This window comes from Paraburkholderia sp. Ac-20342, assembly GCF_017104985.1.
Lineage (GTDB): Bacteria > Pseudomonadota > Gammaproteobacteria > Burkholderiales > Burkholderiaceae > Paraburkholderia.
This window is the reverse complement of the sequence record NZ_JAAGPQ010000002.1, coordinates 1-57,671: the sequence shown is the minus strand read 5'-3', so window position 1 is coordinate 57,671 and position 57,671 is coordinate 1. Positions and strand designations below refer to the sequence as shown.

Genomic DNA, 57,671 nt, shown 5'->3' with positions numbered 1-57,671 from the left:
AATCAGCAGGATGCCGTGCTTCGTGCAGATTTCGCGCAGCTTTTGCAAATAGCCTTGCGGCGGAATCAGCACGCCGGTCGAACCGGCCACCGGCTCGACGATGACCGCGGCGATCGTCGACGCATCGTGCAGCGCGACGAGGCGCTCCAGTTCCTCGGCCAGATGCGCGCCCCACGCGGGCTGGCCCTTCGAGAACGCATTGTGTTCGAGGTTGTGCGTGTGCGGCAGATGGTCGATCGCGGGCAGCAGCGCGCCCGAGAAGGCCTTGCGGTTCGGCGAGATGCCGCCGACCGAAATGCCGCCGAAGCCGACGCCGTGATAGCCGCGCTCGCGGCCGATCAGACGCGTGCGCTGGCCTTCGCCGCGCGCGCGGTGATAGGCCAGCGCGATTTTCAGCGCCGTATCGACCGATTCGGAGCCCGAGTTCGTAAAGAAGATGCGGTCGAGGCCGGCCGGCATCAATTCGGCGACCTTGGCGGCCGCTTCGAACGCGAGCGGGTGACCCATCTGGAAGGTCGGCGCGTAATCGAGCGTCGAGAGCTGCGCGGTGATCGCCGCGACGATCTCGTCGCGGCTATGACCCGCATTCACGCACCATAGACCCGCGCAGCAGTCGAGCACTTCGCGCCCGTCGGTGCTGCGGTAGTACATGCCCTTCGCCGATTCCAGCAGGCGCGGCGCGGCCTTGAACTGGCGGTTGGCGGTGAAGGGCATCCAGAACGACGACAGATCGTCGATGACGGGGCGCGAGTTCATGGCATTTCCTTGGAGTAGGTGGGGGTGCGGGTTTTCTGCGTAGCCAAACTGTAGCGCTCGCGGTTTAATGACGGCATAAACAGTTGACGAAGTGTGGTGCTAACTGTGCTGGCGGATTCGCGTGAACTGTTCCGGTGGGCGATCGATTCACGGCGCGAATGCTCAGGCACCGCATCCACAGCGTCCATTCACCCCGGCCGGCCCGGCCCGTTTTTTTTGCCTGGATTCATCGCCCGCATCATGATCGAACTGGAACTTCAGCGCGACCGGCGCGCCGCGCCGACGCTCGTCGAGCAGGTCGTGCAAGGCTTCGCGCAGGCGATCGAGGCGCAATCGCTGCGCGCGGGCGCGCTGCTGCCGTCGGTGCGGCAGCTCGCGCACAGCCATGCACTGAGCACCTTCACGGTGACCGAGGCCTACGGCCGGCTCGTCTCGATGGGGCTCGTGGTCGCGCGGCGCGGCTCCGGCTATCGCGTCGCGGCGCGCGGACCGGCCACGCGCGCGGCCGCCGACGACTGGCAGCCGCCGAGCCTGACCGCGACCTGGCTGCTGTCCGACGTGTTCGCCGACCATTCGGTGCCGATCAAGGCCGGCTGCGGCTGGCTGCCGGCCGAGTGGATCAACGAAAGCGGTTTGCAGCATGCGTTGCGGGCGATAAGCCGGGTGCCGGCCGTGCGCCTCGGCGACTACGGTCATCCGTACGGTTTCGCGCCGTTGCGCGAGCGCGTCGCCGAACAACTGGACCGGCGCGGCCTGCCCGTCGACGTGACGAACGTGCTGCTCACCCAGGGCGCGACGCAGGGGCTCGATCTGATCGTGCGCACGCTGCTGCGCGCGGGCGATACGGTGATCGTCGAAGATCCCGGCTATTGCAACCTGCTGCAGATCCTCAAGCTCGCCGGCCTCGTCGTGCATGGCGTGCCGCGCACGCCGGCCGGCATCGATACCGACGTGCTCGACACGCTGGTCGCGCGGCACAAGCCGAAGGCGATCTTCGTCAATACGACGCTGCAGAATCCGACCGGTGCGACCTTCGGCATGTCGGCCGCGTTCCGTTTGCTGCAGATCGCCGAGCGCGAGCGCATGTGGGTGATCGAGGACGACGTGAGCCGCGAACTCGCGCCGTCGGGCGCGCCGCTTTTTGCCGCGATGGAAGGGCTGCAGCGCGTGGTGTACGTGAGCGGCTTTTCGAAGACGGTGACGCCCGCGCTGCGCTGCGGCTATGTGGTGGCCGAGACGGCGGTGCTGCGCGAACTCGCGCGCACGAAGATGGCGGTGGGGCTGACGTCGTCGGAAACGATCGAGCGGATTGTCGACAAGGTGCTGGTCGAGGGGCGCTATGCGCGCCATGTCGAAACCGTCAACGAACGGCTCAAGCTCGCGCAGGCCGCGCTCGAAGAACGGCTCGATGCGCTCGGGCTCGAGATTTTTCACCGGCCGCGCGCGGGGCTTTTCATGATGGCGCGCCTGCCGATCGAGCCCGAGCCCGAGCGCGCGGGCGCGGTCGCGACGGCCGCGCTCGCGCATGGCATCTGGCTCGCGCCCGGTTCCTACTTCCGTCCCGACGACGCGCCGAGCACCTGGTTCCGCTTCAACGCGCCGTACTCGACCGACGATGCATTGTGGCGCTTCATCGAGCGGGTCGGGCAGGGCGCGTTCTGAGCGCGGCGGGCGGATGTGGCAGTGCGAGGCGTGCTACGAAAGCCGTAACGTGCGGCACCGCGGCGCTGTGTTGTGCGGTGTTAGGCCGCGAAGGCCGGCCGTGCTCAGCCGCCGTGGCCGAACAGCTTCAGCGCGATCGGATACAGCGAGGCCACCAGCAGCAGCGCCATCGCCACGTTGAAGATGCGCAGCCGCTTCGGATTCGACAGCACCTGTCGCATGGCCGTGCCGAAACCCGCCCATAGGCAGATGCACGGAAAGCCGATCACGTAGAACACCACCGCCATCGCGACGACATTCATGCCGAAGCTCTCGCTGAGGTGGATCGTCGTGGCCGCGGTCAGCACCATCATCCACGCCTTCGGATTGACCCACTGGAACGCGATCGCTTCGTGAAAGCGCATGGGCCGGCGCTCGCCCTTCTTGAGCTTCAGTTCGCCCGAGGTGCCGATTTTCCACGCCAGATACAGCAGATACACGACGCTGACGGCTTCGAGCACCGTGTACAGCACGGGGAAATGCACGAACGCCTCGCCGAGACCGATGCCGACCGACAGCATCAACAGCACCATGCCGGCGCTGATGCCGGACAGGTGCGGCAGCGTGCGGCGAAAGCCGAAATTGACGCCCGAGGCCAGCAGCATGGTGTTGTTCGGACCGGGCGTGATCGACGTGACGAGCGCGAACAGAATGCCGGCGGGCAGCGCGCTGAGACTGACGTAAGACATGAATGGCTCCGTGGCGGCGGAAAGGTGAATGACCGATGAAGCTCATTCTATCGGGGTGGGCCGGTACAGTACCTATACGGTTTTGGGGATGATGTCCGGTACGGATCGGGGCCTCATGGGAAGCGTGATCCATGCCTCTCACGGAGCAGGGGACGGCGGACAGCAGTGCGGGCGGTGGTGCCGTTTCTTGCCGCGCAACGCGTCAGGGACCTGCAAATGGAAAGGCCGAGGCCATCACTGGCCTCGGCCTTTCTGCTATCGCCAATCCCGGCTTTTTTCAGCCGGTTTTGCGAACCGGCGCGAAACGCCGCTTGGTGGGCGCCGGCCCGATGCGTCTGAAGCGTTCCCGCTTGTGTTCCTCTTCGAAGTGCGCGAGCGACGGCTTGACCAGATCGCTGCGCGAGACGATGCCGATCAGCCGCATGCTCTTGCGGTCGGCGACCACCGGAAGGCGTTCGAGACCGAGCACGGCGAGGCGCGTTGCGACGAGCCGGCATGTTTCGGATGGCAAGGCAAAGGCGGTGTTGTGCTGCGCGAATACCTCGGCGAGCGGCAGCGCGCGTTTGCGCTCCGCGTCGTCGGCGCAGAAGCGTTCGAGCAGCATGCGGTCGGCCACGCCGATCACCGCGCCGTCGCGCACCACCGGATAGGCGCGGCGCACCTGGTTCGCGCCGAACAGCGTTTGCAGCGTGGCGCCGACCGTCGCGCTCGCCTCGGCCGATTCGACCGAGGCCGTCATCACCTCGTCGACATAGTGGCGTTCGAGCGGATCGACGCCGTACTCGCGAAAGATGTGATAACCGCGGCGCGCGATTTTCTCGGTCATGATCGAGCGGCGCATCACCATGGTCGAAAAGCCGTGCGCGACCAGCGTGGCGGTCAGAAGCGGCAGCAGCGCGTTGCTGTCGTGCGTGAGGCCGAACGCGAACACGATGGCCGTGAGCGGCGCGCCGAGCGTGGCGCCGAGCGTCGCGGCCATGCAGACGAGCGGCCACAAGGCCGGCTCGCTGCCGGGCAGCCAGTGCGAGAGCACCGTGCCGAGTCCGGCGCCGAGCATCAGGAGCGGCGCGAGCACGCCGCCCGAGGTGCCCGAGCCGAGCGCGACGACCCACATCACCGCCTTCACGGCGAGCAGCAGAAGCGCGACCTGCACCGCGATATGCTGATGCAGCAGATCGCCGATCACGTCGTAGCCGACGCCGAGCGCGCGCGGTTCGAGCCACCCGCCGATCCCGACCACGATGCCGCCGAGCGCCGGCCACCACATCCAGTGGATCGGCAGCTTGCCGAACAGGTCTTCCACCTTGTAGAGCGCGGCGGACAGTCCCGAGGCCAGCGCGCCCGACAGCACGCCCGCGACGAGGCACGAAATCAGCGACCAGCCATCGGGCGTGGCTGTCTGAAGCGGAAACAGCGGACCCGTGCCGAAGAAGATCGCGCGCGCGAAACCGGCGACCGCGCAGGCCACCGCGACCGGCAGGAAACTGCGCGGCCGCCATTCGAACAGCAGCAGTTCGACCGCCAGCAGCACGGCCGCCACCGGCGTGCCGAATACCGCGGTCATGCCGGCGGCGGCGCCGGCGACCAGCAGCGTCTTGCGCTCCGCCGACGTGACCTTGATGCACTGCGCGATCAGCGAGCCGAGCGCACCGCCCGTCATGATGATCGGGCCTTCCGCGCCGAACGGTCCGCCGCTGCCGATCACGATGCCCGACGACAGCGGCTTGAGTATCGCGACTTTCGGCGACATCTTGCTCTTGCCGAACAGGATCGCTTCGATCGCCTCGGGAATGCCGTGGCCGCGGATTTTTTCGGAGCCGAAGCGCGCCATCATCCCGACGATCAGCCCGCCGATCACCGGCACGCCGATGACCCAGAGGCCGAGCGTATTGGTGGCCGGCGAACGGTCGGCGAACGACAGCGTGCCGAAGAAGAACAGATTGGTGAACAGATGAATCAGGTTCAGCAATACGAAAGCGGCGAGCGTGCTGACCATGCCGATCGCGGCCGCCAGCGCAAAAATGCCGGGCAACCGCGCGTTGGTCGAAAAGTCGCGCTTATGGGAATCCATGCTCATAGTTAGTCGAAGTCGATCTGTGGAATCTGGAAAGAGCCTTCGAGCGATTTCAATTCGGCGCGATGCAATTCCGCGAGTCGCTCGAGTACCCGCTCGCCGGCTTTTTCGATGTGTACTTCAACCTGGCGCCGATCGGTTTCGCTGACCTGACGGCGCACGAGATTCAGCGCCTCGCAGCGCGACACCAGCGCGACCACGCCGTGATGCTGCGCCTGCAGGCGCTCCGCGAGTTCGCCGACGGTGGCCCAGTCGCGCTCCGGATAGCCCTTGATATGCAGCAGCAGCAGGTATTGCAAGGGCGTGATGCCTTCGCTCTGCGCGGCCTGTTCGGAGAACCGCTCGAAGCGCCGCATCTGATAGCGAAACTCCGACAGTTGCTCGAAGTCGCTTTTGTTCAGCTTGCGAGTTCGTACTTTCATGGGCGATCAGCCGAGAGGAGGAAATCGCAAATATATCACATGATGATGTATTTGGTCGAATGGAGTCCTTGATTCGCGACCCTGGTGGCGCGTATGTCTAGGCTGCGTGGCGTGCTTTGGCGATGGTTTGCCGGTAAAGGCCGGAGATCAGGTCGACTTGCGTAATCATGCCGGCCACGCGCCCGCTCGCATCGAGCACCGGTACGTGGTGATGGCCGAAGTTCGCGAACATCGGCACGAGTTCGGTGATCGGCGCGCTTGCGTCGACGGTGCAGACCTCGGTGGTCATCACGCTGCCGACGTTGGGCGTGCGAGACGCGTCGCCGCGCAGCCAGCCGTCGAAGTAGTCGAGGATCGGCGCCAGTGCGCCGGAGCTTTGATGGTCGACGAAATCGGCGCGCGTGACGATGCCGACCAGTTTCTGTTCCGCATCGACGACCGGCAGCGCTTTCACCTTGTTGCGTTTGAACAGATCCCAGGCGGTGGCCGCGCGAGTTTCCGCGGAGACCGATACGACGTGGCGCGACATGACGTCTTCGCAGCGCAGTTCGTCGAAGCTGCGCGAGAACGCCTGAAGCTGCGTTTCGCGCAGCAGCGAATAGAGATCGTCGGGATCGATGTCGAGCATTTCGCCGCGGCGCGCGAGAACCGCTTCGACGTCCGCGCGCGCGAAGCCGACGCGCGAGGCTTCGTCGGCGGCCAGGCTGGCCGTCGCGCGATCCTGGCGGCCTGCATGCGGATAGCGGTGACCGGTGGCGGCGTGATAGACGAGTGCCGCGAGCAGCAGCGCGGCTGACTGGATCGCGATCGGTTCGAGCACGAAACGGTAGCCGAGTACATGAATGACGGGGCCGCCGAGCACGGCCGTCAACGCGACCGCGCCCGACGGCGGGTGTACGCAGCGCAGCGCGAACATGCCGCAGATCGACAGCGAGACGGCCAGCGCGGCCGCGAGCGTCGGGTCTCCGATCAGGTTCGCGCAGGTCACGCCGATCGTTGCGGAGACGAGATTGCCGCCGATGATCGACCACGGCTGTGCGAGCGGACTCGCGGGCACCGCGAACAGCAGGACCGCCGAGGCGCCCATCGGCGCGACGAGCAGCGGGATGCTCGCGGCAGGCCCGAGCAGCAGATACATGAGTCCGCCTGTGAAGGCGATGCCGAGCAATGCGCCGAGACACGATCGCGCACGCTCGTGCCATTTCACGGTGACCGGTGCGGGGAAGAAACTGGACAGCCAGCTAAGGACGGGGGAGCGGGACAAGATAAGGATCAGAAAGTAGTCGAGAATGCCGGGCCCGACATTACCGGGGAAACCCTGGCAACGCGAATACACTGTGGTCATGATTATATTTCAATATGATATAAAACGCGGCGTCGGCACGCCGTGGCGCGGGAAAACTGTGGCGTGGCGCTGACAGCGGCGCAGTGTCGCGACGACGATACGGACCGTGCATGCCCGCGCACGGCACCTCGCGCATTTTCATCATGTTGTGATATAAAATGATGGCGACAGGGCGGGTGCGGGCCGCTGGCCGGTACAGCGCGTCTATCGGGAAAGGAGCCATCATGATGATTACATTTCAATCGACGGCGTCACCGGATGTCGTGATGCTCAGGGACCTCGCGCAATATCTGCTCGGCCTGATCGGCAAGCGGCTCGGCGAGCGCGGCGTCATCATGCACGACGAACTGCCCCACGCGATCGACCGGCTCGAAGCCGCGATTTCCGACGATGCGACTGCGGAGGCGACGCTCGAAGCGTTGCACTGCTCGGCCGGCAATCAGCGCGACTCGCGCAACCGGCTCTCGCAACGCGCATGGCCGTTTCTCGACATGATGCGTGAGGCGCGCAAGAGCGAGGCAGACATTATCTGGGGACTGTGAACGCATTTTATTCGGCTTCCTGATGGGTCATTCCGTTTTACGCGGGGCTGGCGAAGGCCTGATGATGAAGCGGCGGTTGTTGCGGTTGTTGCGGTTGTTGCGGTTGTTGCGGTTGTTGCGGCTGTTGCGGCTGTTGTCGCGGCGGCGTTTCACGATCGTTCTCGCGATGGTCTGCGTCGTGCCGCTCGCCGTGCCGTATGTATCACAAACTGACATATAATGAATTAATCATATGCCGCGAAAGCAGTACAGGGGAAACGCTATGGCATGCTTTAACCGCATTCTTCTCTGTTACGACGGAACCCGCGAAGGGCAGCACGCGCTGAAAGACGGTGCCGCGCTGGCGCAGGAACTGAACGCCCAGGTTCATCTGCTTTCCGTGCTCAATAACTCGGCCTGGATGCAGGGCGCGGATATCACCTCCGCGGTGCCGGTCGACTTCATCAACGAATCGGCGCGGAGCCTGCTCGACGAGGGATTGAAGAAACTCGCCGCACGTGGCATTCACGCGACGGGACATCTCGCGATCGGCGAACCGCTCGAACAGATTCCCTTCTTTGCGAAAGATCTGAACGTCGATCTCGTGGTGGTGGGACACCGTCGTAGCCACGGACTCGCGCGCTGGTGGGGCGGCAGCCGCAACGACGGTCTGCTGCTCGACCGGGTTACGTGCAGCGTGCTCGTGACGATGGGCGCGCAAGCCGAAGCGTCCGAGGCGGTGGCCGGGGCGTCGGGCGCGTAGATATGGGTGGCACGAAGTTCGCGCTTTTCCGCCATATGTTTTGCCGCATTGCGGGGAATGATCCGATCGTTGCGTCGGGGGCTGCGTTGTGCTCTCGTTCGTGTGTGCGGCGCGTGCTCTTGGGCCTGGCAGACGGTGGCACGAAATTCGACTCGTGCCGACTTTTGCCGCTACAGCAGGCTCGAAATCAAACGACAGCCACAACTGGCCCGATGTCCATGCCGGGCAATCGGAACGCCGTTGTCGGTCATTGTTTCGTCGCCTTCCACTATCGTGTTCGGCTGCACGTCCGGGTGGCGCGGACACGAAACCTCGTCGCCCTTGCGCGCGACGTAACGACCGTCGAAACACAGGGTCGACGAACCCGTGATGACCTTGCCGCCGTGGTCGGCGTCGTCGCCGACACGAATGAGATCGATCATTTTTTGTCTGACTTTCGAGTGCGATAGAGGTTTATTTGTAGCGGAAGTACAGGTTGCCGAAGTTGGGCAGTTTGTTTTCACGGCGAGATTCGCGTGATGTTTTCCGCAAATCGATGTTTTCGACGTCGGGCCAGCCGAAGGTAGCGAAGATCGTTTCTGCGATTCTGACGAAGCCCATGAATTTGCGTGAAATGCGGAATGCCATCAGACCCGAGATCAGCATCCAGAACGCAAATACCATAAGCAGCATGAAGGGCATGTCTTCGTTGGAAAAAAACTTGTGGCCTTCCCGGAGCATCAGGAGTATTGGCAACGTGAGAAACATCAGCACGGAACACCATAGCCAGATCTTGAGGGATTTCTTGTGGTGCACTTTCCTGCCTGCCGTAGCGTGAGGATAGATGGCAAGCAGGTCGTCGCCGTCCCGTTTGACCGCGTACGCAATGTACCGTTGGCTTCCAATTTGCTCGGCAACGACCTCGACACGGTCGCCGTTGCGCATCGGCATCATCCAGAGCCAGCCCTTGATCTGCTTGCCGTCGAGTTCGAACTCGACCCAATCGGCTTCTTCATCGGAATTTCCCGCCATGCCGATCAGGCCGATGCCTGTAGCGCCCAAGCCCATGGCCGAGGCGGCAACGGCCGTCGCGCCGACCTGTTGGTGCAGAACTTCACCCAGCACGAAGTCGCGGTTTCGCTTCGAGCGCTCGAGATTGGAGATCACGCCTTTCAGCAGTACAGCGGGTTTTGTTGGATTCACGTAGGCTGCGACCGTTATTTATAGCGGAAATACAGGTTGCCGAAGTTAGGCAGCTTGTTTTCACGGCGAGATTCTCGAGACGTTTTCCGTAAGTCGATATTCTCGGCATCGGGCCAGCCGAAGGTCTTGAAGATCGTCTCCGCGATTCTCACAAAGCCCATGAATTTGCGCGAAATGCGGAATGCCATGAGGCCCGATATCAGCAGCCAGAAAACGATCCCGGGCAGAATAAAGAACTTGACCATATCCGCGCGCAGGAAAAAACTCGCGCCTTGCTGGATCAGCATGACGATCATCCCTGCCGCATAAAGCAACGCTGCGCTCCAGAGCCATATCTTGAGGGACTTTCGATAATGCACTTTTCTGCCTGCCGTAGCGTGTGGGTAGACGGCAAGCAGATTGTCGCCGTCCCGTTTGACCGCGTATGCAATGTACTGCCCGCTCCCGACCTGCTCGGCGGCGACCTCGACCTGATCGCCATTGCGCATCGGCATCATCCAGAGCCAGCCCTTGATACGCTTGCCGTCGAGTTCGAACTCGACCCAATCGGCTTCTTCGGCGGAATTTCCCGCCATGCCGATCAGGCCGATGCCCGCAGCGCTCAAGCCTAGGGCCGAGGCGGCAACCGCCGTCGCGCCGACCTGTTGGTGCTGAACTTCGCTCAGCACGAAGTCGTGGTTTCGCTTCGAGCGTTCGAGATTGGAAATCACGCCTTTCAACAGTACAGCGGGTTTTGTCGAGTTGTCTTTTTTCATGAGAGTTTGGTCATGGCGTCGACATAGTCCTTCTCTTGCTGAGAAGGGTCCGTGTAGCGCGTGACGCTATGGTCCGCGACGCGAAGTATCGTTTCCTGTCCAGTGCCGAATGCGCACCGGGAACACCAGGATTCGAGCGCATCGGGCGTCAGCCAGCTGGCGAGCGTCTGCAGCACGATCAGTCCCACCGTCGCTTCCCAGCCTATCAGCATACCTACCGATCTCAATGCAGCCCAAGCTACCATGCGCGCGGTGACGGTTTCCACCGCCTCTATCACCGCGTCAGTTCCATACTGGATTGCGAGCCTTTTGAGCAGGGGAGCTGCGGTGCTTATGGTGTCGATCACTGTTGCTACACCCATTGCGCTACCTAGCAGCGCCTGCCCAAAATTGAGGACCGCAATGTCGTACTGTTCCTTTTTGAGGCTATCGCCGGTTTGCTCAAAGCTCATCCACGCCGAAATAAACGTCCCAAAACTACTCAACCCCCCACCCACCAGCTTCCAGCTCTGCGACTTAATGGCGTTCTTCAGCGCCCCATAAAACGGCGTCATCGTAATCGTGATGACCGACGACAGCATCGACGCACCCGACTGCACGAGCTTGAGCGTCGTATCCTTGTCGTGCGTCCCCGACATGATCTTGTAGAAGTTGACCGCCTCCAGCAACGCCGCCACCACGGCAATCCGGCTCGACCTCAGCGCCTTGATGCCCTCGTCGGTGGACTTCATGCCGTTCCACACGTCATACAGCGCCTGGGTTGCTTTCGGCGTATTCGCGGGCGCCGCCGAGCGCAGCAGCGAGCGCGTCTTCAACAGGCGCTCGATCGTTTCGGCACGGCTGATCTTTTCCACCTCGGCCTGCTTGCGCACGAGCGCCATCGCGTCGGAATAGGAGATGCCGGCACGTTGCAGCAGCAATGACTGAATGATCTTTTCGCCGACGAAGTCGCCCATCTGGTTGATGCGGAATTTCGAAAAAACCGCATCGCCCACGGTCAACCCGAACACGTCCACTTCGAGACGTTTGAGCAGCCCGCCTAGCGGCGTGATCTTTTTCGGGTCCGTTTCGAGCGCCAGTTTGCCGAGATTCTTGTAGTAGCCGTTGAGCGTCTTGAGCGACCCGGCCGCCGAAATCACGGCGTTCACTCCCGCGCTCTGTCCCGCGGCGGGCTGCCCGGGCGGCGCTTCGAGCGGCGTATCCTTTTTGGCGAGCGCCGTTTTCAGCAACTGAGCCATTTCCTGGCGCGCGTCCTTCTGGTTCATCGCGAACACCCGCCAGATGAGACTCGCCGGCTGCACGGGGTCCCAGTGCGTGACCAGCGTATCGAGCACGGTCGTGCCCTTGGGCGTCGAGCCGATGCCCGCGAGCGCATCGGTGATCACGATCTCGAAGGCCACTGCGTCGCGCAGATCGGTTGAAGCGTAGTCTTCCAGCGTGTCGAGGAATAGCTTCGATTGCAGCCATTTGCCGACGTCGGCGGTACGCGCTTCCTGGATGTCGTGCACCTTCGCCTGCAGTGCGTTGTACTTCTTGCGGAAATTTTCGATATCCGTCCGCTTGAGCCGCGCCTCGTAATCGGACCAGTTGTATGTCGTCATGCTCTTGAGATTGCGGTCGTGAGCACCGGGCTGCGCCTGCGCGTACGCATGCGCCTCGTTCATGATCTGGTCGCGATACGTGCCCGTATAGGGCACGCTGGAGCCCGGGCTGCCCGCCGCCGTGGAGCGGCCCATCTGCACGAGCCGGGTCTGGTAGCTGCCGGGAATGTTGTTGGCGGCCATCCAGTCCATGTCGTCGTAATACGCGTTGATCTGCGACGCGCGCGTCGGGTCGGCGCCCGCCAGCGCCTTGGCGCGTTGCGCGGCGAGCGCGCCTTGCGCGCCCGGCTGGCCGAGCGGCGTCATCGAATGCGCCTGCTTTGCCAGCGCTTCCTGGTTGTTCAGCGCCTGCTCGGTACGCGACTGGACGATCGCGTGCGCGGTGTCGATATCCTTGAGCGCGCCGACCTGGAGCTGGCGCTCTCCGGTCGCATAGCGATCGAGCCATGACGCGGGATCGCAGCGGAAACCGTTCAGCTCGTGCACCGTGCCGATGCTGTCCCACAACGCAAGCAACATCGGCGGATGATGCGCATCGGCGCTGCCGCCATCCTCGTTTTTCGCGCCGATCTGCTGCATCAGCTTCACGAGTGCCTGGCTGGCGGAAGCCGGCGACGCCTGGCGGATGAACGGCGCATAGCGCGTCACTTCGTGCTGCAGCAGGTCGTCCTTGTAGGCGCCGGTTGCATCGCTGAAGGCCTGCTTGTCGTCGGGAAGCGCCATCGACTTCGGATCGAAGCCGGGCATGTATTCGATCACGGCGTCGATCGTCTGCGCGGTCGCGGCGACCGCATGCTGGTGCGCGTCCGCGCTACCGCCGATCCACTTCGACGGCTCGATGTACTGCATGCGCGCTTCGCGCAGCGTGTCGTCGGACGCGTACAGGTCGAAAATCTGCTGATGCCACGTATGCTGGGAGAACGCGATGAACACGCGGCCCGTGCATTTCTCGGGGTGCTCGATGGCGATGAGGTCCATCGGCACCGCGATCGCACATTGCGCGCAGGCGGGATCGGTCACGGGCACCAGCGATAAGGGCAGCGTCTGTTTCCAGAGGCGTCCGTCGGAAGTGACCTTGTACGCTTCCCAGTAGCGGCTGCCGCGCGGGCCAGCTTCATAGAAGAGATAGACCCAGCCTTCGCGCAGCGTACGCACGCCGTAGTGGTGCGCTTCGAGCGCGACGTCTGTCACGCGTGCGCCGCCGATGCCCGCGGGCAAGCCGGCCTTCACGTATTTCGGCAGTGCGGTATAGCGAACCGGCAAGATCGGCAGCCCGGACTTCTCACAGTTCGCGCATTTCTGGTTATTCGTCGTCATGCTGTGTCGTCGTTTCGATTGCGTGCGGAGGCGAATGGATTAGCGGGAAGCCGACGCCGTGAGACGGTCGTACCAGGCACCCTGGCGGATTTCGGCGATCTCGTCCGCGGAGAGCCGGCTGATTGCGGCCGAGTAGAAATCGTCGTCGGCCCGGCGGCCGAGCAACTGCAACACTTTGGGATGCAGATCGAATTGCGGATGCCAAGCAATCGCGTGCCCGATGAACGCGATCTGGTCGTCGCGGTCGAGCAGCCCGTAGCGTTCGGCGCGCGCGGCGGCGGCGAGCGCCGCCTCGACTTCGTGCGCTTGCGGCTGACGCTCGCTCGCATACGCGTGCAGCGCCAGCGCGCGATTGACGAGACCGTGCCGATGGATGGCGTCCCATTGCTGCGGCAGCAGCGCGAAGCGGGCCGGCGACGTCTGCGCGCTTTGGCGAACCACGAGCCGCGCGCACGCGTCGAGCGTGTGCCATGCCTTTACCGGGCCGAGCAATGCCTGCTGTTGTGCCGGGGAGAGCGCCGTCCACAGCAGGTCGAGCGCGCGCGTGTCGTAGAAGCGCAGCACGCAGGCGCGTCCCGCCGCGTCGCGTTGCAGCGCGAGACGCGACCAGTGCGCGGCGACGTCCTCGAGCGAAGCCGGGCTTGCGAGCCAGCCGCCGATCCGTTGTCCCAGGCCCGACGCCATCGAGGCCGGGAGGCGGTCGTCGAACGCGGCCTGCACGCTGTGCGCGAGCGCGGCCAAGCCCGTGTCGGTCGCAAGATCCAGTTCGAGCAGATAGGGGCGATGCGCTTCGGCGAACGCCTCGTGATCGATGACGACGTCGGCGCGCGGCAGATCCGCGAACGGGTTGTCGTGTTCGGGAAAGTCGGCGTTCAGGTCGCGCTGGCTCGGGTCGACGGAGAGAAAGCAGCGCTGATTCGCATGGCGGCCGAACCATTGTCTGATCGTCGCGGTCGACGCGTCGACCCGCGCGGCTTCGGTCGTCCTGGACGCTTCGGATGCGCGGTTCGCGGCTTCGTCGTGATGGTGTCGATAGTCCATCGTCTTACTCCAGCACCACGCTCGAGGCACTGTCCGCCGACGCCGCGGCGGATTTCCACGAGCAGCCCTTCGTCACGCTCGTCACCTGCGCGGGCAACCGCATCGAAGCCGGGCCGGGCTTGTCCCACGACGCGCATTTTTCGAGGATCTGGCCGGAGGTGCCGTTTTCGATCATGTCGGCCGTGATGCGGATATACGAGCCACCCGCGCCGATCCAGATTTCCTTGTCGGCGGACAGCACGAGCTTGCCGCTGGTGCTCGTCACCGTTACGTCGTTGAGCGCCGTGAGCGCCAGCGCGTCGCTCTGCGCCTGAATCTCGACCTTGCCCTTGGCGGCGAACAGCTTCATGCCGGCGTTCTGCACGAACAGGCTGATCTTCTCGGTCACGCTCGCGATCAGCGATTTGCCGGCGGCCACGTGCGTGTTCTTGCCGCTGACGATGTTGACTTGCTGGTTCGCGGTCAACTGCGCCGAATCCTGGGTGGAAACGCCCACGCCGGACGGGCTCGCGAGCAGCATGATCGGCGTGGAGAAACCGTTCGCGTTGCCGGTGCCGCCGCCGCCCGTGCGCCCGCTCGAACCCGCGCCGCCCGGCACGCTGTATTGCGTCGCGTCGGTGAACTTCTTCAGCGCGTCGTGCCCCTCGTCGAGACTTTCGGCCTGGTTCGCGGCGCTCGCCTGCGAAGCCAGTTCGACCACGCTTTCCGCGCTGGCGAGTTGCTCGGCTGCGGCCGTGACGTTGAGCGGTTGCGTGACGGAAGCCGGATGCGTCGTGACGAACAGGCCCTGGCTCGCGCGGACCGCGCCGTAGGCTTCCGATTTGAGGTCGAAGCCGCTGCCGAGAAACGCGCCGCGCGTATTGGCCGACTGATCGACGAGATAGCCCAGATGCAGGTGGGACTGATAGCTGCTCGAATATAGATGGACGCGGTTCTGCGCCGTCGAGTCGTCCATTACGAGCTGGTTGTAGCCGCTGCCGCCGCCATATTCCCTGGAGCGATAGCCCGAGAGCAGTCCGTTCGAATGCCACTGCGGTTTCGCGGCGCCGTTATAGAGCCGCGACGTTGCCACGGGCCGGTCGCAGTCGCCGCCGATATGATCGATCAGAACCTCTTCGCCCACGCGCGGCATATGCACGGCGCCGTAGCCGCCGCCCGTATCCGCTTGCGCCACGCGCACCCAGCAGGAGGCGCGTTCGTCGCCGCCGTTCAGGCGGTCCCAGATGAACTGCACCTTGATACGGTTCAGCTCGTCCGTATAGACCTCTTCGCCTTGCGGACCGACGACGATCGCCGTTTCCAGGTGCATCTCGGGTTTGCGGTGCTCGAACGGGCTGCGGTACGGCACGCTCGTGCGCTGTGCCTCGATCTCCACGAGATAGAAGCCCACCGAACCGTCGTCGTGCGCGACCGTGAACGCGGCGTCGCTCGCGTGACGCGCGCGCGCCGCGTCCACGGTTTCCTGGAGGCTGTGCGGAAAAGCCGATCCCTGGCTACCGGACGGAAGATTGTTGGCGATCACCCAGTTCGTTTCGATTGCCGCGAATTCTTTCCGGCTGGCGGGATCGGCGTCGTGATCGGGGTGGCCGTCGAGCACGAAGCGCTTGCCCGCATCCATCGCGCGCACGCCGCCCACGCCCACGAAACGCTTGGCGCGCGACTCCCATTCTTCCATACGGATGCGCGAAAGCTGATCGCCGCGATCCTGCTTGTTATAGGTGTAGGCGCCCGTGTATTCGTAGACTTCCGCCTGATCCGGGAGGGCGCCCTGATCGGGCATGGTCGGCACGGCCGTACCCTTCGGGTTGTGGATTGACGACGGCGTTTTGTAGTCGAACGTGCGCGTGGTGAGTACCGTGCTTTGCAGGGTGCGTGTGCCCGACCATTGCACGAGCGCGTCGGTTTCGCTGCCGGTGCCGCCGCGATAGAACGACACTGTTTCGGGCGAGAGCGCATCGAGCGTGGCGAGCCGGTCGGTGATGACGAGCGTGTGCGAGCGCCCGTCCTGCGCCTGGCGCCAGAAGCCGAAGAGCCCCTCGGTTTCGAGCAGCCGGTGCACGAAGTTCCAGTCGCTTTCGTCCTGGCGGCAGTAGGAGCGCGCGGGAAGCGGACTGGACAGCGCGAACTGGAACAGGCCCTGCGATTGCGGATGGGCGTTGAATACGTCGGCGACGATGTCGTCGGCGCTCCGGTCCTGCCAGATGCGTTGATCGCGACGGAATTTCAGGAAGTGCATCCACGAGGCGAAACCGAGCTGATAGCCGGTCAGCCCGCTGTTCGAGCCGAGCCGGCGTGCGGTATGCACGTAGCCGTTGTGCGGCTGATACGATTTGTCGGCCTGCTGGACCCAGAGCGTCACGGGCTGCGCGATCAGCGACTTGAGTTCGATGCTGCCGGTCGTCGAAACGACGTCCACCGTGAATTCGAAGTGGCGCCCGAGGCGCGAGCGCCCAACGACACGCTGCGGCACCAGGATATTCGAGCCCAACGGAGTATCGAGTTTGAGCAAGCGGTCGCTTTGTGTCAGATCGCTCGAAATCGTGCTGGCCAAATCTTGCGTTCCCATTCCACCCTGCCTTTCAAAGTCATATTTGCATCGCGCGAGCATTTTATAAAAAATTTGTGTGACGAAATCAATGCCTTGCAATTAATGCTTTGAAAATCAAGGGGAGAAAGGCGAGAAATGAGAAAAAAATGCCGATCAAAAGATGGGTAATTAGAAATCGGTAGAAATAACGCGGCTGTAAGCTTGAATAATTCTGATATTCCGTCGCTTCAATCGGAGCCGTGCGAATCGCGAGGGGATTTAACCGTTCCGTTATCCCGGTCCCGCACGAACGGCACCGACTTTCGTCTTTAAGTCCTCAGCCCTTCACCTGCTCCGCCGATATCCAGCCGTTAGCGACGCCGATCTGCGCGATCTGTTTCGCGACCGCGCCGGCGAGGCGCTTCGCATCGTCCGATACGCCAGCGCGTTTCGTTTCGCTTATGCCGTGCAGGCCCGCGCCCGCCGCGGCCGTGGTCGCGATGCTGCCGGCGGCCGCGCCCACCCCGGCGGTTTCGGCGATGCCCGGCATCCTGCCGCTGTCCGCATCGGCGGTGAAGCTCTGCACGAGACGCGCCGCGCCGCCCGCCGGCTGGTAGATGATCCGCACCGAGCCCGTCACTTCGCTCTTGCCTGCGCCGAGGCCGATCAGCGTGCGACGGCGGCGATTGCCGGAGTCGATCGTGTCGAAGCTGCCTTGCACAAGCAGCACGTTCTGATCGGCGGGCACGGGGCCGTCCGAGCGTGCCGCGTGCAGACCCATCGCCTGCAACTGGCGCACGATTTCATCGGCGGTCTGCTTGCGGACCTGGGCTGCATCGGCGACCTGCTGCTGTTGCGCCGATGAACTCGACAACTGCGTCTTCAGCTTCTGCAGCATGCCGCTATCGAGTTTGACCTGGCGCGGATCGGCGTCGAACGTCGAGACGTAAATCGTGTCCGGGTGCGCCATCGCCGGTACGCTGGCTGATGTGCCGGTTTGCGCATCGCGCCGCGCGGCAACGGGCGGATTCATCGCGCTCGCGTTCGTGATCTGCGCGCCGGCGCAACCGCTCAATAGCGCGCTGCCACAGACGAGTGTCATGCAGGTGAAACGGGCCGCATTCTGTTTGATGAAGTTCATTGGGTTCAACATGATGATCCTGTCGTCGGCACCGGGTGCCGGTCGGTTCGAAGCCATGCGCCGATGATCGGGCAACCGTGGGATCGTCGATCATCGGCGAAGGGATTCGCACGTGGAGCACTTCGATCGCATGCGTCGTTGATTCGTACGCACCGGCAGCGAACGAAGTATGGGCGCGTGGTGCGCCGGACGCCATTCGACAATTATTTCGCGCGATGTCGCGGCGAAATGCGCGCGAGTGAAGGTGTGTCGAGGGCACGGTCGCAGCAGCCTGCGACGTAAAAAAGAACGGGCGTGAGATGAAAGCGCCTACGCGCGAGCAGCGTGAGCCGTATGCGCCGCCGTCCATGCGGACCGGCACGGATCAATACGGCGTACGCGTCGAAGTCGTCGGCATGCGCAACGCAATGAGCGTCCGCACGGATGCGCCACGATCAATTCAAGGCCAGCTTGATGATGCAGCACAGGACGAACACGAGCAGGGCGGCGGCAATGGCCAGGTTCAACGGATAGCGCATTCTTCACCCTGCCCGGACGTTTCGGTGCTCCTATCCTAGTCACCTGGGGGAAGATGAAAAGCGCCAGTGAAGCGCCAATGTGGGACAGCCAACGTAGCGTGCCGAAGGGCTGCGCGATGCGGCGGAGGGAGCGCTTCCATGCGAGGACGGCCGATCGTAATGGCCGGTCTTGCGCCGAGCATGAAGCGAGTAAGCGCCGCATACCACGCGACGCTTTATTCCATCCAAACACGCAGCCACGAACGGCCGCGCAAACCCGGCACCTCCACTCGACGCATCGGCTCAGTGCGTCGGTGCAGTGCGGCGACTCAATGCGACTGACCGGAAGACTGCCCCGACGGCATGCCATCCGGCATACCATGCGATACCTTGTTTGCCACGGCGAGGTCTTCCGCGAGACTCGTGCGCAGCGTGGCGATTGCCTGTTCGGGATTCGCGGGCTTCAATTGTTCGCGAGCCAGCGAGTCGTAGACGTAGTGCCGCAGCATCGGGTCCTGCGTCTTGCCCAGCACGTCGCGGTACACCGCGACGATTTCGTTTTCATGACCGCTCAGCGCATAGAGACGGCGCAACTGTTCGAGATCGTGGATCACCGCGAAGTTGGCGCCGCCCGGACCCCTCATCGGACCATGGCCGCGAAACGGCGGCGGCCCGTCGCCATGCATCGCGCCGGGCGGTGGGGGCGGCGGATCGTCGGCGCAGGCGGCCGTTGCGATCAGGCCGGAAACCGCGGCGAGCGCCGCGCAGAATAGGGCTTTTTTCATCATGTCGCTCCCGTCGAGAACGGTGCCGGCGCCACGATGGGCCGGTCCAGCCGCAACGATAGTCGACTCGATGATTCGTCGGGTTACTGAAAGCGCTGCGGTAACTTACCGGGCCTTGCATCGGGGGCGGCGCGTCAGGGTGAGTCCGCTGGCGCAATGCGGCCGGATAGAGCATGATTGAGCGCGATGTGCCGTGCGCTCCCCAAACCCAGCTTGCCGTGGTGGCTCGTGCGGCACACGCCGTCGCCAGGTCCCGATGCCATGCTTATGCGAGGTGGCCGCGCACCGGCGGCGTCCGTTCAACCGCAAGGAGGATTTCGCATGGACCGACCCGAAGCCGCCAATCCGTTTGGCGATCTCACGAAAATGCTCGAGCAGTTCAAGCTCCCCGGCTTCGACGTACCCGCCATCATGGAAGCACGGCGCAAGGACATGGAAGCACTGGTTCAGGCGAATCAGACGGCTTTCCAGGGCATGCAGTCGCTCGCGCAGAAACAGGCCGACATGCTGCGCGCAACGCTGAACGAACTGCAAGCGCTGACGGCGCAACTGTCGACAGCGGGTGCGTCGCCGTCGGCGAAAACCGCGGAGCTGGTCCAGCAGAGCCTGCACAAATCGCTCGCCGATATGCAGCAACTCGCGCAGGCCGCGTATCAGACGCACGCGGAGTCGTATGCGGTCATCGCAAAACGCGTGGAAGAAAACGTGCAGGAGCTGAAGTCGCTTTTGCAGCAGCAAAAGAAATAACCGCGAAGCAAGCGGCGTTGCGCGCTTCGACGTGCGCTTCAAAGCACACTTCGAACACCCATGCCGCGGATGGCGATCGTGCCATCCGCGGCATTTTTTTGGCCCGATATTTTGGCCGATATAAGGTCTGATAAAAGGCCCGAAAAAAGTCCGACAGCAAGCCGCAGAAAGCGCCAGTAGTCAGAGGAATACACGCGTCGGACCCAGTTTGTTAAGCGAGCGCTTACATAATCCGGACAAGCTTCGAGCGGTCTCTATTTTTTATGCAGCCCTTCCCGGATTTTCCGTGGCCGTTTGCTTTAAACGTCATATAAAACAGAAAAAGACGGCAAAGTACTGTTCGTAAAAGGTTTCGCTATCGTCAGTCAAACGAAGTCGAACGTACTGATCGCGCGTCGCGGTTTGAATCGCGGCGCAAACGATTGCCGCGTGCCGTCCGCCTCGCTAAAGTTTCGCCCCATCCTTCCGTAGACGCATTCACGCAACCGATCGGCGTGAAGGCAAGCCGGTTCCGCCGGTCAGGTGTGCGCCCCTGGTTTCGCGTTTGTGGCGGCTTCATGCGGTCACGGGCGTTTCATCTCGAAGGAAATCTCTTGAAACCGATGTTTCTTACCCGCATTGCCTGCGCAATGCTCGGGGCGAGCTGCGCATTGCCGTTCGCCGCGCACGCGACACTCGGCCAGAACGTCAGCACCGTCGATGGCGATCAGTCGCACCTGCACGCCGTCGCGCACGTGGCCACCACGCAGGGCGCGTACTCGGTGCATCGACTGACGTTGCCGTCCGGCACGCAGGTGCGCGAGTACGTCGCGCAAAACGGCATCGTGTTCGGCGTCGCGTGGGACGGCCCGACCTTGCCCGATCTCAAGGCGATGCTCGGCGCCTCCTTCGACGTGTACGTGGCCGCCGTCGCGAACCGGCGCGGCACGCCGCTCGCCGTGTCGAACAGCGACCTCGTGGTGTTTTCGAGCGGCCATCTGCGTGCGTTCACCGGTTACGCGTATCTGCCGCGGGCGCTGCCCGCGGGTGTCGATGTCGGCGTCATTCAATAACGGAGCGAATCATGCGATACAGGTCTTCGTGGATGACCCTGCTGGGCGCGGCACTCGCCGCACTGATCGTGAGCGCATGCGGCGGCGGGGGCGGTGGCTCCGGCGGCGCGAGCAGCACCGCCAACTCGGCCAATTCGGGCAACTCGACGGCTTCGTCGAGCAGCCCGACCGTGACCAACACCTCGCCGGCGCCGCAGGTGCTTGCCGCCAACGCGGTGCGCGTGACGGTCGACTCGGGCGTGAGCAACGTGCCGAACATGCCGTTCGTCAGCATCACGATCTGCGCGCCCGGCACGAGCGACTGTCAGACGATCGATCACGTGCTCGTCGATACGGGCTCGTGGGGCGTGCGCGTATTCGCCTCGCAATTGCCCGCGTCGATGAATCTGCCGCAACAGAAGGACGGCGCGGGCAACCTCGTCGCCGAATGCATGCAGTTCTTCGATGGCTATACGTGGGGCGCCGTGAAGCTCGCCGATCTGCGGATCGCCGGCGAAACGGCGGCGTCGCTGCCGGTCCAGGTGATCGACCCGAACTACGCCTCGCTGCCCGCCGATTGCGCGGCCGTCGGCGCGTCGCGCAATACGCCGGGGGCGTTGCAGGCCAACGGCATTCTCGGCATCGGCGTGTTCAAGCACGATTGCGGCGGCAACTGCGTGCAGCAGGCGATTCCCGCGACGTACTACGGTTGCGGCGCTTCGGGCTGCACCTCGATTCCGCTTGCCGAGAACTATCAGGTCGCCAATCCGGTGCCGTACTTCACGACCGACAACAACGGCTCGGTCCTGAGTCTGCCGACCGTGAACGGCGGCGCGCCGTCGGTATCGGGGCAGCTCGTGTTCGGCATCGGCACGCAGAGCAACAACGCGCTCGGCAATGCGCAGGTGATCGGCGTGAGTCCGTCGAACGGCACCTTCACGACGGTGCAGAACGGCACGACGTACTCGCACAGCATTCTCGACAGCGGCTCGACCGGGCTCTTCTTCCAGACCTCGTCGATGCAGGCCTGCGCGAGCCCGAATAGCGCGTACTACTGCCCGGGTTCGACGCAGCAGTTGAGCGCGATGATCGAGGGCGTGAACGGCGTGACGAGCGCGGTGACGTTCGGCGTCGCCAATGCGACCTCGGTTGCGCAGACCTATAACGGCGATGCGGCGCTGCCGCTGCTCGCGGGACCGGCGTTCGTGACCTCGGCGGTATTCGACTGGGGGCTGCCGTTCTTCTATGGCCGCAACGTGTATGCGGCGATCGAGCAGCAGGGGACGCCGGGCGGGACCGGGCCTTATGTCGCGTATTGAGCGATGGCGCGGAGGGCATGCGCGAGCCTGTGAGCGAAGGCCGCGCATCGCTGCATAAAAAAACCCGCTGCCGGTCGATCCGGCAGCGGGTTTTTTTTATGCCGTCGTCGTGCGCGAACTCAGGCGTTGTCGGCGTCGAGTCGATGCGGTTCGTGCGAGGGACCCGCCGCGGCGGCTTCGTTCACGGCGGCTTCGTCCTCGCTCGCAGGCGTTGCCGGCGGATCGGTGGCCCGCGTCTTCTTTTCTCCCGCCGCCGCGATCACGTGATGCACGAAGCGCAGCTTTTCCACCACCGGCGCGGCGAGCGTGAACGGATAGCCATCGGCGATACCGAGGCTGCGGTTCAGGCTGTTCAGCGCATACGTGAGCGGAAACCAGCGCTTGAGCAGATTGTCGAAGCTCGCGTCCTCGACCGGCGTGCGGTCGGTCAGCGTCGGTTCGCGCGGATCGTCGGGCAGCAGCGCGAGGCCGTACGTGCTCGCGGTATCGAGCACGTCGACGATCAGCAGATAGTGCGCCCACGTCTCGGCCCAGTCTTCCCACGGATGCATCGTCGCGTACGCGCTGATATACGAGGCCTGCCAGTCGGCCGGTGCGCCGTCGCGATAGTAGGCTTCGAGCGCTTCGCCGTAATCGGCGCGTTCGTCGCCGAACAGTTGGCGATACGGTTCGAGCCGGCTCGGCTCGTTTTCGATCAACTGGCTGAAGTAGTAATGCCCGGTCTCGTGGCGGAAGTGTCCGAGCAGCGTGCGATACGGTTCGCCCATCGCGGTGCGTACTTTCTCGCGATGGGCGTCGTCGGCTTCGGCGATGTTCAGCGTAATCAGCCCGTTGTCATGGCCCGTCATCACGCGCGCGCCGTCGTCGCCGTCGGCGAGGAATTCGAAGGCGAGGCCGTGCTCGGGGTCCGCGTCGCGCGACGTCACGTCGAGCCCGAGTTCAGCAAGCGTGTACAACAGACGCCGCTTCGCGACTTCGAGCCGATACCAGTAGAGGCGGTTCTCCGGTTCGGCCAGGTTCGGGATCGTGTGCGTCAGATGACAGGCACGGCACAGCGTGTCGGGCGAGGCGTCGGGAATCATCCAGTTGCAGACATTTTCGACCGCATAGTTGTGGCATTGGCGGAACAGCGTGCCGTCCGCGCGCGGATGCAGGCTGCGCCAGCGGCCTTCGCCGGCGGTCTCGAACGCGCTGATTTCCTTGAGATCCGGAAGGTAGCCGAGCAGGGACTCGCAGCGTTCGCAGCGGACGTTCTCATAGAACACGAGTTGCGAGCAGCGATTGCAGTGGAAGGTTTTCATCGGTCGGACCCGGTGGTGAAGGCGGCGTGAAGAGGCATGAGTCACGTTCATGAGCGAAAGCCCGCCGCAATCTTCATGCCGCGATTGCCAGAACTCACTGCTTTAACGCACAGTACGTACATGATCGTGCATCGGCGGCGCGCCGCTTTGGTGCACGGTTCGATGGCGCACCGCGGCAACGCGCGGTGCGTGGCGGGAGTGTTTCGCGAGAGATCGCGGTTAACCGGATAGAGGTTAGATCGAAGTCCAGCGCAACATGATGAAAGTCGCCTCGGGGCAGCGAGACTGGGTAGCGAGACCGGGCGGCGAGCTCAGGCAGCAGCGAATGCAACGGCAGCAGATGCAACAGCAGCACACGTCAGCACAACGCAATTCATGAAGCACCAGGCGGTTCAGGTAGCGGTTGTCGCTCAACGGCATAGAGCTTGCTTTCTGGCGGGCTGCCCATCTTCGTCGAGGAGTCCGGAGTGTCCATTCGCGTCGCGTTGCATCACGTTACTCATTACCGCTACGACAGGCTCGTCTCGCTGTCGCCCCAGGTCGTGCGGCTGCGGCCCGCGCCGCACTGCCGTACGCCGATCCTGTCGTATTCGATGCGGGTCGAGCCGGAGCGGCACTTCATCAACTGGCAGCAGGACGCCTTCGCCAACTATCAGGCGCGGCTCGTGTTTCCCGAACCGACGCGCGAATTCAAGGTGACCGTCGATCTGGTCGCCGAAATGGCCGTCTATAACCCGTTCGATTTCTTTCTCGAACCGTCGGCCGAGCAGTTTCCGTTCGACTATGCGCCGGAGCTTGCCGCCGAACTCGCGCCGTATCGCATCCAGCGGCCGATGACGCCGCGCTTCGCCGAATTCGTCGCGAGCATCGACCGCACGCCGGCCGGCACCGCTAACTTTCTCGTCGCGCTCAATCAGCGGCTGCAACACGAGATCCGCTATCTGATCCGGATGGAGCCCGGCGTGCAGACCCCCGAGCAAACGCTCGTAAACGCTTCGGGTTCGTGCCGCGATTCGGGCTGGCTGCTCGTCGAGACGCTGCGGCAACTCGGCTTCGCGGCGCGCTTCGTGTCGGGCTATCTGCTGCAACTCGCGCCCGACGTCAAAGCGATCGACGGCCCGAGCGGCACCGAAGTCGACTTCACCGACCTGCATGCGTGGTGCGAAGTCTATCTGCCCGGCGCGGGCTGGATCGGGCTCGATCCGACCTCGGGGCTGCTCGCGGGCGAGGGGCATATTCCGGTTGCGTGCACGCCGGAGCCGGGCAGCGCGGCGCCGATCTCGGGCGCGGTCGACGAATGCGAGGTCGAGTTCGGCCACGCGATGTCGATCGAACGCGTGCTCGAAACGCCGCGCGTGACGAAGCCGTACAGCGAGGAAGTCTGGAGCGACGTGCAGGCGATGGGCGCGCGGGTCGATCGCGAACTCGCCGGGATGGACGTGCGCCTCACGATGGGCGGCGAGCCGACCTTCGTGTCGGTGCGCGACCGCGACGCCGCCGAATGGAACACCGATGCGCTCGGGCCCACCAAACGCGGCTACGCGGTCGCGCTGATGGACCGGCTGCGCGAGCGCTACGGCGCGGGCGGCTTCCTGCATCTCGGCCAGGGCAAATGGTATCCGGGCGAGCAGTTGCCGCGCTGGGCGATGTCGCTCTACTGGCGCGCCGACGGCGAGCCGTGCTGGCATAACCCCGCGCTCTTCGCCGACGAACGCGAGCCGGGCCGCTATACCGCCAGCGACGCGCAGCGCTTCATCGCGCATCTGGCGGACAAGCTCTCGGTCGACAAGAACTGCATCGAGACCGGCTACGAAGATACCTGGTACTACCTATGGCGCGAGCGCCGCCTGCCCGTCAACGTCGATCCGTTCGATGCGCGCCTCGACGACGAACTCGAACGCGCGCGGCTGCGGCGCGTGTTCGATGCGGGCCTCAGCCACCCGACCGGCTACGTGCTGCCGCTCGGCCGCGCACGCGGCTTGCCCGGCTCGACGCCGAAGTGGGTCAGCGGCCGCTGGTTCTTCCGCGACGAGCGCATGTACCTGATTCCGGGCGATTCGCCGATGGGCTACCGCTTGCCGCTCGACTCGCTGCCGTGGGTATCGGAGACCGACTATCCGTATCAGCACGCGCACGATCCGTTCGCGCCGCCGCAGCCGTTGCGCACGGCCGCGCAGTTGCGCCTGCAATACGAAGGCGTGCGCGAGCAGGCGGGGTCCGCCGAGGCAACGGCCGAGGCACGCCAGGCCGCGGCGTTGTCGCTATCCGCGGCGGATGTGCTGAGCGGCATGCCGGGCGGCACCGTGCTGGCCTATGCGCCACGCGCCGACGAGGCGCGGGAAGGCGTGCTGGGAGAAGCGCAGGCGCCCGCACGCGGGCAATCGTCGGCGGATACGCTGCGCACCGCGCTCTGCGTCGAGGCGCGCGACCCGAAGCGCGCGGCCGGCCCGAAGGCCGAAACGGATTCGTTCGGCAGCGGCCATACGCTGCTGCATGTATTCATGCCGCCGCTGACCGATCTCGACGATTATCTCGACCTGCTCGCCGCAGTCGAAGCGACGGCCGAAGAACTGAAGATGCAGGTCGTGCTCGAAGGCTATCAACCGCCGCGCGACGCGCGCCTGAAGGTGTTGCAGGTGACGCCCGACCCCGGCGTGATCGAAGTCAACATCCATCCGGCCGCGAGCTGGGAGCAACTCGTCGATCACACCGAGTACCTGTACCGGTCGGCCGAGCACTGCTATCTGAGCAGCGAGAAGTTCATGCTCGACGGCCGCCACACCGGCACCGGCGGCGGCAATCACTTCGTGCTCGGCGGCGCGACGCCGGCCGACAGTCCGTTTCTGCGCCGTCCCGATCTGCTCGCGAGCCTGGTCGCGTACTGGCATAACCATCCTTCGCTGTCGTATCTGTTCTCGGGGATGTTTATCGGGCCGACGAGCCAGGCGCCGCGTATCGACGAGGCGCGCAACGATCAGGTCTACGAACTCGAAGTCGCGTTCGCCGAATTGCAGCGGCAGATCGATCTGCTCGGCGGTCGCGACAGCGCAAGCCTGCCGCCGTGGATGATCGACCGCGCGCTGCGCAACATCCTGATCGACGTGGCCGGCAACACGCACCGCGCCGAGTTCTGCATCGACAAGCTCTATTCGCCCGACGGCCCGACCGGCCGTCTCGGCCTGCTCGAACTGCGCGGCTTCGAAATGCCGCCGCATGCGCGCATGAGTCTCGTGCAGCAACTGCTGCTGCGTGCGCTCGTCGCGCGTTTCTGGCGCACGCCGTACACGCAGCGCCTGACGCGCTGGGGCACCGAGCTGCATGACCGCTTCCTGCTCGGCACCTTCGTCAGGATGGATTTCGACGACGTGCTCGCCGATCTCGGCGAAGCCGGCTTCGCATTCCATAGTGCGTGGTTCGCGCCGCATTTCGAATTCCGCTTCCCGCTGGTCGGCGAGATGGTCGTGAGTGGCGTCGATCTGACGATCCGCAACGCGCTCGAACCGTGGCACGTGATGGGCGAGGAAGGTGCCGCCGGCGGCACGGTGCGCTATGTCGATTCGTCGGTGGAGCGGCTCGAAGTGCGCGCGCTCGGCTTGAACGGCAACCGCCATGTGCTGACCGTCAACGGCGTGCCGGTGCCGTTGCAGCCGACCGGCCGCGTCAGCGAATACGTGGCCGGGGTGCGCTTTCGCGCGTGGTCGCAGGCGTCGGCGCTGCATCCGACGATCGGCGTGCATGCGCCGCTCACGTTCGACCTCGTCGATACCTGGACCGGCCGCTCGCTCGGCGGATGCCAGTATCATGTCGCTCATCCGGGCGGGCGCAACTACCAGACCTTCCCGGTCAACGCCTACGAGGCGGAAAGCCGGCGGCGCGCGCGCTTCTTCGCGTCGGGTCACACGCCGGGGCCGCTCGCGGTGGGCACGCCGCGGCGCAGTCTCGAGTTTCCGTTCACGCTCGATCTGCGCCGCCGTTGACAACGATGGACTCCTGACCTCACACGACCTTGGCCTTTCAATCGACCTTGCCCTTCGAAGCGTCCGCGCCGCACGCGGACGCTTTGTCCCTGTTGCGGTTGCTGCCGGGTCATGACGGACATTGGGACGAACTGCGCGACGCGTCCGGCGCGCTGCGCGAACCGTGGCGGCAGTTCTTCGCGCTGCTCGGCGAAGACGGCATCGCGCGGCTCGCGGACCATAACGCGTCGATCGCGCAGCAGATTCGCGACAACGACATCAGCTACAACGTCTATGCGGACAACGGCGAGTCGCGGCCGTGGGCGCTCGGCCTGCTGCCGTTTCTGATCAGCGAAGCCGAGTGGGAGCAGATCGAGCGCGGCGTGAAGCAGCGCGCGCATCTGCTCAATGCCATCGTCGCCGACATCTACGGCGCGCGCACGCTGCTCGAACGCGGGCAATTGCCGCCCGCGCTGGTCTTCGGGCATCCTGGCTATCTGCGTTCGGTGACGGGCTTCACGCCACCGGGCGGGCAGTACTTGCAGGTCGTCGCGCTCGATCTGACGCGCACGCCGAACGGCGAGTGGAGCGTGCTCGCGCATCGCACCGAGGCGCCGTCCGGCCTCGGCTATGCGCTCGAAAACCGCCTGATCGTCTCGACGCTGTTCGCCGGGCCGTTCCGTGCAATGCGCGTGAGCCGCCTCGCGCCGATCTATTCGCAACTGATCGCGACGCTCGTGCGATCCGCGCAGGCGACCCTGGGCAACGCAGCGAACGCCGGCGATGCCGATGCATCATCTTCTGATATATCGCCGCATATCGCGCTGCTCACGCCGGGGCCTTACAGCGAGACCTATTTCGAGCACGTGTTTCTCGCGCGCTATCTCGGCGTCACGCTGGTCGAGGGCAAGGACCTGACAGTGCGCGGCGACCGGCTCTATCTGAAGACATTGACCGGGCTCGAACGCGTGCACGTCGTGCTGCGCCGTCTCGACGACGCGTTCTGCGATCCGGTCGAGCTGCGTGCCGATTCGACGATCGGCGTGCCGGGCCTGTTGCAGGTGATGCGCGCGGGCAATGTGATCGTGTCGAACGTGCCGGGCGCGGGCTTCGTCGAATCGCCGGCGCTGCACGGCTTTCTGCCGGGTATTGCCGAGGCGCTGCTCGGCGAGGAACTCGTGCTACCCGGCGTGCCGACCTGGTGGTGCGGCGAGGCGGCCGCGCGCGAGCATGCGTTCGAGCATCTCGACACCGCCTTTATCGTGCCGACATGGCCGCTCGCGGGACGCGACGCGCCGCCGGGCATCGAGCAGGGCGCGCAGCCGCTCGCGGCCTGGCGCGAGCGCATCGAGGCGATGCCCGATACGTTCACGATCCAGCAGGAGCAGCGCTTTTCGTGTACGCCGCGCTACGAGGCCGGCACGATCGGCGGCCGGCCGTCGGTGCTGCGCGTCTATGCGATCGCCGACGTCAACGGCGGCTGGCACGTAATGCCGGGCGGCTTTACGCGCATGGCCGCCGAGCGTCAGACGACCGTGTCGATGCAGCACGGCGGCAGCAGCGTCGATACGTGGGTGCTGTCGAGCCAGCCGAGCTCGACGTTTACGCTATTGCCTTCGCCGATGCAGCCCGCCGACCTTTCGCGCCGGCATCGCACCGTGTCGAGCCGCGCCGCGGAAAACCTGTTCTGGGCCGGCCGTTACGGCGAGCGCGCGGAAAACAACGTGCGGCTGTTGCGGCTGATTCTCGGCTCGCTCGAAGGCAACGATGCCGATGCGATGTTTCCGGCGCTGGTCGAACTCGCAACGTACTGCGGTCTCGTGCAGCCGGGCGATATGGCGTCGCCGCATACGCCGCCTTCGCCGCAGACCTTCGAGCGCGTGCTCGTCGCGAATCTCGCCGGCAGTGCGGGCAGCGTCAGCATCAGCCAGAACCTGAGCAGTCAGGCGCGCGCGAACGGCGAGGTGCGCGGAAGATTGTCGAACGATCACTGGCGCGTGATTCTCGCGGCGCGTAATGACTTCGAGGATGCATTGCAGGCGTTGTTGCCGGTGGCCGCTAATGGCAATAGCAGCGGCAAAGGCGGCGCAAGCGGTGCGGCGGGTGGTACGGCAGACGGTACGACGAATAGCGCAAGCGCCAATGCCGCCGATCGCTACGACCGCGTGACGCTCGCGAACGCGCTCGAACATCTGTCGGTACAGTTGTCGGCGATCAGCGGCGCACAGGGCGATCGCATGACGCGCGACGGCGCGTGGCGCCTGCTGTTCGTCGGCCGCCATATCGAACGCGTCGCGACGATGACCGCATTCGTTCGCGGCGTCGCCGCGCATGGTCAGCTTGCGACGCCGGCCGGTTTCGATCTGCTGCTGCAACTGTTCGATAGCACGCTCACGTATCGCTCGCTGTATCCGGGCCGTTTCGAAGTGCCGGCCCTGCTCGATCTGCTCGTGATCGAACCGCACAATCCGCGCGGCATTTACGGCGTGTACGAACGGCTGCGCAAGAAGCTCGATGAAATCACGGCGACGACGGACAGCGCGCGGCACCGGCCGTTCGCGGAGCTATTGCCGCCCGTCGAATTGCTGCCCTCGCTCGAATCGCTGTGCGAAGTCGACGAGCAAGGCGCCTACGCCAGCCTGATTGCGCTGTGCGATCAGATCGGCGGCTTCGCGAATGCGGCCGCGCATGAAATCAGCGCGCGTTATTTCAGTCACGCGACCACGGTCGCCTCGCAGGTGTGGGTATGAAGAACGCGCCGACCGTGCTGTCCGTTTCGCATCGCACGACTTATCACTACTCGACCTATGTTGAGACCGCGCAGCATCTCGCGACGATCCGGCCGCTCGCGTGCCCGTGGCAGCGCGTGATCTCGCGCAGCGAGCGGATCGAGCCGCAGCCGTCGTATCTGCATAGCCGTATCGACGCGTTCGGCAATGACGTGCTGTACTTCGCGCTCGATACGCCGCACGAATGCTTGCAACTGGTCAGCGAAACGACGGTGTCGCTGACGCCGCGCTGGACCGATCTCGATGCCGAGGCCACGCCCGCGTGGGAAACGGTGGCCGATGCGCTGCGGTTTCGCGTCGGCGGCGAGTTTCGGCCCGAGGTCGAGTTCTGTTTCGCGTCGCCGAATATCGCCTTGCGGCCGTCGCTGCGCGACTATGCGTTGCCGAGCTTTACGAGCGGCCGGCCGCTCGTGGCAGGCGCGATCGATCTGATGCAGCGGATTCACGCGGACTTCGCCTATAAGCCCTCGGCAACGCTGTTCGATACGCCGGCCGAGCGTGCCTTCGAACTGAAAAGCGGCGTATGCCAGGATTTCGCGCAGGTCATGATCGGCTGCCTGCGCTCGCTCGGCTTGCCCGCACGCTATGTGAGCGGCTATCTGCGCAATGATCCGCCACCGGGACAGCCGAAGCTCATCGGCGCCGACGCGTCGCATGCATGGGTTTCGGTGCATTGCCCCGGCAGCGGCTGGATCGATCTCGATCCGACCAACGACGTGCTTGCCGATCTCGATCATGTGACGCTCGCGATCGGCCGCGATTACAGCGACGTGTCGCTGTTGCGCGGGACGATTCTCGGCGGCGGCGCGCATCGGATGGAAGTGGGGGTGACGGTGCTAGGGCTAGAATGATGCAACCGTTTCCACCGTACCTGCGATGATTTCCACCCAGTACATCAGCCGTATTTCACTGCTGCGCGAGAAGGTCGAGTCTTTCGAGTGCTATCCGTTTTCCTTGCCCGCGATTCACTCGTTCGAGTCGCTCGAACCGCATCCGAAGGTGACGTTCCTGATCGGCGAAAATGGCTCGGGAAAATCGACGTTTCTGGAAGCGGTGGCGGTTTCGATGGGCTTCAATCCCGAGGGTGGGACGAAGAACTTCAACTTCGGCACGCGCAACTCGCACTCGAATCTCGCGGACTATCTGCGCATCGCGAAGGGTATCAAGCGCCCCAGGGACGGGTTCTTTCTGCGCGCGGAGAGTTTTTTCAACGTTGCCACCGAGATCGAGAACCTCGACTCGGAGCCGGGGCTGGGGGCGCGCATCATCCACTCGTATGGTGGCCGCTCGCTGCACGAGCAGTCTCACGGCGAATCGTTTCTGACGTTGCTGATGAACCGCTTCGGCGGCAAGGGGCTGTATCTGCTCGACGAACCCGAGGCCGCGTTGTCGCCGCAACGGCAACTCGCGGCGCTTGCCCGAATTCACGATCTCGTCAGCGACGACTCGCAATTTATTATCGCGACGCACTCGCCGATCCTGATGGCTTATCCCGATGCAACGATCTATCACTTCGATGCAAACGGCGTGTCGCAAATGGCGTATGAGGACACGGAGCACTACCAGGTCATGCGCGCTTTTCTGATGAACCCGCAGCGCATGCTCGACACGTTGCTAGGTGGCGAATAGCGCGTATTTGCTGCGCGCGCGAGGACTCGCGGCAAGTCCCGTTACGCGCTCTGCTTGTGCGTCTCGCGCGATGGAATCGTCATGGCGGCGACGCCGGCAACGACACACGCCAGTCCGAGCCACGCCGACGTGGACAGCGATTCGCCGAGCAGCGCCATGCCGATTCCCACGCCAATCGGAACGCGCAGATAGGCTTGCGCGGTCGTGCCGACCGAGCCGAGCGTTTGCACGAGCCGAAAGTAGATGACGAACGCCATGGCCGTCGAAAAGACCGCGAGCGCGGCTAGCGCCATGAGCGATTGCCATGAAGGGTGAAGCGTCCAGGGGCGATCGACGACCAGACTGACGGGCGTGAGCAGTATTGCGCCGGCAATCAGCGAGCCCGCCGCGGGCGCGGCCGGTGAGAGTCCTTTGAACGAGCGACCGTAAATCGCCGCGCCTGCATAGCAAACCGTCGCCGCGACGATCGCCAGTTGCGGAATCAGTTGATGCCCGAGTCCTTCGAATGCGCTTACGCCGACAACGAGGCATATGCCGGCGAGTCCCGCGACGACGCCGAACAATTTGCGGGGTGTCAGCGGTTCATGGCGCGTCATCGTCCAGGTGCCGAGAAATGCGAGTACCGGTGACGCGGAGTTGAGAATGGTCGCCAAACCCGCTTCGACCGAACGTTCCGCCCACGCGATCAGCGTGAAGGGAACCACGCTGTTCAATAGCGCCTGTACCAGGAAGCGGCGCCATGTCGCGAGGCCGCGCGGCATCGGGATGCGTTGGACTTTCATCCAGAACAGGAGCGCCGAACCGGCGATCAAGGTTCTCGCCGCGATGAGCGTTAGCGGGGGAATCGTGGCGACGCCGATCCGGATGAACGTATAGGACGCGCCCCATAGCGTCGAGAGCGCCAGAAGCAGGGCGAGTTCGAGAGCGGTGTTTGGGCCGTTTCCCGTGGCTGGTTCGGTACGGGGCAATTCGATTTCGCCTTGACGGTGTGGGTATGAGCGATGCGCGTCGTGGTCCGCCTGTGGAATCGAATTATGCGTGTGTCCTGATGTGGATGTTTCAGTGTGGAGTGAAATGTGGGTGGGGGTTGGTTTGGTTGTCTTGCATGCTTTGAGAAACGGTATGACGGTGGTTTTCGCTCTGCTCGCTCTGTAAAAGCGATGGACGGGGTACTCCGTTCGATAACCCGGCTTCATCGATTGATTTGATAGTCTGCCTTCGATGCAGTGAAGACCTCGCCGCCGTGGTCGGTGAGGTCGCCGAGCCGAAAAAATCCAGGCCGCTGCCTTGGGTCAGTTTTTCTTCGCGGGGACGATTTCAGGCGTGCGCGGCAACGGTGGCGGACCGGGTAGATCAAAGCGGGCTTCCCATCGACGGGTGCCGTCGAGGTCGGCATGCTCGGCACCCGGCACATTGGTGTGCAGCGAGGGAGGCGCGGGATTGCGCAGCACACGTAGCACGCGATTGACGAACACGTAGGGTTCGGGAAGTCCCTCTTCAGGCGCGCCGAGGCGGGGGAAGTCGCCTGCGCGGATCAGCAGGCAGTGGCCGACCCGCTCGATGCCGATGTCAGGCCGTGCCAGTTCGGCTCGCACGGCGGCTTCCCCGCCGAGGCGGTCGACGAACAGGTCGCCGATGAGGGTGTACCAGTTCACGCCCTTGATGAAGCCGTAATGCCCGACTTTGGCGCCGGGACGAAGGTCTTCATAAAGCGCCGTCATGTGGTCGGTCGATTGACCCTCGTACGACATGGTGTCGTATTCCATATCTTGTATGAACGCGTAGCTGTCGATTTCCAGTCCGCTGAACCGCTGCGCAAGCGCCCACTCCTGCGGCATATACTCGTGGAAACTGTACGGCAGGATGGATGAGAATCCGCCGTAGCCGCCCCGCACCGGAAGCTGTTCGCAGACGAAGCGCAGGAACGCCTCGTAGCTCCGGACACCTTCGGGCGTGTTCACGAAATCCATCGGCATCCAGAATTTGAGGTAGGACAAGCCACAGTCCTGCCCTTTCTTCACGAAAAATCCTGACGGATCGGTATAGTCCTCGGCTACCGCCACATCGGTCAGCGTCTTGATCTGATAGGCTGCGGCGCTATCCTCGTCGATCGCGCTGGAGCGTACGACCTCAACCTTGATTTCGGGCTGAGTTTCCAGAATTGCCCGGCGCATCGCTTCGACCCCGCGTGGCGTCTTCCGGCTGAAGCGGCCGTCATCGCCATTCCTGCCGCCTTTCAGGTAAGGGCCAAACAGTTGCTCGAAACGGTCGAAGCAGGCGAGCAGTCCCCGGCGTACATCGGGCTTCGAACCGCGCTCGAAGAACACCGTGCCGATTACGCCGGGGAAGATCACCAGCCCGCCCCGGTTGTCGTGCTGACATAGTTCCTCGCCATAGCGGCTGAAGGCTTCCGCCGGTGCCAGCACCGGCTTTTTACGGGAAGAATTCATCATGTGATCCGTTTGCAGTAAAAGAAAAATTGGGTGGACTGGTCAGTGCCGCCATCAGCGCCGCGTCGCCCGCTGTCGTGGTGATCGCCACCAGCGCGGCCAGCGCGCCGACGAGGGCCTGCGTCAGCACAACGGGAACGAGGACCCCATCGATGACGAGGACAACCACGGCCATCCCCCCGGACATGGTGATGCACACCTGTCCCCAGTCGATCTGCCGGAGTTGCTGGACGGTCAGGTCGGTCTGCTGTCTGATCTGCTGCCATGCGGCCTTGAGTTCCGCAGCGGTGTAGCGCGACACGGCCCGGTTTGCATCGTTGAGGTAGTGCCATTCATGGCCGGCGGCATGCGCTTCCGTTATCCACCGGCCCTGCTCGAACAGCCACTGCGCCTCCTGACGCAGCCAGGCTTGGGTGTCGTCAGAAAGCTCGCGGGCCCCTTGTGCCGCCGTATCCCATAACGCCGCCACACCGCTCGCGGCCGAACCGGCTGCGCCCTCCAGCGCGCTCCACGGCTCGAACCATGCGGCCTGTGGGACCGGTATCTTCGAGCGGAGCCGGGCGCGCAGCAGCAGCCTGCCGGCGACCTTGCCGAGGAACCCGGCGGCAATGGCCGCCTCGACCATTGCCTTTGCACGTTCCTCACCACCCGAGACTTTCAGCACGGTCATGTGGCGGTTATCGCCGGCAATGCCGAGATAGTCGCGCTCCTGGTTTTCGCCCCAGGTGTCTCCCGGAAACTTGACCTCGACGAGCCTCAGCAGGTTCGGCCACTGAGCCATGCCGTCGTGATCGACGGTCCCGCGTCCCGGCCAGCGGTTGCCCTCGTTCTCGACGATCACCACATCCGGGCGGCGCACCTCGCCCGCAAGGCTGCCAGGCAGGGGAAACGGGTTCTGGCTGTGGCGGCGCCCGGGGGTGTCGCCATCGCTCTTGCTGAGAAAAGGAATTGGCGCTTTTGCATGTCTGCTTGTTATCCACGGCCGCATATCAAACGACACCTCGGCCTTGTACCGCCAGCAGAACTCATGTTTCCTCTCATCCGCGCGAATCGCCGCGCTCATCGCAATCTGCTTGAGCAGGCTCGTTCCCACGAGGCCATCCGGTCTCTGCACCCGCAGTACCTCGGGCCACCACATCGCCGAGCGGATTTTTTCTTCGAGGTAACCCATTGCCTGATGCGGAAGACGGACGTATTTGGGTATGTCCTCCCGAATGGTCACGGTTGTGTCAACGGGAATCATCTGTGCTGCCATTAATACATGGTCTCCTCTTCAGTTGAGCTATTTGGTGATGTTGGTTGGCAAACAATCTCCGTCCCGCCATCCGCGAAGGAAAGCTTGCGGATGGGCTCTCCTCAATCGCGAATAGGGGGCAAACCGACATATGGCCTGCGATCGTTCCCAACTTCCCGCAGAAAAGCAACGACACGGTTTTGTCAATGAGTCGGAGATACCCTCGGCAAGAACGGACTCAGCCGTCCCGGAAGCCCACCGAAGTGCCGTGTCCTATGACTTTTGCACTAACTGCGCGTGGCACATCTGTGCTCAAGGCGATGATCTATTCATGACTGAAATTGTGAAAAATCCTTGAGTTTTAAGGCCGGAAAATATCCGCTAGAGCATCATTTCTTCTCCCGATGGCAAACGCGCTTGCCATATGGGTCACGATTCAGCACGACGGAAGAGACAGGGCTAACGACAGGAACGGCGATGTCCGCTATCGAGCAAGGCTCTTCAATTCACAAAAATCTTGACTATGTGCGTATGCACATATAGACTGCCCAGCATGACCCGACCGATCTCCTACGACGAATGTAACTGCTTCGCGCTGCGCCAGGCGGCGCGGCACGTCACGCAAATCTACGAACGCCATCTCAGTGGTGTCGGGCTGACGGCTGCGCAGTTCACGATTCTCGCCAAGCTCGCGCGCATGCCGAATCTGCCGATGGCAGACCTTGCGGACGCAATGGTCATGGAGCGCACCACGCTAGTTCGCGCGATGAAGCCGTTGCAGCGCGACGGCCTCGTGGTGGCCGAGGCGGCGGAGCACGATGGCCGTACATTTCTGTTCAGCCTGACGGAAAAGGGCGAAGGGACGTTCGATCAGGCATCCATTGCATGGCGCGAAGCGCAGGACGAATTCGAAAAGAAGTTTGGCCGCGCGCGCGCCAAAATGCTGCGCGCCGAGTTGTTCAGCATTACCGGTTAGATTGCGCGGATCAACCCGCTTCGGCGGGTTTTCTTATATCTTTTTGTGTGCATATGCACTAACGTGCAACGAGCAGGAAAGTACCGCAATGGAAGCACTTTTCGACGACGACTGCTTTGCGATCCGCCAGGCGGCGCGCCACGTATCGCAAATCTACGACCGGCATCTGTCGAATGTCGGGTTGACCATTACGCAGTTTTCGCTGCTAGGACGGCTCAGGCGCACAGGTCCGATGACGATGAAGCAGATCGCCGAGGCAATGCACATGCAGCGCACCACGCTGGTCCGCACGATCCAGCCACTGCGCCGCGATGGCCTCGTGTCGAGCGCGACGAGGGGCGCGGATGCACGCACGCTGTTGATTTCGCTGACCGCGACCGGTGCGGAGCGGCTGAGCGCGGGCCGCGCGCATTGGCACGCCGCGCAAGCCGAATTCGAACACCGGTTCGGCGAGCAGCGCGCGGCTGCGCTGCGCACCGAACTGTTTGCGATCACCCGGGATTCGCTTTGACATCAACGCTAGAAGTCGCGGAGGCCGGCGCATGGCGCCGTTTTTTTTAACCTGATAAGTGCATACGCACATATACGAACCATGTCCACTACACCTTCGACTGTCGCGCCGCCGAGCGCGCTGCAACCCGCCCGGCAGGTACGGCGCATTCCGTGGATGCTACTCGCGGTTCTCACGGTCATTGTCGTTCTGGCGCTTGCTGCTTCGTACTGGTTCTTCGTCGGCCGTTTCGTCGAGACGACCGACGATGCCTACGTCGGCGGTGACGTGACCGTGATGGCGCCGAAGGTGAACGGCTTCGTCACCGACGTGCTCGTGCGCGACAACGAGTTCGTCCACGCGAACCAGGTGCTCGTGCGGCTCGATGCGCGCGATTACGAGGCCCGTCTCGCGCAGGCGAACGCCGAAGTGGAGAGCGCGCAGGCGGCCGTCATCGAACTGGAAGCGAAGAAATCGCTGCAACTCGCCTCGATCGGCGAGCAGGCCGCCGAGGTTCGCGCCTCCGGCGCCGAGCTGACGCGCAGCGCCGCCGACCAGACGCGCTATCGCGAACTCGTGAAAGACGATGCGGTATCGAACCAGGTCGTCGAGAAGGCCGACGCCGATCTGACGAAAGCGCGTGCCGCGGTCGATCGCAGCGGCGCGGCGCTGCTTGCCGCGCAACGCCAGATCGCGGTGCTCGACGCGCAGATTGGCGACGCGAAGGCACGTATCGCGACCGCGCAGGCCGCACAGCGCGTCGCGGCGCTGAACGTCGGGTACACGACGATCCGTTCGCCGATCGACCGCTATGTCGGCAATCGCACCGCACGCGTGGGGCTGCTTGCGAACACCGGCGTATCGCTGCTGACGGTCGTGCCGGCGAGCGGTTTGTGGATCGACGCGAACTTCAAGGAAGACCAACTGAAGAAGATGCATGCCGGAGACAGCGTCGACGTCGATCTCGACGCATCGAGCCGGCAACTGCATGGCGTGGTCGAAAGTCTCGCGCCGGCTACCGGCGCAACCTTCAGCCTGCTACCCGCCGAAAACGCGACCGGCAACTTCACGAAGATCGTTCAGCGCGTGCCGGTGCGCGTGCGCCTCGATGTGCCGAAGGACATGCAAAACGTGCTGCGTCCCGGTCTTTCGGCGACGGTCAAGGTACACGTCGACGCCGGCAACGCGGCAACTCGGGGATAAGCCGATCATGACTTACGTTCCCGACAATCCCGCCGATCAGCCGACCCGCACCAAGGTTTTCGCGTTCACGCTGATGTGCATCGGCTTCTTCATGGCGACACTCGATATCCAGATCGTCGCATCCTCGTTGCGCGACATCGGCGGTGGATTGTCCGCGAGTCAGGACGAATTGCCGTGGGTGCAGACTTCGTATCTGATCGCGGAGATCATCGTGATTCCGATGTCGGGCTGGCTCACGCGCGTGTTCTCGACACGCTGGCTTTTCACGTTCTCCTCGTTCGGCTTCACGGTAACGAGCATGCTGTGCGGGCTCGCATGGGACATCCACTCGATGATCCTGTTTCGCGGTTTGCAAGGTGCGCTCGGCGCCGCGATGATTCCGACCGTGTTTACCACGGCATTCGTGCTGTTTCCGGGCAAGCAGCGCCTGATTGCGTCCACGACGATCAGCGCGCTTGCCTCGCTCGCGCCGACCATCGGCCCCGTGATCGGCGGCTGGATCACGTCGCAATGGTCGTGGCACTGGCTGTTCTATCTGAATCTCGTGCCCGGTGTGATCGTTACGCTGATGGTGCCGAAGTATGTGCATATCGACAAAGCCGATCTGTCGTTGCTGAAGAAGGGGGATTACGTCGGCATTCTGCTGATGTCGGGCTTTCTCGGCTGCCTCGAATACGTGCTCGAAGAAGGCCCGCGCAAGAACTGGTTCGGCGACGACGTCATCGTATTGTGCGCGTGGGTCGCGGCAATCTGCGGCTTTCTGTTCGTCGTGCACGCCTTTACGGCGAAAGACCCGATTGTCGATCTGCGCGCGCTCGCGCTGCGCAATTTCGGCATCGGCAGTCTGCTGTCGTTCATTACCGGCATCGGGATTTTCTGCATGGTATTTCTGACGCCGGTCTTTCTCGGGCGCGTGCGCGGTTTCGATTCGTTGCAGATCGGCCTTGCGCTGCTGTCGGTCGGCTGCTTTCAACTGCTCGCGCTGGTCGCCTATTCGATGCTCGCGCGCTTCGTCGATATGCGCATGCTGATGGTGTTCGGGCTCGTACTGTTCGGCATCGGCTGCTATCTGTATGTGCCGTTGACGAGCCAATGGGGCTGGCAGCAACTGCTGATTCCGCAGGCGTTGCGCGGCATTGGTCAGCAGTTCTGCATTCCGCCGATCGTCACGATGGCGCTCGGCGCATTGCCGCCGTCGCGGTTGCGTTCCGCGAGCGGGCTTTTCAATCTGATGCGTAATCTCGGCGGTGCAATCGGCATTGCGGTCAGCAGCACGATGCTGAATGACCGTTTGAATTTCCACTACGAACGGCTTGATGAGCATTTGACCGCGGGCCGTCCGGTGGTCGAGTCGATCCTGCAAAAACAGGCCGAATATCTGTCGGCCGTCGGCGGCGGCGTATTGAATGCAGCGAATGCGGGGCTCGGTGAATTGCACGCGGTACTGATGCGCGAAGCGCTCGTTCTTACTTTCTCCGACGCGTTTCTCGCCGTGTCGCTTTGCTTTGTGGTCGGCTTGCTGAGCGTGCTGTTTTCGCGCCCGTTCGGCAATACCGCGCCGCCGCCCGAAGCCCATTAAGGAGTCGAACATGAAGCGGATGATAATGACGTGGGCAGCGAGCGCGGCATGGCTCGCGCTTGCGGGATGCGCGGTGCAACCGGCCACGCATGCGGATTTGCCGCAGACGGTAGCGACGATCGCGCCGGCTGCGTGGAGCGTCGATGCGCCGCAGGACAGCGTGAGTGCCGATGCCTGGTGGACGCAGTTTGGCGATCCGGTCATGCATCAACTGGTCGAAACGGTGTTGACCGGCAACCTCGACGTGCAGGCTGCAATGGAACGCGTGAAGCAGGCGCAGGATCTCGTCACGCAGGATCGTGCGGCGCTCGTGCCGCAACTGAATGCGAACGCGGGCGCGTCGAGCACGCGCCAGAACACGCCGCCGCCGCTCGGCTATGTGCGGCAGGCCGGCTTCGGCGTGGCCGCGAGCTGGACGCCCGATGTGTTCGGCGGCGAACGTCTCGCGGTGCTGGCCTCGCAGGCGCAGGTGTCGGGACGCGAAGCCGCCTTGAACGAGTTGCGGCTCGCGCTTGCGGCGAATACGGCGGCGGCCTATATCGATCTGCGCTGGGCTCAGGCGCAATTGCAGATTCTCGGCGACAACGAAGCGATTCGCAGCCGTGCGCTGAAGCTCACGCAGGAGCGCCTGCATTACGGTCTGTCGACGCAACTCGACGTCGCGCGCGCGCAAAACCAGCTGGAGGATTTGCAGGCGCAGATTCCGCGTATGCAATCGGCGGTGCAGCATCAGCGGAGTCTGATCGCCGTGTATTCGGGCCGCACGCCGGAAAGCGTCGACACGCTGCTGCTCGGCGACGCGCGCGAGATTCCGGTGCCCGCGCAAAGCGCGCCGCAGGTGTTGCCGTCCGAGGCGCTGCTGCATCGGCCCGACGTGCGCACCGCGTATGCGCTCGTCGAACAGCGCGCAGCGGAAGTGGGCGTGTCGAAGGCGCAGTGCTATCCGCAGTTCAGGATCAATCTCGCGGATGGGCTGCTTGCTTCGTCATACCTGGGATTGCCGACGCTAACCGACAATCTGTTTAGCGCCGCCCTCAATGCGACGAGCCCGATTTTCAACGCTGGCCGCATTACCGCGAACATCGACGCGAGCGAAAGCCGCATGCGCGAATCGCAACTCGGCTTGCAGCAGACGATGCTGCAGGCGTTGAAGGAAGTCGAGGATAACCGCAGCGATCTCGTGAGCGGCGCGGTACAAGTGCAGCGTCTCGGCGCTGCGCTCGATGCGTCGAATCACGCGCTGCGTTTGTCGACGGAGTTGTACAAGGGCGGTGCGTCGAGCTTTCTCGATGTTCTGGCCGCGCAGGAAGCGTATCTGCGCGACGCGGAATCGCTGAACCAGGCAAGGCGCGAGCATGCGCTTGCGGCGATTGCGTTGTATCGGTCGCTTGGGGCGGTTGGGATGAGGGGGAGGCGGTGGCGGCGGTGGATCGGTGATGGGGTTTGATCGCGGGTAGATGGTGCGGCGCTTACTGCATTGCAGTCCCGGCTATATTCGTTCGTCGAAGGCCTGTTGTATCAGGAGATAGACGCGAGCTTACGTTGCGCGTATCGCAGGTTTCTACGCTGTTTCCATCCCAGTGTATGTGAATCACGACGTATGCAAAATGAATATACTGATGGGCATAGTGTTTTATCGGCAGTGGTCAGCATGAATCTGACCGGCAGCAGTCTGGGGCAATTGGCTGCCCAATTTTACAATTCCCGAAGATTATTCGATTGCATTCACATAATCGTCATACGTAAAATCGCGCGAGGTGAACGGATAATCAGATAAAGAGCGTCATGAATGCACAGGATTTAACCGGGGTGATAACAGGCGGCCTGTCGCAGCAGGACCGTCTTCTGAAACTGGATACGCCGGCAGGCAATGACGTACTGCTGCCACATCGGGTAACGGGGCGTTCGCGGATTGGCCGCGATTACCTGTTTATGCTCGACTGCGTTTCCACGTTGGCCGATGTTCAGCTCAAGACGCTGATTGCGCAGGGCATCACGCTGTGGATCCAGCAGACAGACGGTTCGTACCTCCCGCACCACGGCTACGTGCACATGGCGCGCCGACTGGGGAGCGAAGGCAGTCTTACCAGCTATCAACTGGCGTTTTCCTCATGGATGCACTTCCTGCGGTTTCGCCGTGATCAGAAGCACTGGCAGGACAAAAGCGTCGATGCGATCGTCTCAGACGTGTTCAACCAGCACCCGCAGGCGCACGGCATGTACCGCTTCGTGCTGTCGAAGCCGCTGCCCGAGCGCTCGTACTGCCGGCAGGACGACACTGACTGGAACTTCGTGCACCGGCTCTTGGAGTCGGAGGGGCTGTATGGCATATGGCAGCAGGCGGACGACGGCAAATCGCACACGCTGGTAATTACCGATAACCTCCAGACGCTTGCATCACTCTCGCCGGAGAGGGTTGGTTTCTATCGTGCGGGCGTAAACAGCGAGGCCAATGCGTTGATGCAGTGGTCGGGAACGCGGACGTTGCAGTCCGCACTGCTGTCGACGCGCACGTTCGACTACAAGAATCCGCCGACGCCGTTCAATCCGAAGGCCACGACAACTCCGACGATAGCCAACCAGGGCGCGCTGCCTGGGCAAGCCGAAGTCTATGAATACACGGGCGGCTACACCTACTCGAAACAGGAGCGCGGCGACCATCTGTCGAAAATCCGGATGGAGGAATGGGAGTCGCAGGCCAAGCGGTTCCACGGCGTTGGCGGCCTGCGCGCGATCGATGCGGGGCGGCGCTTCACGATCGCGGGCCATCCCTTGCACGACCAGGATGCTGGCGATCAACGCGAGTTTGCGGCCATTGAGGTCGAGTGGACCATCGAGAACAATCTCCCGATCTCCGGACACGAAGCGAATTATCCGCATAGTCTGAGTAACCAGCTGGCGCAGGCGCGAGCCGATGATACCGGCAAGCTGTTCAACGTCGCACACGCAGACGGCTCGACAGGGTTCTACCGGATTTATATCGAAGCACAGCGTACGAGCGTGCCGTACCGCAGCCCGTTCGAACACCGCAAGCCTGAAGCGAAGCTGGAATCGGCGATCGTTGCCGGTCCGCAGGGGCAGGAGGCGTATACCGACGGGCTTAATCGGATCAAGGTGTTGTTCGTGTGGGACCGGCTTAACGAGGGAGATGAGCGAGCATCCTGCTGGGTGCGCGTTGCGCAGTCCGATACAGGCAATGGTTATGGCGGCGTGCACATGCCGCGCGCGGGTGAGGAACTGCTGATCGGCCATATCGGCAACGACATCGACCGGCCGATCGCGCTGCACCGTGTGTACAACGGCGCGGCCAAACCGCAGTGGCACTCGAACGGATTGCTCTCGGGATTCCGCTCAAAGGAGTTCTCGGGCAACGGGTTCAACCAGATAGTGATGGACGACTCAACCGGCCAGAACCGTGTCCAGCTCTACAGTTCCAGCACCAACGCGCAGTTGCACCTCGGCTATCTGATCGATCATACCGGTAACACGCGCGGCAACTTTCTCGGCAGCGGGTTCGATCTGAGTTCGGAGGCATACGGCGCATTGCGTGCGGGCCGAGGTCTGTATGTATCGACACATTCGACGACGAGCCAGCCGCTCGATGCGCGCATGGCCGGCAATCAGCTCACCGGTTCGCAAGGGGTGCTCGAAGCAGCCTCGCGAGCGAGCGAAATGTCACGAGCGGAAAGCCTGAAGGACGGACACGATACGCTGAAGACCTTTACGGAGGCCACCCAGCATAGCGCGACGGGCTCGACAGGCGGTGGGGGCAGTACGGCAGGGGGCGGCACTGGTAATGCGAATGCGTTCTCACAGCCCGTCATGCTGTTCGCCGCCCCTGCAGGCATTGCGCTGTCGACGCAGAAGTCGGCACATGTTGCAACGGATCAGCACATCAATCTGGTGAGCGGCCAGAGCATGCATATTGCGACGGGCAAATCGCTCGTCGCAAGCATCACCAACAAACTGAGCCTATTCGTGCAGAACGCGGGGATAAAGCTGTTCGCGGCGAAGGGGAAGGTCGAGGTGCAGGCACATGCAGACAATGTCGAGCTGACCGCGCAGAAGTCGCTGTTGCTGGCCTCGGTGACGGAGAGGGTTCAGGCCGCTGCGCAGCAGGAAATTCTGCTGACGTCCGGGGGCGCATATATTCGCCTCAAGGACGGCAACATCGAGATTCACGCGCCGGGGACGATCGACTTCAAGGGGGCAAACTTCCCGTTCAGCGGGCCGACGCGCATGGATGTGACGAACCCGGCGTTCAAGGATATGCCGACGCGGCAGCTGACGTTGAATACCTTCGCTTCGCCATCTGCGACAAATGTCGCTCCCGCAGGCATGCCGTACAAGCTGTTTGCAGATGGCGCATTGGTCAAGCAGGGCGTGTTCGACAATACAGGCCAGTTGCCGATCGATCACCATGTAACGACGCAGAAGTACACGCTAGAACTGGCGAGTGGTGTCAAGCATGAGATACCGGTGCCGGGCGAGTATCGGGATGCTGTCAATGGGGCACTTGCGAATCAGGGATTCCAGTTTCACGCGAATGGCAGTGCGCCGGATGTGACCTCACCCGGCGATCGCGCCCAGCATCGACAACGTTACAGCGACTTGCTCAATCCGCCATCGGGAGAAGATGCATGACCGGCGCGCCGATCACAACACCGCTTGCACAGAACCGGACATCAACCGCAGATGTATGTTCACCCTGGTTCGTGGACTTTACTGACGAGAACCGGCCTGTCGAGTTTCACCCGCTACCGTGCTCCTACAAGCCGCTAGTAAACGGTGAGGAGGCATTCGGTGCCGTTTACGATGCTATTAACGCAGCGAGATTCAGTGTCGATATCATCTGCTGGGGCTTTCAGCCTTCGATGTATTTCAGGCGTGGTGACCGCGGTGCATCGATGAATATCGGTGATCTGCTTATCACGAAGGGGCTGCAAGGCGTGCGGGTCCGAATTCTGTGCTGGGCGGATTCCCTCGGCATTGCGCAGATGTCCGAGAATTCGACTCCAGGTTTGACCTGGTGGAGGCACCTTTTCACGCAGAACGAGAACAATACGGAGCGGGAATACGATCGGGAGTGGTATCGACATGCGACCGCTCCGGGTGTTGGGCCTCAATGGGAAAACGTCAGAAACCGGCAGGCCGCGGAATTGCGGGCACGGCACACGGCAGGATTGCCGCCTCCTGAGCCAAGCCAGCTGGTAGCATTGCAGGGGCTCCCAGGCATCGAGATGCAGACGCGGGATTTCTCCTTGAAAGATCGATGGGAGATCATGTGGCGGGAATCTCGGTTCCGCGATGACAAAAGCCTCAACGAGGAAGCGGTCACGGTCGGCTTCGGTGGCGAACCGTCACATCACCAGAAAATGGTAATGGTGGACTACGAAGCACCGGAACACGCCGTGGGCTTCGTGATGGGGCACAACACGCTCGACGCTTATTGGGACGATGACAGGCATTCATTTGCCCGGATGCATCCGCGCTTCGGGCGCAATGGCGCGACGCCGAGACAGGACATGTCCGCGTGCGTTACTGGCCCGATTCTCGAACATCTGAATGTGAACTTCTGCCGTGCGTGGCAGCACACTACGAAGGTCGACTTGACCACACCGCGCAAGGCGCTGGCGACGCGACTTGCCGTGCGGCAGGAGAGGGGTACACCTCTCATGGCGCAAATTCTACGCACGCAGTCGCAAAAAGCTGAGAATCGCCGGGACATCCGGTCGATGTATAAGCAGGTGACGAACAACGTATCCCGCTTCATATACATCGAGAACCAGTATTTCCGTTGGCCGCCGCTGGTCGATCACATCAAGGCTGCCGTCAATAAACAACTGGCTTGGGGGCGTGACACCGGCAAGGATGGAACGGTTTATTTGTTTGTCGTGACCAATTCCAGCGATGACGCGCTGGAGAACGGGCAGGTTTCGACTTATCGCATGATGGAGTCACTTGGACATGCGGATACGATGCCAAATGTGACGAGGGCGGAGCGCGGCGACGCACTGCAAAACCAGCGAAGCACTCTTCAGTCCCAAATTGACGGTATCGACGATAGCGAGCAGACGGTGAGAGTATATGGCACCGGAACAAGCGCACAGAACGCACCGTTTTTTGCCCAGAGCGAGGCACGTAAGAAAGACCTGCAGAAGAAACTGGATGCCGTGAACAGCAAGATTACCGACAATAACAAAGGGCAGATCATTCCCAGTGATATTCCGGGGTTGAAAACGTTGATCTGCACTCTGGTCGCACCGGACTCCCAGGCGGGAAACTGGATGAATACTTATGTACATAGCAAGATCATGATTATCGACGATGTGTTCCTCACGCATGGCTCGGCAAACGTCAACACACGCAGTATGGAAGTCGACAGTGAATTGAACATTTGCCATGAGCATGGCGATGTAACGAAGACGCTCCGGAAGCGGTTGTGGGCTATTCACACAAGGAACGGCGCTGCCAGTTCTCAAGGCGGGCTGCCGGACTCGGCCGCAAACAATGCTCAGGCTGTCGGTGACAATATTGAGGAGGCGTTCAAGGCGTGGAGTGGGATCGTCACAAGCAACAAAAAACGGATGGACAGCAAGAAACAGGCGCCTTTGGCATCTTTGATCAAGTTTCGAACCGATACGACAAAACGGAGCACGTTGGATTGATCATGCGTAGATCACTCATTGCCTTGTCTATTGTATGTCTGCTATCTGCCTGTTCGAAGAACGAGAATCACATGACCCAGTTGCCTGACGTTAGCGCAGTACGCCTCAAACTTGCCTTTACGTGTACGCACGAAGCCGATCATCTGCCGCTGCTCGATCCCGAATCGGAGAAACTTTTCCAGTACGGGCGATATCTTGAGAAGAAGGATGGGCCGAAGGATTTCAACGATGTGGCGCGCTACTACCGAATTGCAGCCGCGTATGGACACTACAAAGCGAACCACAATCTGCAAATCCTGATTTCGTCAGGATCGGCGTCGTCGCCCGACCCTGAAAAGGAAAGCGTCGATCTGGCTGAGCAGCTTGTCAAGGCAGGCGTGCCAAGTGGCTACTACGACATCGCGCACTATCTGCTAAATGGCTATGGTCTCCAACGAGACGAAGACGCAGCAAGACGCTACATGCGTAAAGCTGCAGACTTGGGAAATCCAGATGCCCAATATTACGTCGCGAATTTACTTAATCCCGCTGACATGGCGCCGGATATCGCACTTCAAATGTTTCGATGTGCATCAGATCAAGGATATGCTGCTGCAGGTAACGATCTCGGTGTGGCATTTCAGCTCGATCGAAAATTTGCCGAAGCAGCTGAGGCTTTCCAAAGTAGTGCGAAGGCGGGTAGTAGTCAGTCGGCGTTTCTGCTTCAGTATGCCTTTGATGCGAAGTCCGGAAAGAATGAACTCTATGCTATCGGCGTTGAGCCTGACGCAGAACGTACTCGCCGCTATGGCTTGATCGGCAAATTCCTCGACAGCAACGATGGTCGTAATCCTAAGGTGCCGGACATCGACAGGATCGTTCCGTTGCCGCCCGCGAAGCTCCCGCCGTGGGACGGTACTTTCCAGTGGCAAAAGGAACAGGACGCAGCAGTACCGCCACAGAAGCCATCCGGCGAACTTATTGACCAACTGGCAAAAGCAAAGCATCTCGATCCGGCAACGGGCCTGCCGCTATCAGGTTTATCGGAAAAGACATCACAGGCAGACGAATCTTCGAACTTCGCAATGACCCGTACGCCTATCGGTACTCTCGCTAGCACGGGCGATATCTGCCCCGAAGATGGTGTGTGGCATGCAAAACTCGAAACAGGTCAGGCGGGAGATGCGCAGCGGCGTTTCCTGAAGGGCGATACGCTACCGTCGCTTGTCGTACGCGAACCGCGCGCGCTTGCGTTCCTCGACCGCATGATGGGCGCGCGTCAGCAAGTCGCAAAAGTAGCATGGGAACTGGTCGCATACATCGATCAGGCGTGATGTTCCAATAACAGGCAAGCAGATTGTGAAGCGATATCTAATCCTGGACGGTGATTACACGACGGCATCCGGAACGGTTCATGCGTCCCCGACTTCCTTGTCATTCGGTAGTCGGCGTGTCGCACACGAAGGCGATGACATTGCCTGTCCCGCCTGCAATTCAACGGGCAGGATCAAATGCGATGGTCCTCGTCTCACGATGCCGGGTCCGGCTGGACGCCGCACAGCACTGAGCGATGATCTATGCATCTGTAAATGCGATCCGCCACCGAAGCTCGTTGCGTCTCAGCAGGCAATGTCTGTCGACGTGTGACCCGGTACGGGTGAATTATTCATACGGGGTGTTTTCGCTGGCGTACATCCCGCTCAGGGTTGTGATCATAAAAGGCAGTGCGCCGGATGTTTGTGCGCCGTCTCAAACATGAAGCATGCCGTGCGAGCAAGAATGCCGCCTAAGCAAACATCCTCGCCCCGCCCATGAATCAACCCGCCCACCCATAAAATCATCGAAGCGATGCCGACGCTGCATCGCAGCACAAACACCCATGCCCGCGCGGCGAGAAGCGATTCACAATCTTTGCTACATTCCTGCACACGCGCCGTCCGTGCGGCATCGCAGTGTGCGCCAAAGCCGCGGCACATGAGCGGCACCTAAGCACCACGAGCGATGTAATCCGCGCGATCGGGCAGCATGAGCGAAATCTTTCAAGAGGCTAAAAGATGCGAATTCTGGTAGTTGGGGCAGGCGCGGTCGGTGGATACTTTGGCGGCCGTCTCGCGGCGGCGGGGCAGGACGTGACTTTTCTCGTGCGCGCGGGCCGTGCCGACAAGCTGCGCAGCGAAGGGCTCGTCATCAGGAGCTCGCGCGGCGACCTCGTGCTGCGCGACGTGCAGACGATTCTCGCCGGCGTCGCGGCCGAACCGTTCGATCTCGTGCTGCTTAGTTGCAAAGCCTATAGCCTGGATGACGCAATCGACTCGTTCGCCCCGCTCGTCGGCGAATCGACGGTGATCCTGCCGATGCTCAACGGCATGCGCCATATCGACGTGCTGACCGCCAGATTCGGCAAGGAACGCGTGCTCGGCGGCCAATGCGTGATTGCCGCGACGCTCGACGCCGCGCAGCACATCGTGCATCTGAACGACATGCAGGCGGTCACGTTCGGCGAAGTGCCGGGCGGCACGTCCGAGCGTGTGCAGGCGATTGCCGACGCGATGAGCAGCGCGAGCTTCGACGTTTCGGTCAGCGACAACATCTTGCTGCGCATGTGGGAAAAGTGGGTGTTTCTGGCCACGCTCGCGGGCAGCACCTGCTTGATGCGCGGTTCTGTCGGCGATATTCTGGCTGCGCCCGACGGCAAGCGGCTGATCGAGAACCTGCTCGGCGAATGCCGCGCGGTGGCCGAGCACAACGGTTTCACGATGGCCGCGGACTTCGACGCGCGCGCGACGCAAACGCTGTTGACGCCCTCGCCGCTGACCGCGTCGATGCTGCGCGACGTCGAAAACCACTCGCATACCGAGGCGGATCACATTCTCGGCGACCTGATCTCGCGCGGCGGCGACGCGCAGAAGGGCGAGCACGGTTTGTCGCTGCTGCGTATCGCCTATAGTCATCTGAAGACGTACGAGACGCGCCAGGCCCGCACTTCCTGACGGGACCCGCGCGGCACGCAAGTGCGGCGCGGCCGCGCCGTCGCAACCAGACGTTCGGAGGTGAAGCATGCCGACTCCCACCGGATCGGTGCCCGCGCTCAGTGCCGCTTCAGCAACCGTGTTCTCGATCGGTATCGTCTTTCTCGGCTACTGGGGCATGTATGAGCCGATCCCCTGGCGCGCGGCCGACGTCGTGGTCGTCGTGTTCGCGCTGCTCGGCTTCGCGTGTCTCGGCCTCGTTCCGTGGATGGCGACGAGTCCCGTCGAGCCCGAAACCCGCGACGCGCGCGTGCGGATCGCGCGGCATCTGTTTCTCGCGGGCGTGAGCGCGATCTGGCTCGCGGTCGCGGTTTCCGTGATCTTCTGAAGCGAACCTCGCCGCCGCGCATAGCGGCGCGGCGCTCGTGGTGCTGGCGACGCGGGTCCGCATTGCGCCGCAAGCCCGGTGAAAACCTCGCCAAAGCATCGGGAAAACACCGCGGCTCTTAACAAAAAATGACGAAAGTGCCCTGATTCAAGGGGTGAAAAGTCCGCGCCGGCTTCCGGCAACCCGTCAAAACCGCGCTCGAAACGAACTGTAACGAGCGTTACGTATGCGTCCCGACGACTCCGCCGAACGCGTTTTAGCCGCTAAAACAGGCACTAAAACGCGTCGCGCAGTCAGCGCCGCGCAACAAACCTTCATCGCAATACATAAAAGTGTCGCGCAAATCGCTTGAGCGCTTGTAGAATCCGGCGTTGAAGCGTGCACATACCGTGTGCGCTTCGTGCAATTCAAATTGACCACAACAGGTAGGAGAAACATGCCGACTTCCGCAAAAAAGGTGGCCAAGAAGGCTGCTGCCCCGGTACCGACCAAGAAGGTTGCTGCAAAGAAAGCCCCTGCGAAGAAAGCCGTCGCAGCCAAGAAGGTCGCCGTGAAGGCGTCTGGCGCACCGTCGCCGATCAAGGACACCTTCACGAAGGCCTCGTTGGCAGCGCACGTTGCTGAACGCGCAGCCGTTGAACCGAAGACCGCCAAGGCCGTGCTGGCCGCGCTCGAAGACACGATCCTCGGCTCGGTGCACAAGAAGGGCGCTGGCGAATTCACGCTGTCGGGTCTGTTGAAGATCGTCGTACAGGCTGTGCCGGCGAAGAAGAAGCGCTTCGGCAAAGACCCGTTCACGGGCGAAGAGCGCTGGTTCCCGGCCAAGCCGGCTAGCGTGCGCATCAAGGCACGCGCGCTGAAGAAGCTGAAGGACGCAGCGGCAGCCTGAAGCTTAAGTGCTGCGGGCGCTTTCCGGCGTCGAGGTTTAAGCAGTCAGGCCCGACGTTCGAGCGCGCTTCGAGTACTTGCAGGCAGGTAGTCCGAATCCCCGTGGATGCGAATCCACGGGGATTTTTTTATGCGCACGCTACGTAGTGAACACGCAAGACACTATCGTGCGCGCCATAGTGCGCACCCTGATAGCGTGCTCGCACTGTGGTGGCGCATCATGATCCACGGCAGTACGATAGCAGCGACGCGATGCCATCGCGATGCGCCGTTAGCGTGCATGCAGGCATGCTTCGGCGCGGTAAATCCAATGGCATAACGCTTGCTTGATCGAGTATCGAGTACCGAATGCGCAGCGCATTCGCCTTCTATCCGACAACAAGAGTGGGGCTGAGATGCGATGCTATGACGAGATGCGCCATCAGGACGATGGCGTACGGCCGCATTACGCGCGCTTCGAGCGCTGGCTGGCGCGGCAGGGCGACGAGGCGATCGCGCGCAAGCGTGCCGAAGCCGACCTGCTGTTCCGGCGCGTCGGCATCACCTTCGCGGTGAACGGCGATCTGTCCGGTACGGAGCGGCTGATTCCGTTCGATCTGATCCCGCGCATCATTCCGCGCGGCGAATGGCAGACGCTCGAAGCCGGCTTGCGTCAGCGCGTGCAGGCGCTCAACCTGTTCATCCACGACGTCTATCACGATCGCAACATCGTGCGCGCGGGCATCGTGCCGGCCGAGCAGGTCTATACCAATGCGCAGTATCGTCCGGAGATGCAGGGCGTCGACGTGCCGCTCGGTGTTTACGCGCATATCGCCGGCGTCGATGTGGTGCGTGCCGGCGACGAAGGCGAGTTCTACGTGCTCGAAGACAATCTGCGGGTGCCGTCGGGCGTTTCCTATATGCTCGAAAACCGCAAGATGATGATGCGGCTGTTTCCCGAGCTGTTCGTGCAGAACCGCATCGCGCCGGTCGCGCACTATCCCGATCTGCTGCTCGACACGTTGCGCTCGGTGGCGCCCGAAGGTGTCGACGAGCCGGTCGTCGTCGTGCTCACGCCGGGCATGTACAACTCCGCCTATTTCGAACATACGTTTCTCGCGCAGCAGATGGGCGTCGAACTCGTCGAGGGCAAGGATCTCTTCGTCGACGACAACTACGTGTTCATGCGCACGACGCAGGGGCCGAAGCGCGTCGACGTGATCTACCGGCGCGTCGACGACGACTTTCTCGATCCGCTCGCGTTTCGCCCCGATTCGGTGCTCGGCGTGCCGGGTCTCCTGAACGCGTATCGCGCGGGCCGCGTCGCGCTCGCGAACGCGATGGGCACCGGCATCGCCGACGACAAATCGATCTACCCCTACGTGCCCGAGATGATCGGGTTCTACCTCGGCGAGAAGCCGATCCTCAACAACGTGCCGACGTTCCAGTGCCGCAAGCCCGACGATCTGGCCTACACGCTCGCGCATCTGCCTGAACTCGTGGTGAAGGAAGTGCACGGCGCGGGCGGCTACGGGATGCTGGTCGGCCCCGCCTCGACGCATGCCGAAGTCGAGGCGTTCCGCGAGCGTCTGATCGCGCGGCCGGCCGGCTATATCGCACAGCCCACGCTTGCGCTGTCCGCCTGTCCGACCTTCGTCGAAGCGGGCATCGCGCCGCGCCATATCGACCTGCGGCCCTTCGTGCTGTCCGGCAAGACCACCACGATGGTGGCGGGCGGTCTCACGCGCGTCGCGTTGCAGGAGGGCTCGCTCGTCGTCAATTCTTCGCAGGGAGGCGGGACCAAAGATACGTGGATGGTCGACTGACGCGGCTGCCGTCGTGCCCGTTTATGCCTTGTATCAAGGCCTGAAACGGCGCCGCGCATGCAGCCCGACGCACCGGTAGCGGTACGCAGCGCGCCGCCGGCGCTTACGGATAACCAGCGCGGACCTTCGCTGCTGACGAAGGCCCCGCGTAATCAGCTCTCAGATATGGAACGCCGTCATGCTTAGCCGAACCGCCGATCACCTTTTCTGGATGGCCCGCTATATGGAGCGCGCGGAGAACACCGCCCGCATGCTCGATATCAACCTGAAGGCGCAGCTTTTGCCGCAAACGCCCGAACAGGAGGCCCGCGCGCAGCGTTCGGTGCTGCGCATCTCCGAACTCGAAAGCGTCTTCGCGCAACGCCACGAGGAAGCGACGCGCGAGCACGTGCTCGACTTCATGATTGCCGATGCGGGCAATCTGTCGAGTATTCATTCGTGCCTGCAGGCCGCGCGCGAAAACGCGCGAGCCGTGCGCGGCACGCTCACGACCGAATGGTGGGAGACCATCAACGATACGTGGCTCGAATTCAGCGAGCGGCTTTCGAGCGGCCAGGCCGCGAGCAATCCGGGCGCGCTGTTCGAATGGGTCAAGTTCCGCTCGCATCTGTCGCGCGGCGTGACGATTGGCACCGCGCTGCAGGACGACGCGTTCTTCTTCACGCAGCTCGGCACGTATCTGGAGCGTGCCGACAACACCGCGCGGATTCTCGACGTGCGGTTCGCGAACGTCGAGCCGAATTCGCGCGACGCCGCGCGCCAGCTCGAAGACTTCTATTACTGGACCTCGATTCTCAGTTCGGTGTCGGCGCTCGAAATCTATCGCAAGGTGTATCGCGACGTCGTGACGCCCGCGCGCGTGGTCGAACTGATGATCCTGAACCAGCAGATGCCGCGCTCGCTGCTCGCCTCGCTCGACGGCGTCTGTTCGAATCTCGCGATGCTGCGCACCTCGGGCTCGAACCTGTGCGAACGTTTTGCCGGCAAGCTGCGTGCCGAGTTGCTGTATGCCGACATCCGGCAGATTTTCGAAACCGGCCTGCACGCCTATCTGACGCAGTTCCTCGCGCGCGTATTCGAGCTCGGCAATCTGGTGGCACGTACCTATCTGATGCTGCCGGTCGCCTGACGGAGTTTTCCCATGTACCTGACGATCCGCCACGACACGTCCTATCGCTACGAAGCGACGGTTCATTATTCGATCCAGCAGTTGCGCCTCACGCCCGCGAGCGGCGCCTCGCAGACCGTGCGGCGCTGGAGCATCGACGCGCCCGGCAAGCTCGACGCCGCGCTCGACGCGTACGGCAACGTGCTGCATACGCTGGTCATCAACAAGCCGCACAGCGAGATTCATTTGCGCGTGACGGGCGAGGTGGAAACGGTGCCGCTCGCCGACGGCGTGCTGCGCGATCCGCCCGGCCCGATTCCGCTCGAACATTTCACCTGCGCGACGCGCCTGACCGAAGCCGATGCGGCGATCCGCGAACTCGCGGCGACGGTGCCGGGTCTCGCGAGTCCGGCGGGGCTGATCGCGCTGTCCGGGCAGATCGTCGAGCGCGTGAAATACCGCGCCGGCATTACCGAAGTCAGCAGCACGGCCGCCGAAGCGCTGGCGCTCGGCAACGGCGTATGCCAGGACCACGCGCATCTGATGCTCGCATGCTGCCGCGCGCGCGGCGTGCCGGCGCGTTACGTGAGCGGCTATATCGAGCCCGGCGACGTGCCGCATTCGGCGAGTCATGCATGGGTCGACGTGTGGCTCGACGGCACGGGCTGGGTTTCCATCGACGTCACGCATGCCGCGTTTGCGAGCGAGCGCTACTGCCGGCTCGCGGTCGCGCGCGATTACGAAGCGGCGGCACCGGTGCGCGGCCGGCGTATCGGCGGACTCGAAGAGAAGCTCGATGTGTCGGTGACGGTCAGCGCGCAGATGGCGCAGTGATTGCAATCTCATGGAGTTTCGGTGACGAACCGGCGTATCGCTGCACGCGTGAAGACGGGGTTCGCGTGCACGCCGGTTGTTCGTTTATCGTGCCTGCACGTCGCTGACAGTTTTTCGTCAGCGAGATGCAAAAAGGCTGTCAACACCGATAAGAGGTACATCGGCGCCGCATTACAATAGCGCCGTTCAGTTGCCTCTTGCGGATTCCTCATGACCTATTGCGTAGCGATGGCCGTCAACGATGGCCTCGTGTTTCTGTCGGACACGCGCACCAATGCGGGTGTCGATCACATCAGCACCGCCCGCAAGATGTCGGTGTTCGAGCAACCCGGCGAACGTTTGCTCGTGCTGCTCGGCGCCGGCAATCTGTCGCTCACGCAGGCGGTGCTGCACGAACTGTCCGAGCCCGCCGATGCCGGCGATGCCGCGCAACCCACGCTCTGGAACGCGCCGACGATGGCCGATGCGGCGCGCGTGGTCGGCCATGCGGTGCGCCGCGTGCATCAGCGCGAGGCCGACGCGTTGCAGAAGTTCGGCGTCGACTTCAATTGCAGCTTCATTCTCGGCGGGCAGATCGCGGGTAGCCGCATGCGTCTTTTCATGATCTACGCGGCCGGCAATTTCATCGAAGCATCGGCTGTGAATCCGTATTTCCAGATCGGCGAGGCGAAGTACGGCAAGCCGATCATCGACCGTGTGCTGACGCCGTCCACGCCGCTCGGCGAAGCCGCGAAGTCCGCGCTGATCTCGATGGACTCGACGCTGCGCTCGAACCTGTCGGTCGGTCTGCCGCTCGATCTGCTCGTCTACGAAAAGGACGCGCTGCGTGTGACGCGCTTCGTGTCGATCGACCGCGACAACGCGTACTTCGACATGATTCACCGCACGTGGGGCGAGCGGCTGCGTCAGGTGTTCGCCGAGATTCCCGACCCGGACTGGCAGGACTCGCTCGGCGCGCCGGCGGCGCAATCGGAGCAGGCGCTCGTGCGGTATCGCGCGCCCGTCGGCGCGGACGGCATCGGGCACGAAAGCGAGGCGACGCCCGCGCAGACGCTCGCGCAGGCCGAGCGAGGCAAGTCGCAGCGGCGCTAGGTCCGCCTGATCTCGGGACGAAAAAAAGCCAGCCATCGGCATCGCCTTTGGCTGGCTTTCGTTTTCGGGTACGCGGCTCGCGCGCCGCGTACCGAATCCGTTAGAAGTCCAATCAGAACTTGTGACGGATACCGACGCTGACCATGACCTGGTTGTCGGTGCTCGACTGGTTGCCGTACGAGCCGATCGACGCCGTTGCCGCCACGAGGCCGCCGGTGGCCGGATCGCGCTGGTCGCCGCTCGCATGTTGCCATGCGGCGACCGTGTACAGGTCGGTGCGCTTCGACAGCGCGTAGCTGCCGCCGAGCGAAACCTGGTTGTACGTCGCGGTTGCGTCGCCGGTGCCGCGCGTGTACGCGTAGCCGATACCGAGCAGCGCTGCCGGCGTGACCTGGTAGCCGAGGTAAGCGCGGCCGACGTTGAACTTCTGCGTCGTCTGGAAGCCCGAGTTCGCGTCCGGCTTGTATTGCGCGTTGCTGTAGCTCAGGTTGGCCGTGAACGGACCCGTCACGTACTGCACGGCTGCCGAAGCGATGCCGATTGCCTTCGAGAACGCGTAGGCGCTGTTGATGCCGGCGTTATCCGGGAAAGCGGAGTCGAACGTGCCGCCTGCCGTGCCTGCCCAGCCGCCTGCCGCGGTACGCGAAGCGAGCGAGTTGGCGTTGCTGGCATGCAGGTAGCCGGCCGCGACGCTGAACGGACCCGTTGCATAGGTTGCCGCGCCCGACCACGTCTGGCCCGAACCCGTCGAACCCGCGACGCCGCCCAGTGCGTACATGCCTTCGATCTGGAAGCCGCTCCATACCGGCGAGACGTACTTGACCGAATTGTTCACGCGGAAGCTGTTGTCGTTGTTGTCGACGTCACCCGGCGTCGCGAACGTGCTGCCGAAGTAGCCGTCGCCCGTGAGCGGCTGGATCATGTCGACCAGCGGATCGTACTGACGGCCGGCCGTCAGCGTGCCCCAGTTGTCGCCCGACAGACCGACGAAAGACTGGCGATTGAAAATCGTGCCGCTCGACGACAGTGCGCCGGTGTTCACATCAAAGCCGTTTTCCAACTGGAAGATTGCCTTCAGGCCGCCGCCGAGGTCTTCCGAGCCTTTCAGGCCAAAACGGCTACCTTGCAGATTGCCCTGGAACAGCTTGACCACGCTGCCGCCGTGCGGCGTTGCGTTGTTCACGTATTGGACCGATTCATCGATCAGGCCATAAAGAGTCACGCTGCTTTGAGCGTGAGCCATTCCGGTGACGCCGAGCAGCGTCAGCGAGAGAGTCGACAGTGCGATTCGTTTCATCCAAATTCTCCACGCAGATGATTGTTCGTTGTTGCGGAAAGCAGAATAGCTCACGGGTCCAATCGGTAAGAACAGGAAAAAAAAGAATGTCGTAAAAAGCTGACAAACGACCTAAATCCTTGTATTTAAAGCCTGTCAACGATTATTTCTATTTGCGAAATATTTATTGGATAAATAAGCATTATTGTTGATTTGCCGATAGTGACAATGTGAATAAATCCATATATTGAACTGAATTGAAGGTGAAATGTAATCTAGTCATCTACACGTCCAGTCGATTTTGTAGCGAAAGCGTAAAAACGGCCGTGAGGGCGGCGACCCGATGATCTGGACAGAAATGGCCGGCTGTGCGCAGGCGCAACCTTTCGCGAAGCGAGGGGTGCAACCTCGGGCGAGTGATGCGCGTTTCGCGATGCGGGGCCGGGGACGATTTCGCGTGTGCGGGTGGAGGCGGAGCAGAATGACCGGTTCGGTGCGGGCCGGCGCGTTCCAGGCGATGACGCTTCAGTTCGGCATCCGCCGGCCCGGCGGTATCGCGTGCCGGTTCAGCGTTTGCCCGTGCCTGTGTCCGTGCCGCGGCGCGTGACCGCCGCTGCCGCGAGGCCGGCCGCCGCGGCGAGTAGCACGGAGGTCCACGGGTTGCGCCGGACGTAGCGATCGGCGGCCTTGGCCTGGCGGTGGGCTTCGACGAGCGCGCCGGCGCGTTCCAGGCGATGACGCTTCAGTTCGGCATCCGCCGGCCCGGCGGTATCGCGTGCCGGTTCAGCGTTTGCCCGTGCCTGTGTCCGTGCCGCGGCGCGTGACCGCCGCTGCCGCGAGGCC

General features: G+C 62.9%; 45 protein-coding genes and 2 pseudogenes (1 of these 47 running past the window's edge). 27 read left to right on the top strand and 20 right to left on the bottom strand.

Translation table 11 applies throughout. The features are described from left to right. A protein-coding gene (locus G3N58_RS01040) for an aspartate aminotransferase family protein (RefSeq protein WP_167281970.1) crosses the window boundary here: on the bottom strand, nt 1–756 show its 5' portion. Its footprint begins 573 nt before the window's first position; only the first 756 of its 1,329 coding nucleotides appear in the window; it begins with the start codon at nt 754–756; its stop codon lies beyond the left edge, outside the window. A 240-nt stretch (nt 757–996) separates the two neighbouring features. Between G3N58_RS01040 and G3N58_RS01035 the strand changes: the two genes are divergently transcribed. After that, nucleotides 997–2,418: a PLP-dependent aminotransferase family protein gene (locus tag G3N58_RS01035; protein ID WP_205998281.1), complete on the top strand. Its 1,422-nt coding sequence runs from the start codon at nt 997–999 to the stop codon at nt 2,416–2,418. Between the two features lie 104 nt (nt 2,419–2,522). Here the strand turns inward: G3N58_RS01035 and G3N58_RS01030 are convergent, their stop codons facing one another. The 4 genes from G3N58_RS01030 to G3N58_RS01015 form a co-directional block, all read right to left on the bottom strand. Then, the gene (locus G3N58_RS01030) at nt 2,523–3,146 is read right to left on the bottom strand and encodes a LysE family translocator (protein WP_167044595.1); all 624 of its coding nucleotides are present in this window, start codon (nt 3,144–3,146) and stop codon (nt 2,523–2,525) included. A 277-nt stretch (nt 3,147–3,423) separates the two neighbouring features. Then, complete coding sequence (locus G3N58_RS01025; RefSeq protein ID WP_167281983.1) at nt 3,424–5,223, bottom strand: chloride channel protein; 1,800 nt, start codon at nt 5,221–5,223, stop codon at nt 3,424–3,426. A 2-nt stretch (nt 5,224–5,225) separates the two neighbouring features. Then, the gene (locus G3N58_RS01020; RefSeq protein WP_167044589.1) at nt 5,226–5,642 is read right to left on the bottom strand and encodes a helix-turn-helix domain-containing protein; all 417 of its coding nucleotides are present in this window, start codon (nt 5,640–5,642) and stop codon (nt 5,226–5,228) included. A 97-nt stretch (nt 5,643–5,739) separates the two neighbouring features. Continuing rightward, the gene (locus G3N58_RS01015; protein WP_205998322.1) at nt 5,740–6,906 is read right to left on the bottom strand and encodes an HPP family protein; all 1,167 of its coding nucleotides are present in this window, start codon (nt 6,904–6,906) and stop codon (nt 5,740–5,742) included. A 305-nt stretch (nt 6,907–7,211) separates the two neighbouring features. On the opposite strand from G3N58_RS01015, the gene G3N58_RS01010 reads away from it, so the two are divergent. Next, nucleotides 7,212–7,529, top strand: coding sequence for a DUF1840 domain-containing protein (locus G3N58_RS01010; protein WP_167044586.1), 318 nt, complete (start codon nt 7,212–7,214; stop codon nt 7,527–7,529). A 27-nt stretch (nt 7,530–7,556) separates the two neighbouring features. Here the strand turns inward: G3N58_RS01010 and G3N58_RS34450 are convergent, their stop codons facing one another. Beyond that, entirely contained in the window at nt 7,557–7,682 is a 126-nt protein-coding gene (locus tag G3N58_RS34450) for a hypothetical protein (protein WP_277396951.1), read from the bottom strand. A 109-nt stretch (nt 7,683–7,791) separates the two neighbouring features. On the opposite strand from G3N58_RS34450, the gene G3N58_RS01005 reads away from it, so the two are divergent. Next, nucleotides 7,792–8,271, top strand: coding sequence for a universal stress protein (locus G3N58_RS01005; RefSeq protein ID WP_167281985.1), 480 nt, complete (start codon nt 7,792–7,794; stop codon nt 8,269–8,271). A 170-nt stretch (nt 8,272–8,441) separates the two neighbouring features. Here the strand turns inward: G3N58_RS01005 and G3N58_RS01000 are convergent, their stop codons facing one another. The 7 genes from G3N58_RS01000 to G3N58_RS00970 all read right to left on the bottom strand — a co-directional run bounded on the left by G3N58_RS01000 (nt 8,442) and on the right by G3N58_RS00970 (nt 17,847). After that, nucleotides 8,442–8,693, bottom strand: a complete 252-nt coding sequence (locus tag G3N58_RS01000) for a PAAR domain-containing protein (protein ID WP_167281987.1) — start codon at nt 8,691–8,693, stop codon at nt 8,442–8,444. A gap of 31 nt (nt 8,694–8,724) precedes the next feature. Then, nucleotides 8,725–9,453: a putative type VI secretion system effector gene (locus G3N58_RS00995; RefSeq protein ID WP_205998280.1), complete on the bottom strand. Its 729-nt coding sequence runs from the start codon at nt 9,451–9,453 to the stop codon at nt 8,725–8,727. Nucleotides 9,454–9,467: 14 nt separating this feature from the next. Then, a complete protein-coding gene (locus G3N58_RS00990; RefSeq protein WP_167281991.1) occupies nt 9,468–10,208 on the bottom strand; it encodes a putative type VI secretion system effector in 741 nt (246 codons plus the stop codon). After that, nucleotides 10,205–13,126, bottom strand: a complete 2,922-nt coding sequence (locus tag G3N58_RS00985; RefSeq protein WP_205998279.1) for a T6SS effector BTH_I2691 family protein — start codon at nt 13,124–13,126, stop codon at nt 10,205–10,207. Before G3N58_RS00985 ends, G3N58_RS00990 begins: the two co-directional genes overlap by 4 nt. A gap of 39 nt (nt 13,127–13,165) precedes the next feature. Then, nucleotides 13,166–14,167 carry a DUF4123 domain-containing protein gene (locus G3N58_RS00980; RefSeq protein ID WP_205998278.1) on the bottom strand — a complete coding sequence of 334 codons (1,002 nt, stop codon included), beginning with the start codon at nt 14,165–14,167 and terminating at the stop codon, nt 13,166–13,168. A 4-nt stretch (nt 14,168–14,171) separates the two neighbouring features. Continuing rightward, the gene (locus G3N58_RS00975; RefSeq protein ID WP_205998277.1) at nt 14,172–16,733 is read right to left on the bottom strand and encodes a type VI secretion system Vgr family protein; all 2,562 of its coding nucleotides are present in this window, start codon (nt 16,731–16,733) and stop codon (nt 14,172–14,174) included. A 298-nt stretch (nt 16,734–17,031) separates the two neighbouring features. Further along, nucleotides 17,032–17,847: a DUF4410 domain-containing protein gene (locus G3N58_RS00970; RefSeq protein ID WP_205998276.1), complete on the bottom strand. Its 816-nt coding sequence runs from the start codon at nt 17,845–17,847 to the stop codon at nt 17,032–17,034. A gap of 287 nt (nt 17,848–18,134) precedes the next feature. Here G3N58_RS00970 and G3N58_RS00965 point away from each other — a divergent pair, with 287 nt between their 5' ends. Next, nucleotides 18,135–18,392 carry a hypothetical protein gene (locus G3N58_RS00965; RefSeq protein ID WP_205998275.1) on the top strand — a complete coding sequence of 86 codons (258 nt, stop codon included), beginning with the start codon at nt 18,135–18,137 and terminating at the stop codon, nt 18,390–18,392. 269 nt (nt 18,393–18,661) lie between these two features. Here G3N58_RS00965 and G3N58_RS00960 read toward each other — a convergent pair whose 3' ends face one another. After that, entirely contained in the window at nt 18,662–19,117 is a 456-nt protein-coding gene (locus G3N58_RS00960) for a hypothetical protein (protein ID WP_205998274.1), read from the bottom strand. Nucleotides 19,118–19,438: 321 nt separating this feature from the next. On the opposite strand from G3N58_RS00960, the gene G3N58_RS00955 reads away from it, so the two are divergent. The 3 genes from G3N58_RS00955 (at nt 19,439) to G3N58_RS00945 (ending at nt 22,214) form a co-directional block, all read left to right on the top strand. Next, a complete protein-coding gene (locus G3N58_RS00955) occupies nt 19,439–19,864 on the top strand; it encodes a phasin family protein (RefSeq protein ID WP_167044562.1) in 426 nt (141 codons plus the stop codon). A 602-nt stretch (nt 19,865–20,466) separates the two neighbouring features. Continuing rightward, nucleotides 20,467–20,916, top strand: coding sequence for a DUF2844 domain-containing protein (locus G3N58_RS00950; RefSeq protein ID WP_205998321.1), 450 nt, complete (start codon nt 20,467–20,469; stop codon nt 20,914–20,916). 11 nt (nt 20,917–20,927) lie between these two features. Further along, nucleotides 20,928–22,214: a DUF3443 domain-containing protein gene (locus G3N58_RS00945; RefSeq protein WP_205998273.1), complete on the top strand. Its 1,287-nt coding sequence runs from the start codon at nt 20,928–20,930 to the stop codon at nt 22,212–22,214. A gap of 119 nt (nt 22,215–22,333) precedes the next feature. Here G3N58_RS00945 and G3N58_RS00940 read toward each other — a convergent pair whose 3' ends face one another. Continuing rightward, complete coding sequence (locus tag G3N58_RS00940) at nt 22,334–23,515, bottom strand: putative zinc-binding metallopeptidase (RefSeq protein WP_167282004.1); 1,182 nt, start codon at nt 23,513–23,515, stop codon at nt 22,334–22,336. A gap of 467 nt (nt 23,516–23,982) precedes the next feature. On the opposite strand from G3N58_RS00940, the gene G3N58_RS00935 reads away from it, so the two are divergent. From G3N58_RS00935 to G3N58_RS00920, 4 genes are read left to right on the top strand one after another with little or no spacing between them, the layout of a single operon-like run. After that, nucleotides 23,983–27,492: a transglutaminase family protein gene (locus G3N58_RS00935; RefSeq protein ID WP_205988363.1), complete on the top strand. Its 3,510-nt coding sequence runs from the start codon at nt 23,983–23,985 to the stop codon at nt 27,490–27,492. Between the two features lie 29 nt (nt 27,493–27,521). After that, nucleotides 27,522–30,221 (top strand): circularly permuted type 2 ATP-grasp protein, encoded by a 2,700-nt coding sequence (locus G3N58_RS00930; RefSeq protein ID WP_205998272.1) that lies wholly within the window; start codon nt 27,522–27,524, stop codon nt 30,219–30,221. Then, nucleotides 30,218–31,111 carry a transglutaminase family protein gene (locus G3N58_RS00925; RefSeq protein ID WP_167044545.1) on the top strand — a complete coding sequence of 298 codons (894 nt, stop codon included), beginning with the start codon at nt 30,218–30,220 and terminating at the stop codon, nt 31,109–31,111. The genes G3N58_RS00930 and G3N58_RS00925 overlap by 4 nt, the downstream gene beginning before the upstream one ends. Before the next feature lie 25 nt (nt 31,112–31,136). After that, a complete protein-coding gene (locus G3N58_RS00920; RefSeq protein ID WP_205998271.1) occupies nt 31,137–31,889 on the top strand; it encodes an AAA family ATPase in 753 nt (250 codons plus the stop codon). A 41-nt stretch (nt 31,890–31,930) separates the two neighbouring features. Here the strand turns inward: G3N58_RS00920 and G3N58_RS00915 are convergent, their stop codons facing one another. The 3 genes from G3N58_RS00915 to G3N58_RS00905 form a co-directional block, all read right to left on the bottom strand. Further along, entirely contained in the window at nt 31,931–32,857 is a 927-nt protein-coding gene (locus G3N58_RS00915; protein WP_205988378.1) for an EamA family transporter, read from the bottom strand. Nucleotides 32,858–33,181: 324 nt separating this feature from the next. Further along, complete coding sequence (locus G3N58_RS00910) at nt 33,182–34,342, bottom strand: type VI immunity family protein (RefSeq protein WP_241016946.1); 1,161 nt, start codon at nt 34,340–34,342, stop codon at nt 33,182–33,184. Then, the gene (locus G3N58_RS00905) at nt 34,323–35,594 is read right to left on the bottom strand and encodes a VRR-NUC domain-containing protein (RefSeq protein ID WP_205998270.1); all 1,272 of its coding nucleotides are present in this window, start codon (nt 35,592–35,594) and stop codon (nt 34,323–34,325) included. Before G3N58_RS00905 ends, G3N58_RS00910 begins: the two co-directional genes overlap by 20 nt. A gap of 532 nt (nt 35,595–36,126) precedes the next feature. Between G3N58_RS00905 and G3N58_RS00900 the strand changes: the two genes are divergently transcribed. The 16 genes and pseudogenes from G3N58_RS00900 to G3N58_RS00825 all read left to right on the top strand — a co-directional run bounded on the left by G3N58_RS00900 (nt 36,127) and on the right by G3N58_RS00825 (nt 55,552). Then, a complete protein-coding gene (locus G3N58_RS00900; protein WP_167282017.1) occupies nt 36,127–36,549 on the top strand; it encodes a MarR family transcriptional regulator in 423 nt (140 codons plus the stop codon). An 88-nt stretch (nt 36,550–36,637) separates the two neighbouring features. Continuing rightward, nucleotides 36,638–37,060, top strand: coding sequence for a MarR family winged helix-turn-helix transcriptional regulator (locus G3N58_RS00895; protein WP_167044533.1), 423 nt, complete (start codon nt 36,638–36,640; stop codon nt 37,058–37,060). A gap of 81 nt (nt 37,061–37,141) precedes the next feature. Next, complete coding sequence (locus G3N58_RS00890) at nt 37,142–38,242, top strand: HlyD family secretion protein (RefSeq protein WP_205998269.1); 1,101 nt, start codon at nt 37,142–37,144, stop codon at nt 38,240–38,242. 7 nt (nt 38,243–38,249) lie between these two features. Further along, a complete protein-coding gene (locus G3N58_RS00885; RefSeq protein ID WP_205998268.1) occupies nt 38,250–39,821 on the top strand; it encodes a DHA2 family efflux MFS transporter permease subunit in 1,572 nt (523 codons plus the stop codon). A 10-nt stretch (nt 39,822–39,831) separates the two neighbouring features. Next, a pseudogene (locus tag G3N58_RS00880) lies at nt 39,832–41,258 on the top strand (efflux transporter outer membrane subunit). Nucleotides 41,259–41,606: 348 nt separating this feature from the next. Continuing rightward, on the top strand, nt 41,607–44,465 hold the full coding sequence (locus tag G3N58_RS00875) for a type VI secretion system Vgr family protein (protein ID WP_167044524.1): 2,859 nt from the start codon (nt 41,607–41,609) through the stop codon (nt 44,463–44,465). After that, nucleotides 44,462–46,489, top strand: a complete 2,028-nt coding sequence (locus tag G3N58_RS00870; protein WP_205998266.1) for a phospholipase D-like domain-containing protein — start codon at nt 44,462–44,464, stop codon at nt 46,487–46,489. The genes G3N58_RS00875 and G3N58_RS00870 overlap by 4 nt, the downstream gene beginning before the upstream one ends. 2 nt (nt 46,490–46,491) lie before the next feature. Next, nucleotides 46,492–47,802, top strand: coding sequence for a sel1 repeat family protein (locus tag G3N58_RS00865; protein WP_241016945.1), 1,311 nt, complete (start codon nt 46,492–46,494; stop codon nt 47,800–47,802). 25 nt (nt 47,803–47,827) lie between these two features. Next, nucleotides 47,828–48,115 carry a PAAR domain-containing protein gene (locus G3N58_RS00860; RefSeq protein WP_167282027.1) on the top strand — a complete coding sequence of 96 codons (288 nt, stop codon included), beginning with the start codon at nt 47,828–47,830 and terminating at the stop codon, nt 48,113–48,115. Nucleotides 48,116–48,522: 407 nt separating this feature from the next. Then, entirely contained in the window at nt 48,523–49,458 is a 936-nt protein-coding gene (panE, locus tag G3N58_RS00855) for a 2-dehydropantoate 2-reductase (RefSeq protein ID WP_205988371.1), read from the top strand. A gap of 67 nt (nt 49,459–49,525) precedes the next feature. Beyond that, nucleotides 49,526–49,825, top strand: a complete 300-nt coding sequence (locus G3N58_RS00850) for a hypothetical protein (RefSeq protein WP_205998264.1) — start codon at nt 49,526–49,528, stop codon at nt 49,823–49,825. Between the two features lie 436 nt (nt 49,826–50,261). Next, nucleotides 50,262–50,714, top strand: a complete 453-nt coding sequence (locus G3N58_RS00845; RefSeq protein ID WP_167044883.1) for an HU family DNA-binding protein — start codon at nt 50,262–50,264, stop codon at nt 50,712–50,714. Between the two features lie 394 nt (nt 50,715–51,108). Continuing rightward, nucleotides 51,109–52,518 carry a circularly permuted type 2 ATP-grasp protein gene (locus tag G3N58_RS00840; RefSeq protein ID WP_167282033.1) on the top strand — a complete coding sequence of 470 codons (1,410 nt, stop codon included), beginning with the start codon at nt 51,109–51,111 and terminating at the stop codon, nt 52,516–52,518. A 178-nt stretch (nt 52,519–52,696) separates the two neighbouring features. Next, nucleotides 52,697–53,647 carry an alpha-E domain-containing protein gene (locus G3N58_RS00835; protein WP_167282035.1) on the top strand — a complete coding sequence of 317 codons (951 nt, stop codon included), beginning with the start codon at nt 52,697–52,699 and terminating at the stop codon, nt 53,645–53,647. 12 nt (nt 53,648–53,659) lie between these two features. Further along, nucleotides 53,660–54,460 carry a transglutaminase family protein gene (locus tag G3N58_RS00830; protein WP_167044506.1) on the top strand — a complete coding sequence of 267 codons (801 nt, stop codon included), beginning with the start codon at nt 53,660–53,662 and terminating at the stop codon, nt 54,458–54,460. A 210-nt stretch (nt 54,461–54,670) separates the two neighbouring features. After that, nucleotides 54,671–55,552, top strand: coding sequence for a proteasome-type protease (locus tag G3N58_RS00825; RefSeq protein WP_167282037.1), 882 nt, complete (start codon nt 54,671–54,673; stop codon nt 55,550–55,552). Nucleotides 55,553–55,664: 112 nt separating this feature from the next. On the opposite strand, the gene G3N58_RS00820 is transcribed toward G3N58_RS00825, so the two are convergent. Beyond that, nucleotides 55,665–56,849 (bottom strand): porin, encoded by a 1,185-nt coding sequence (locus tag G3N58_RS00820; protein WP_167044500.1) that lies wholly within the window; start codon nt 56,847–56,849, stop codon nt 55,665–55,667. Nucleotides 56,850–57,394: 545 nt separating this feature from the next. Continuing rightward, a pseudogene (locus G3N58_RS00815) lies at nt 57,395–57,671 on the bottom strand (hypothetical protein); the annotation flags it as partial.

What these genes read in the sequence shown, in the direction of transcription:
- G3N58_RS00840 (WP_167282033.1), top strand. Translation starts at nt 51,109, where the DNA reads ATGCGATGCTATGACGAGATGCGCCATCAGGACGATGGCGTACGGCCG.
- G3N58_RS00920 (WP_205998271.1), top strand. Translation starts at nt 31,137, where the DNA reads ATGATTTCCACCCAGTACATCAGCCGTATTTCACTGCTGCGCGAGAAG.
- G3N58_RS01000 (WP_167281987.1), bottom strand. Translation starts at nt 8,693, where the DNA reads ATGATCGATCTCATTCGTGTCGGCGACGACGCCGACCACGGCGGCAAG.
- G3N58_RS00970 (WP_205998276.1), bottom strand. Translation starts at nt 17,847, where the DNA reads ATGTTGAACCCAATGAACTTCATCAAACAGAATGCGGCCCGTTTCACC.
- G3N58_RS00825 (WP_167282037.1), top strand. Translation starts at nt 54,671, where the DNA reads ATGACCTATTGCGTAGCGATGGCCGTCAACGATGGCCTCGTGTTTCTG.
- G3N58_RS01035 (WP_205998281.1), top strand. Translation starts at nt 997, where the DNA reads ATGATCGAACTGGAACTTCAGCGCGACCGGCGCGCCGCGCCGACGCTC.
- G3N58_RS00980 (WP_205998278.1), bottom strand. Translation starts at nt 14,167, where the DNA reads ATGGACTATCGACACCATCACGACGAAGCCGCGAACCGCGCATCCGAA.
- G3N58_RS00925 (WP_167044545.1), top strand. Translation starts at nt 30,218, where the DNA reads ATGAAGAACGCGCCGACCGTGCTGTCCGTTTCGCATCGCACGACTTAT.
- G3N58_RS00845 (WP_167044883.1), top strand. Translation starts at nt 50,262, where the DNA reads ATGCCGACTTCCGCAAAAAAGGTGGCCAAGAAGGCTGCTGCCCCGGTA.
- G3N58_RS00950 (WP_205998321.1), top strand. Translation starts at nt 20,467, where the DNA reads ATGTTTCTTACCCGCATTGCCTGCGCAATGCTCGGGGCGAGCTGCGCA.
- G3N58_RS00890 (WP_205998269.1), top strand. Translation starts at nt 37,142, where the DNA reads ATGTCCACTACACCTTCGACTGTCGCGCCGCCGAGCGCGCTGCAACCC.
- G3N58_RS00820 (WP_167044500.1), bottom strand. Translation starts at nt 56,849, where the DNA reads ATGAAACGAATCGCACTGTCGACTCTCTCGCTGACGCTGCTCGGCGTC.
- G3N58_RS00850 (WP_205998264.1), top strand. Translation starts at nt 49,526, where the DNA reads ATGCCGACTCCCACCGGATCGGTGCCCGCGCTCAGTGCCGCTTCAGCA.
- G3N58_RS00865 (WP_241016945.1), top strand. Translation starts at nt 46,492, where the DNA reads ATGCGTAGATCACTCATTGCCTTGTCTATTGTATGTCTGCTATCTGCC.
- G3N58_RS00875 (WP_167044524.1), top strand. Translation starts at nt 41,607, where the DNA reads ATGAATGCACAGGATTTAACCGGGGTGATAACAGGCGGCCTGTCGCAG.
- G3N58_RS00895 (WP_167044533.1), top strand. Translation starts at nt 36,638, where the DNA reads ATGGAAGCACTTTTCGACGACGACTGCTTTGCGATCCGCCAGGCGGCG.
- G3N58_RS00940 (WP_167282004.1), bottom strand. Translation starts at nt 23,515, where the DNA reads ATGAAAACCTTCCACTGCAATCGCTGCTCGCAACTCGTGTTCTATGAG.
- G3N58_RS00835 (WP_167282035.1), top strand. Translation starts at nt 52,697, where the DNA reads ATGCTTAGCCGAACCGCCGATCACCTTTTCTGGATGGCCCGCTATATG.
- G3N58_RS00975 (WP_205998277.1), bottom strand. Translation starts at nt 16,733, where the DNA reads ATGGGAACGCAAGATTTGGCCAGCACGATTTCGAGCGATCTGACACAA.
- panE (WP_205988371.1), top strand. Translation starts at nt 48,523, where the DNA reads ATGCGAATTCTGGTAGTTGGGGCAGGCGCGGTCGGTGGATACTTTGGC.
- G3N58_RS00955 (WP_167044562.1), top strand. Translation starts at nt 19,439, where the DNA reads ATGGACCGACCCGAAGCCGCCAATCCGTTTGGCGATCTCACGAAAATG.
- G3N58_RS00830 (WP_167044506.1), top strand. Translation starts at nt 53,660, where the DNA reads ATGTACCTGACGATCCGCCACGACACGTCCTATCGCTACGAAGCGACG.
- G3N58_RS00870 (WP_205998266.1), top strand. Translation starts at nt 44,462, where the DNA reads ATGACCGGCGCGCCGATCACAACACCGCTTGCACAGAACCGGACATCA.
- G3N58_RS01025 (WP_167281983.1), bottom strand. Translation starts at nt 5,223, where the DNA reads ATGAGCATGGATTCCCATAAGCGCGACTTTTCGACCAACGCGCGGTTG.
- G3N58_RS00965 (WP_205998275.1), top strand. Translation starts at nt 18,135, where the DNA reads ATGAAAGCGCCTACGCGCGAGCAGCGTGAGCCGTATGCGCCGCCGTCC.
- G3N58_RS00960 (WP_205998274.1), bottom strand. Translation starts at nt 19,117, where the DNA reads ATGAAAAAAGCCCTATTCTGCGCGGCGCTCGCCGCGGTTTCCGGCCTG.
- G3N58_RS00905 (WP_205998270.1), bottom strand. Translation starts at nt 35,594, where the DNA reads ATGGCAGCACAGATGATTCCCGTTGACACAACCGTGACCATTCGGGAG.
- G3N58_RS01005 (WP_167281985.1), top strand. Translation starts at nt 7,792, where the DNA reads ATGGCATGCTTTAACCGCATTCTTCTCTGTTACGACGGAACCCGCGAA.
- G3N58_RS00990 (WP_167281991.1), bottom strand. Translation starts at nt 10,208, where the DNA reads ATGAAAAAAGACAACTCGACAAAACCCGCTGTACTGTTGAAAGGCGTG.
- G3N58_RS01030 (WP_167044595.1), bottom strand. Translation starts at nt 3,146, where the DNA reads ATGTCTTACGTCAGTCTCAGCGCGCTGCCCGCCGGCATTCTGTTCGCG.
- G3N58_RS00945 (WP_205998273.1), top strand. Translation starts at nt 20,928, where the DNA reads ATGCGATACAGGTCTTCGTGGATGACCCTGCTGGGCGCGGCACTCGCC.
- G3N58_RS01010 (WP_167044586.1), top strand. Translation starts at nt 7,212, where the DNA reads ATGATGATTACATTTCAATCGACGGCGTCACCGGATGTCGTGATGCTC.
- G3N58_RS00985 (WP_205998279.1), bottom strand. Translation starts at nt 13,126, where the DNA reads ATGACGACGAATAACCAGAAATGCGCGAACTGTGAGAAGTCCGGGCTG.
- G3N58_RS00910 (WP_241016946.1), bottom strand. Translation starts at nt 34,342, where the DNA reads ATGATGAATTCTTCCCGTAAAAAGCCGGTGCTGGCACCGGCGGAAGCC.
- G3N58_RS01020 (WP_167044589.1), bottom strand. Translation starts at nt 5,642, where the DNA reads ATGAAAGTACGAACTCGCAAGCTGAACAAAAGCGACTTCGAGCAACTG.
- G3N58_RS00900 (WP_167282017.1), top strand. Translation starts at nt 36,127, where the DNA reads ATGACCCGACCGATCTCCTACGACGAATGTAACTGCTTCGCGCTGCGC.
- G3N58_RS00885 (WP_205998268.1), top strand. Translation starts at nt 38,250, where the DNA reads ATGACTTACGTTCCCGACAATCCCGCCGATCAGCCGACCCGCACCAAG.